This is a genomic window from Acinetobacter sp. YWS30-1, from assembly GCF_033558715.1.
Taxonomy (GTDB): Bacteria; Pseudomonadota; Gammaproteobacteria; order Pseudomonadales; family Moraxellaceae; genus Acinetobacter.
Window position 1 is genome coordinate 1 of the sequence record NZ_CP114607.1, and the last position, 54932, is coordinate 54932.

Here is a 54932-nt window from a genome sequence, read left to right on the forward strand (position 1 = left end):
GTGACTGATCTTCACCAAACGTATTACCGCCAGGTAAAGAACCCGAATCCGGTGTTTACACCCCGTGAAGGTGCAGGAACGCTGAAGTTCTGCGAAAAACTGATGGAAAAGGCGGTGGGCTTCACTTCCCGTTTTGATTTCGCCATTCATGTGGCGCATGCCCGTTCGCGTGGTCTGCGTCGACGCATGCCACCAGTGCTGCGTCGACGGGCTATTGATGCGCTCCTGCAGGGGCTGTGTTTCCACTATGACCCGCTGGCCAACCGCGTCCAGTGCTCCATCACCACGCTGGCCATTGAGTGCGGACTGGCGACGGAGTCTGCTGCCGGAAAACTCTCCATCACCCGTGCCACCCGGGCCCTGACGTTCCTGTCAGAGCTGGGACTGATTACCTACCAGACGGAATATGACCCGCTTATCGGGTGCTACATTCCGACCGATATCACGTTCACATCTGCACTGTTTGCTGCCCTCGATGTATCAGAGGAGGCAGTGGCCGCCGCGCGCCGCAGCCGTGTGGTATGGGAAAACAAACAACGCAAAAAGCAGGGGCTGGATACCCTGGGCATGGATGAACTGATAGCGAAAGCCTGGCGTTTTGTTCGTGAGCGTTTTCGCAGTTATCAGACAGAGCTTAAGTCCCGGGGAATAAAGCGTGCCCGTGCGCGTCGTGATGCGGACAGGGAACGTCAGGATATTGTCACCCTGGTGAAACGGCAGCTGACGCGCGAAATCGCGGAAGGGCGCTTCACTGCCAATCGTGAGGCGGTAAAACGCGAAGTTGAGCGTCGTGTGAAGGAGCGCATGATTCTGTCACGTAACCGTAATTACAGCCGGCTGGCCACAGCTTCCCCCTGAAAGTGACCTCCTCTGAATAATCCGGCCTGCGCCGGAGGCTTCCGCACGTCTGAAGCCCGACAGCGCACAAAAAATCAGCACCACATACAAAAAACAACCTCATCATCCAGCTTCTGGTGCATCCGGCCCCCCCTGTTTTCGATACAAAACACGCCTCACAGACGGGGAATTTTGCTTATCCACATTTAACTGCAAGGGACTTCCCCATAAGGTTACAACCGTTCATGTCATAAAGCGCCAGCCGCCAGTCTTACAGGGTGCAATGTATCTTTTAAACACCTGTTTATATCTCCTTTAAACTACTTAATTACATTCATTTAAAAAGAAAACCTATTCACTGCCTGTCCTGTGGACAGACAGATATGCACCTCCCACCGCAAGCGGCGGGCCCCGACCGGAGCCACTTTAGTTACAACACACAAAAACAACCTCCAGAAAAACCCCGGTCCAGCGCAGAACCGAAACCACAAAGCCCCTCCCTCATAACTGAAAAGCGGCCCCGCCCCGGCCCAAAGGGCCGGAACAGAGTCGCTTTTAATTATGAATGTTGTAACTACATCTTCATCGCTGTCAGTCTTCTCGCTGGAAGTTCTCAGTACACGCTCGTAAGCGGCCCTCACGGCCCGCTAACGCGGAGATACGCCCCGACTTCGGGTAAACCCTCGTCGGGACCACTCCGACCGCGCACAGAAGCTCTCTCATGGCTGAAAGCGGGTATGGTCTGGCAGGGCTGGGGATGGGTAAGGTGAAATCTATCAATCAGTACCGGCTTACGCCGGGCTTCGGCGGTTTTACTCCTGTATCATATGAAACAACAGAGTGCCGCCTTCCATGCCGCTGATGCGGCATATCCTGGTAACGATATCTGAATTGTTATACATGTGTATATACGTGGTAATGACAAAAATAGGACAAGTTAAAAATTTACAGGCGATGCAATGATTCAAACACGTAATCAATATCTGCAGTTTATGCTGGTTATGCTGGCTGCATGGGGCATTAGTTGGGGAGCCAGATTTGTCATGGAGCAGGCCGTTCTGCTTTATGGATCAGGAAAAAACTATTTGTTCTTCAGTCATGGTACTGTTCTGATGTACCTGCTGTGTGTTTTCCTGGTATACCGCCGTTGGATAGCTCCGCTACCGGTCGTTGGTCAGCTGCGCAACGTTGGCGTACCGTGGCTGGTCGGTGCGATGGCCGTGGTGTATGTCGGTGTATTTCTGCTCGGTAAGGCGCTGGCTCTGCCTGCTGAGCCATTTATGACGAAACTTTTTGCCGATAAGTCCATACCTGACGTGATCCTGACGTTGCTGACCATCTTTATCCTTGCCCCGTTGAATGAGGAAACGCTGTTCCGGGGGATTATGCTGAACGTCTTCCGTTCACGGTACTGCTGGACGATGTGGCTGGGGGCGCTGATAACGTCGTTGTTGTTCGTCGCCGCGCACAGCCAGTATCAGAACCTGCTGACACTGGCAGAACTGTTCCTGGTGGGGTTGATTACATCAGTGGCCAGGATCAGAAGTGGTGGCCTGCTGCTGCCGGTATTGCTGCATATGGAAGCAACCACGCTGGGTTTACTGTTTGGTTGAAAGTTATATTTTTATTAAACATTGTGCGTTAAAGCCTGGTGTGTTCTTTTAGTGGATGTTATATTTAAATATAACTTTTATGGAGGTGAAGAATGCATACCACCCGACTGAAGAGGGTTGGCGGCTCAGTTATGCTGACCGTCCCACCGGCACTGCTGAATGCGCTGTCTCTGGGCACAGATAATGAAGTTGGCATGGTCATTGATAATGGCCGGCTGATTGTTGAGCCGTACAGACGCCCGCAATATTCACTGGCTGAGCTACTGGCACAGTGTGATCCGAATGCTGAAATATCAGCTGAAGAACGAGAATGGCTGGATGCACCGGCGACTGGTCAGGAGGAAATCTGACATGGAAAGAGGGGAAATCTGGCTTGTCTCGCTTGATCCTACCGCAGGTCATGAGCAGCAGGGAACGCGGCCGGTGCTGATTGTCACACCGGCGGCCTTTAATCGCGTGACCCGCCTGCCTGTTGTTGTGCCCGTAACCAGCGGAGGCAATTTTGCCCGCACTGCCGGCTTTGCGGTGTCGTTGGATGGTGTTGGCATACGTACCACAGGTGTTGTACGTTGCGATCAACCCCGGACAATTGATATGAAAGCACGGGGCGGAAAACGACTCGAACGGGTTCCGGAGACTATCATGAACGAAGTTCTTGGCCGCCTGTCCACTATTCTGACTTGAACATGGGGTTTGAGGGGCAACTGGATGGGCACTGTTGCAAATAGTCGGTGGTGATAAACTTATCATCCCCTTTTGCTGATGGAGCTGCACATGAACCCATTCAAAGGCCGGCATTTTCAGCGTGACATCATTCTGTGGGCCGTACGCTGGTACTGCAAATACGGCATCAGTTACCGTGAGCTGCAGGAGATGCTGGCTGAACGCGGAGTGAATGTCGATCACTCCACGATTTACCGCTGGGTTCAGCGTTATGCGCCTGAAATGGAAAAACGGCTGCGCTGGTACTGGCGTAACCCTTCCGATCTTTGCCCGTGGCACATGGATGAAACCTACGTGAAGGTCAATGGCCGCTGGGCGTATCTGTACCGGGCCGTCGACAGCCGGGGCCGCACTGTCGATTTTTATCTCTCCTCCCGTCGTAACAGCAAAGCTGCATACCGGTTTCTGGGTAAAATCCTCAACAACGTGAAGAAGTGGCAGATCCCACGATTCATCAACACGGATAAAGCGCCCGCCTATGGTCGCGCGCTTGCTCTGCTCAAACGCGAAGGCCGGTGCCCGTCTGACGTTGAACACCGACAGATTAAGTACCGGAACAACGTGATTGAATGCGATCATGGCAAACTGAAACGGATAATCAACGCCACGCTGGGATTTAAATCCATGAAGACGGCTTACGCCACCATCAAAGGTATTGAGGTGATGCGTGCACTACGCAAAGGCCAGGCCTCAGCATTTTATTATGGTGATCCCCTGGGCGAAATGCGCCTGGTAAGCAGAGTTTTTGAAATGTAAGGCCTTTGAATAAGACAAAAGGCTGCCTCATCGCTAACTTTGCAACAGTGCCCTATTTTCTGCGCCATACCGAGATAGTCAGCCGGGAAGATGTTCTGAAAAAAGTCTGGGATGACAATGGATTAACCTCATCCAACAGCAATCTGAACCAATATCTCAGCATGCTGCGGAAAACCTTCCGTCATTACGGCGTCGATAACATCATCGTCACCGTCTCGCGCGGCTATTTGCAGTTGAATCCCGAGGTCATTATCGAAGCGCTGAACGACGCGCCACCGGTTTCACCACAACAGACACCGGCCGAACCGCCGCCCGTTGCGACAACGCCAGACGCACCGCGCTCCGCACATGCCCGCGGGATGTGCTGGTACATGGCCGGCGCCTGCTTGCTCACCATTGCGCTGCTTCTGGTTGCCTTCAGTCTGGTCGGCGTCAGCGAATCTCAGCCTATCGCGCTGACCCGCCTCAGCCATAGCCAGTGCGAACTGCTGGCCAGCGATGAAATGCGACGTTCGGTCAGCGAAGAGTCCTACGGCAAGAACTTCGATGAAGTGCGCCAGCGGCTGAATATTGCCTGTAAACCCGGTGAACGTTTTCTCTTCTTCTACGGCGACCGACTGGAAACCAACGGGCTGGGGCGCGTGTTCCTTGCCCACTGCGCCATGCACGAAGACAACCCGTTCAGCTATTGCGATAACTACTTTTACTATTCCTGGAAGCCGTAATGAGACTCGCGCCGCGTCCGTTCTTTGCCCTCTGCGTTCTGGTATTTATTGCCGCCGCCGCGTTTAGCGCCTGGCGGCTGCTCCCTGACGACAACGCGGGTGTCATGAGCTGTTCCACTAAGGGCATCATGCGCTTTGAAAACATGGAAAAAGAGAACGTTAACGGCAATATTCACTTCAATTTCGGCGCGCAGGGTAAAGGCTCGATGGTGGTCGAAGGTTACACCGACTCTGCCGCCGGCTGGCTCTACCTGCAACGCTACGTGAAGTTTACCTACAGCAGCAAACGCATCTCCGCCACCGAGCGTCATTACCGCATCAATCAGTGGGAATCGAGCGCCTCCTCGATTGATGAATCGCCGGACGTGATTTTCGACTACTTTATGCGCGAGATGTCCGACAGCCACGACGGGCTGTTTCTCAACGCCCAGAAGCTCAACGAAAAGGCTATCCTGCTCAGCTCTATCAATTCACCGCTGTGGATCTGCACGTTGAAATCCGGCAGTAAGCTGAACTAACCCGTCAGTCAAAAAAGACCATCCCCTTGTACGGGCGTTCCCGACAGGCGGCCATCCGCTGTGCCAAATGACCCACATGCAGTTCCAGCTTATGGCCGTCAGGGTCGAGAAAATAGTACGACGCCCCTTCGCTGCGGTTGTCTTTCCATACTTCGGCCCCCGCGTGCGCCAGCTGGGCGACCACCTCGGCAAAGTGCTCTTCCGCCACGCTGAAAGCATAATGGGTATAGTCGCTTTCCTGAGCGGGCGTTTTACGCCGCTGCGCATCCAGCGACAAGCATAGCCACAACGCCCCGCAGGAAAGATATGCTCCGCTATCCCAACGGGCGTGCAGACGCATTCCAGGTAACCGCTGATAAAACGCCAGGCTTGACGCCAGATCGCTGACCGCCAGCGTCAGATGATTCAATCCCTGCAGCATGACTTTTCCTCCCGTTATCAAACCCTGTTGTAAACTGTGATCGGCCACGCATCCCCTCATGGCCTCACCTCATCACCGGCTAAAAAGCGCATTTTTTGCGTTTAGGCTACCGTCGGAAACCTGCGCCTCGCCACACTAATCCCCGCGCTATGTTACCCCTTTTTTGAAATCATTTAGCAATCTAATAACATTTCATGCGCCCGATAAAATCGGGCTAAAAACCGCCTTATTGAAGGCAAAATCAATATGGGCTTTACAGCATAAAGACATAAATACGTTATCTAAAAAGACTAAATCACAGAGTTATATCCTAAATAATTACGGCACTGTTGCAAATAGTCGGTGGTGATAAACTTATCATCCCCTTTTGCTGATGGAGCTGCACATGAACCCATTCAAAGGCCGGCATTTTCAGCGTGACATCATTCTGTGGGCCGTACGCTGGTACTGCAAATACGGCATCAGTTACCGTGAGCTGCAGGAGATGCTGGCTGAACGCGGAGTGAATGTCGATCACTCCACGATTTACCGCTGGGTTCAGCGTTATGCGCCTGAAATGGAAAAACGGCTGCGCTGGTACTGGCGTAACCCTTCCGATCTTTGCCCGTGGCACATGGATGAAACCTACGTGAAGGTCAATGGCCGCTGGGCGTATCTGTACCGGGCCGTCGACAGCCGGGGCCGCACTGTCGATTTTTATCTCTCCTCCCGTCGTAACAGCAAAGCTGCATACCGGTTTCTGGGTAAAATCCTCAACAACGTGAAGAAGTGGCAGATCCCACGATTCATCAACACGGATAAAGCGCCCGCCTATGGTCGCGCGCTTGCTCTGCTCAAACGCGAAGGCCGGTGCCCGTCTGACGTTGAACACCGACAGATTAAGTACCGGAACAACGTGATTGAATGCGATCATGGCAAACTGAAACGGATAATCAACGCCACGCTGGGATTTAAATCCATGAAGACGGCTTACGCCACCATCAAAGGTATTGAGGTGATGCGTGCACTACGCAAAGGCCAGGCCTCAGCATTTTATTATGGTGATCCCCTGGGCGAAATGCGCCTGGTAAGCAGAGTTTTTGAAATGTAAGGCCTTTGAATAAGACAAAAGGCTGCCTCATCGCTAACTTTGCAACAGTGCCTTCTACGGCACGTTTGAAGGCGCGCTGAAAGGTCTGGTCATACATGTGATGGCGACGCACGACACCGCTCCGTGGATCGGTCGAATGCGTGTGCTGCGCAAAAACCCAGAACCACGGCCAGGAATGCCCGGCGCGCGGATACTTCCGCTCAAGGGCGTCGGGAAGCGCAACGCCGCTGCGGCCCTCGGCCTGGTCCTTCAGCCACCATGCCCGTGCACGCGACAGCTGCTCGCGCAGGCTGGGTGCCAAGCTCTCGGGTAACATCAAGGCCCGATCCTTGGAGCCCTTGCCCTCCCGCACGATGATCGTGCCGTGATCGAAATCCAGATCCTTGACCCGCAGTTGCAAACCCTCACTGATCCGCATGCCCGTTCCATACAGAAGCTGGGCGAACAAACGATGCTCGCCTTCCAGAAAACCGAGGATGCGAACCACTTCATCCGGGGTCAGCACCACCGGCAAGCGCCGCGACGGCCGAGGTCTTCCGATCTCCTGAAGCCAGGGCAGATCCGTGCACAGCACCTTGCCGTAGAAGAACAGCAAGGCCGCCAATGCCTGACGATGCGTGGAGACCGAAACCTTGCGCTCGTTCGCCAGCCAGGACAGAAATGCCTCGACTTCGCTGCTGCCCAAGGTTGCCGGGTGACGCACACCGTGGAAACGGATGAAGGCACGAACCCAGTGGACATAAGCCTGTTCGGTTCGTAAGCTGTAATGCAAGTAGCGTATGCGCTCACGCAACTGGTCCAGAACCTTGACCGAACGCAGCGGTGGTAACGGCGCAGTGGCGGTTTTCATGGCTTGTTATGACTGTTTTTTTGGGGTACAGTCTATGCCTCGGGCATCCAAGCAGCAAGCGCGTTACGCCGTGGGTCGATGTTTGATGTTATGGAGCAGCAACGATGTTACGCAGCAGGGCAGTCGCCCTAAAACAAAGTTAGACATCATGAGGGTAGCGGTGACCATCGAAATTTCGAACCAACTATCAGAGGTGCTAAGCGTCATTGAGCGCCATCTGGAATCAACGTTGCTGGCCGTGCATTTGTACGGCTCCGCAGTGGATGGCGGCCTGAAGCCATACAGCGATATTGATTTGCTGGTTACGGTGACCGTAAGGCTTGATGAAACAACGCGGCGAGCTTTGATCAACGACCTTTTGGAAACTTCGGCTTCCCCTGGAGAGAGCGAGATTCTCCGCGCTGTAGAAGTCACCATTGTTGTGCACGACGACATCATTCCGTGGCGTTATCCAGCTAAGCGCGAACTGCAATTTGGAGAATGGCAGCGCAATGACATTCTTGCGGGTATCTTCGAGCCAGCCATGATCGACATTGATCTAGCTATCCTGCTTACAAAAGCAAGAGAACATAGCGTTGCCTTGGTAGGTCCGGCAGCGGAGGAATTCTTTGACCCGGTTCCTGAACAGGATCTATTCGAGGCGCTGAGGGAAACCTTGAAGCTATGGAACTCGCAGCCCGACTGGGCCGGCGATGAGCGAAATGTAGTGCTTACGTTGTCCCGCATTTGGTACAGCGCAATAACCGGCAAAATCGCGCCGAAGGATGTCGCTGCCGACTGGGCAATAAAACGCCTACCTGCCCAGTATCAGCCCGTCTTACTTGAAGCTAAGCAAGCTTATCTGGGACAAAAAGAAGATCACTTGGCCTCACGCGCAGATCACTTGGAAGAATTTATTCGCTTTGTGAAAGGCGAGATCATCAAGTCAGTTGGTAAATGATGTCTAACAATTCGTTCAAGCCGACCGCGCTACGCGCGGCGGCTTAACTCCGGCGTTGTGCTGACGAAAAAAAACAAAAATCTGCGTATACCTTTCCTCATAATCTGTGGCTTCAATAAAAGGATATTTCTATGCTTCAACTGAAAATGATCGAACTCTTCAAGGAAGGTTGTCATGAGGATGCACGAATAATCGCGGCATTGATGTTCGGCTCATTTGCTATCGGAGAGGGTGACGAGTTCTCTGATATCGAATTCGCAGTGTTCATCCAGGATGACCATTTTGAAAATTTCGATCAGCGCTCGTGGCTTAATGCCGTAAGTCCGGTTGCTGCTTACTTTCCGGACGACTTCGGCCACCACACCGCACTTTTTGAAAACGGCATTCGCGGTGAATTCCATTTCATGCGAAAATCGGACATACCGGTCATTTCCACTTGGCAAGGCTATGGGTGGTTTCCCTCGCTTGAGGCGGCTGTTTTGTTGGACCGATCAGGAGAGTTGTCAAGGTACGCAAGCGCTCTCGTGGGCGGTCCCCCGATACGTGAAGGCGCGCCGCTGGTGGAAGGGCTTGTGTTGAACCTCATCAGCCTGATGCTCTTTGGGGCCAATCTTTTAAATCGGGGAGAGTACGCTCGCGCCTGGGCTTTGCTCAGCAAAGCACATGAAAACCTACTCAAGCTGGTTCGACTCCACGAAGGGGCAACAGACCACTGGCCGACACCTTCACGCGCGCTCGAAAAGGATATCTCGGAGGACTCGTATAATCGCTATCTGGCATGCACAAGCAGTGCAGAACCAAGAGCACTATGTGCAGCCTATCATCAAACGTGGACGTGGAGTCTCGAATTGTTCAAGAGCGTGACAGAACCTCTGAATATCGAGCTTCCGAGAACTGTAATTGCGCAGGCAAAAAGGTTGCTCAATGAGTCTGCGACGCCGCACAACAAGTAAATCCAGCGGACGCATAAAAACGCGCCGCTGATTTTGACGTTAGATGCACTAAGCACATAATTGCTCACAGCCAAACTATCAGGTCAAGTGGCACTGTTGCAAATAGTCGGTGGTGATAAACTTATCATCCCCTTTTGCTGATGGAGCTGCACATGAACCCATTCAAAGGCCGGCATTTTCAGCGTGACATCATTCTGTGGGCCGTACGCTGGTACTGCAAATACGGCATCAGTTACCGTGAGCTGCAGGAGATGCTGGCTGAACGCGGAGTGAATGTCGATCACTCCACGATTTACCGCTGGGTTCAGCGTTATGCGCCTGAAATGGAAAAACGGCTGCGCTGGTACTGGCGTAACCCTTCCGATCTTTGCCCGTGGCACATGGATGAAACCTACGTGAAGGTCAATGGCCGCTGGGCGTATCTGTACCGGGCCGTCGACAGCCGGGGCCGCACTGTCGATTTTTATCTCTCCTCCCGTCGTAACAGCAAAGCTGCATACCGGTTTCTGGGTAAAATCCTCAACAACGTGAAGAAGTGGCAGATCCCACGATTCATCAACACGGATAAAGCGCCCGCCTATGGTCGCGCGCTTGCTCTGCTCAAACGCGAAGGCCGGTGCCCGTCTGACGTTGAACACCGACAGATTAAGTACCGGAACAACGTGATTGAATGCGATCATGGCAAACTGAAACGGATAATCAACGCCACGCTGGGATTTAAATCCATGAAGACGGCTTACGCCACCATCAAAGGTATTGAGGTGATGCGTGCACTACGCAAAGGCCAGGCCTCAGCATTTTATTATGGTGATCCCCTGGGCGAAATGCGCCTGGTAAGCAGAGTTTTTGAAATGTAAGGCCTTTGAATAAGACAAAAGGCTGCCTCATCGCTAACTTTGCAACAGTGCCTTACCGGTTCTATTTGTCTTTTAGTGATTCTATAAACCTCATTACGTCTGAATATAAAAATCTATTATTTGATTTATGTGGCTCATGAGGTTGTGGGATTGTCTTGTTTTTGAATGTGCCAGTTTTCTTAATGGCAAAGATTAACTCACCTTCTGTTATTCCTAACATTTCAGCAAATGTTTTTGCTTCTATAGTTACTGACTTCATTTAATTAACTCTCATGGTATCGATTTTCTTTACCGGCATCTTTAACAATGGTGCTCGTTTCTAGCGTTGCTGCGGTACGCTTCATCATCGTCTGCGGGGCGGTTGCGATAGTGAAGGAGCTACCGGGCGTGAGCAAATCTATCAGGCGCTGGCCGCTGATAATCTCCATCCGTTCACTGGCAATACTGACAGATTTTGAACCTGCGCCGGTTTTCCCGGTATGGCAAAACAGACCGCGACAGTTATGACGTTTAAGCAACTTCTCGAACTCCTGTACGTGCTGTAAAGCAATATGGCCGCGATAGCGTTTAGCCTGAATAAGATAGCGATATTTTCCTATTATTACCTGGCCGTCAATGCCTCCATCGCCGGTATAGCGTTTGTTTCTGATGGTTCTGAAGCCATGCGCTTCAAATCCTTCCAGCAACAGTTCTTCAAACACAAAAGGATCAATTTTTCTCAGGTAGTTAATTTTTTGTGGGAAGCCCGGCAACGTCTTTATGCGCTCCAGCACCCGCCGCGCACTTTGCTGCTTCCTTTTGTGTCGCCTGTGCCGTACTGAACGCCGGAAGAATACAACGGCAAGCAGTACGATGGCGCTGCAAGCCCATAGAATAAGGTTTTCTGTAGTGGGGAAGGGGATCATGGTTATAGTGGGCTTTCTGAGGGTAAAGAAAAGGGCGGTTAAACCGCCCTGATGTTTAGCGACGGCTGTATACCTGCCACGAAGCGCTGCCTGACTGATTCTGGCAAATCCGCCCGTAAAGTACGGTGCCGGTCGAGTAGCGGGCGCCATTCAGATAGCAATAGCCGCTGGATTGCAGCAGTTCGTTGCGCAGCTTTTCTTCCTGCTTTGATAGCCGGGACTCCGCAGACTGCAAACGAACGGATAATTCGTTAATCTGGCGTTGCTGGTTATTCAGCTGGCTCTGCATCGCATTACCTTTATCCTGGCTGACGCAACCAGTTAAGAGAGCTGTACAGGCTAATGCACTTAATATTATTTTTTTCACGTTGGCTCCTTAAATTGAGATTATTCCTGGTTCGCCTATAAGCGAACTTTCCCGTATTTACTTATGATCTGGCTTATCATCGACTGGTTACTTCCACCTTCGCCATTATCCGGGCATTCATTAAGAAAAGCCTTCCTAGCATCCTTCGTGTGGTTGGGTAAAAAGCCGTGCTTGTTCTTTTTAACGATATTGAAGAAAGCAGCTTCAGCACTGTTACACTCGCTTCCGCCGCTATCGCCGGTGAGCTTGCCCGCCATGCACATAATAACTTTGCAGGGATCTTCAGCATGGCTGGCAGGAAGATAAAGCAGACTACCAGCTGCTATCAGAGGTATTAAGAGTTTCTTCATTTTTTGTCCTTAACAGTTTGTTCAGATATACACTCGCCAGAATGTTGATAAAGGTAAGGGCACTGTTGCAAATAGTCGGTGGTGATAAACTTATCATCCCCTTTTGCTGATGGAGCTGCACATGAACCCATTCAAAGGCCGGCATTTTCAGCGTGACATCATTCTGTGGGCCGTACGCTGGTACTGCAAATACGGCATCAGTTACCGTGAGCTGCAGGAGATGCTGGCTGAACGCGGAGTGAATGTCGATCACTCCACGATTTACCGCTGGGTTCAGCGTTATGCGCCTGAAATGGAAAAACGGCTGCGCTGGTACTGGCGTAACCCTTCCGATCTTTGCCCGTGGCACATGGATGAAACCTACGTGAAGGTCAATGGCCGCTGGGCGTATCTGTACCGGGCCGTCGACAGCCGGGGCCGCACTGTCGATTTTTATCTCTCCTCCCGTCGTAACAGCAAAGCTGCATACCGGTTTCTGGGTAAAATCCTCAACAACGTGAAGAAGTGGCAGATCCCACGATTCATCAACACGGATAAAGCGCCCGCCTATGGTCGCGCGCTTGCTCTGCTCAAACGCGAAGGCCGGTGCCCGTCTGACGTTGAACACCGACAGATTAAGTACCGGAACAACGTGATTGAATGCGATCATGGCAAACTGAAACGGATAATCAACGCCACGCTGGGATTTAAATCCATGAAGACGGCTTACGCCACCATCAAAGGTATTGAGGTGATGCGTGCACTACGCAAAGGCCAGGCCTCAGCATTTTATTATGGTGATCCCCTGGGCGAAATGCGCCTGGTAAGCAGAGTTTTTGAAATGTAAGGCCTTTGAATAAGACAAAAGGCTGCCTCATCGCTAACTTTGCAACAGTGCCCCATGGCACTTTAAAGCCAGCATCACTGACAATGAGCGGTGTGGTGTTACTCGGTAGAATGCTCGCAAGGTCGGCTAGAAATTGGTCATGAGCTTTCTTTGAACATTGCTCTGAAAGCGGGAACGCTTTCTCATAAAGAGTAACAGAACGACCGTGTAGTGCGACTGAAGCTCGCAATACCATAAGTCGTTTTTGCTCACGAATATCAGACCAGTCAACAAGTACAATGGGCATCGTATTGCCCGAACAGATAAAGCTAGCATGCCAACGGTATACAGCGAGTCGCTCTTTGTGGAGGTGACGATTACCTAACAATCGGTCGATTCGTTTGATGTTATGTTTTGTTCTCGCTTTGGTTGGCAGGTTACGGCCAAGTTCGGTAAGAGTGAGAGTTTTACAGTCAAGTAATGCGTGGCAAGCCAACGTTAAGCTGTTGAGTCGTTTTAAGTGTAATTCGGGGCAGAATTGGTAAAGAGAGTCGTGTAAAATATCGAGTTCGCACATCTTGTTGTCTGATTATTGATTTTTCGCGAAACCATTTGATCATATGACAAGATGTGTATCCACCTTAACTTAATGATTTTTACCAAAATCATTAGGGGATTCATCAGCGTATAGTGTTTTGCAGTTTAGAGGAGATATCGCGATGCATACGCGGAAGGCAATAACGGAGGCGCTTCAAAAACTCGGAGTCCAAACCGGTGACCTCTTGATGGTGCATGCCTCACTTAAAGCGATTGGTCCGGTCGAAGGAGGAGCGGAGACGGTCGTTGCCGCGTTACGCTCCGCGGTTGGGCCGACTGGCACTGTGATGGGATACGCGTCGTGGGACCGATCACCCTACGAGGAGACTCTGAATGGCGCTCGGCTGGATGACGAAGCCCGCCGTACCTGGCTGCCGTTCGATCCCGCAACAGCCGGGACTTACCGTGGGTTCGGCCTGCTGAATCAATTTCTGGTTCAAGCCCCCGGCGCGCGGCGCAGCGCGCACCCCGATGCATCGATGGTCGCGGTTGGTCCGCTGGCTGAAACGCTGACGGAGCCTCACGAACTCGGTCACGCCTTGGGGGAAGGATCGCCCGTCGAGCGGTTCGTTCGCCTTGGCGGGAAGGCCCTGCTGTTGGGTGCGCCGCTAAACTCCGTTACCGCATTGCACTACGCCGAGGCGGTTGCCGATATCCCCAACAAACGGTGGGTGACGTATGAGATGCCGATGCTTGGAAGAGACGGTGAAGTCGCCTGGAAAACGGCATCGGATTACGATTCAAACGGCATTCTCGATTGCTTTGCTATCGAAGGAAAGCCGGATGCGGTTGAAACTATAGCAAATGCTTACGTGAAGCTCGGTCGCCATCGAGAAGGTGTCGTGGGCTTTGCTCAGTGCTACCTGTTCGACGCGCAGGACATCGTGACGTTCGGCGTCACCTATCTTGAGAAGCATTTCGGAACCACTCCGATCGTGCCTCCGCACGAGGCCGTCGAGCGCTCTTGCGAGCCTTCAGGTTAGAGGCCGTCGACAATGATAATCTGGATCAACGGACCTTTCGGCGCCGGAAAGACGACGCTCGCTAAGCGGCTGCGCGATCGGCGTTCCAAATCGCTGATCTTTGACCCCGAGGAAATCGGGTTCGTGGTGAAAGAAACGGTCCCCATGCCAGCGAGCGGAGACTATCAGGATCTCCCCTTGTGGAGGGGACTTACGATCGCGGCGGTCAGGGAGATTCGAAGGAATTACTCGCAGGACATCATCATCCCAATGACGCTCGTGCACCCGGACTATCTGACTGAGATACTCGACGGGGTAAGGCGGATCGACGATCAGCTGCTGCACATCTTTCTGACGCTCAACGAGGACCTATTGCGTCACCGGATCGCGAACCAGACCATGCATCCTGACCCGAATCGAAATGCGGAGATTCGAGAGTGGCGATTAGCGAATGTCGCCCGATGCTTGGCCGCAAGGGAACGGCTTCCATGCACAACCCGTGTTCTCGATAGTGGTGCACACACCAGCGATGAACTCGCAGCGATGGTGCTCGACGGAATCGATGGGCGCACCTGATCGCCTTCGACGCCTGCGCAAAGCGTAGCGCGAGGGTGGCGGGCTCACGACCAAACGCCCAGAGGTCGATCATCGCAGGGATGTTTGGCTTTGTGGTGCGGACGACGGGACTCGAACCCGTACTCTCACAGAGAAGCAGATTTTCGTACCACCTCGACTTTCGCCGCCGTCTGATGACGTTCGTGGTCTGGACTGTCCCTTCGCCATTGCCCGAAGGCTTTAGGCGCCGCCCGTCCAGTCTCTACACCTTCCCCCGAAGGGGCTTGGCTCGGGATTGGCTTAGGGTATTGCCCGTTAGCGTTCCCCGACTTTGAGCGGTTCTACTCCGCGGATTTCCCCGCGGGCACTCCAATTTTAAAGTCTGCTGCGTCTACCGATTTCGCCACGTCCGCCTTTTTTCGCCGTTCCTAGCGCTCGTGCGATGCACCTATGTTGCACCTAGCGCCGAATCGTTCTTCGTCATCCTGAAAAACCACGTCTCCTAAAGCCTTGCATAGCTTATCTTTTCTCCACCACGAACTTTTTTGTGGGATGGTAGAAAAAAAGACTTTTTAAGTCCGCTGGCTTGCCAGGCCTTGTTAGCTTGTACGGTCATGGTTATCGGGTAAAGAATATTGACGGCATCGCTGGTGTCGGTGGCTGAAAAGCCGGCTCCCATCAGGGCAATAGCCATTTCAGATGCAGGCGTACAGGGCAATGGTCAACAGCTACAGCCTGTCTGACGATTCCGGCGTCATGGCTGCGGCGGCTATCACGCATTTTTTGTTCGGTCAGGCGGTGTTTTCGTACCTCAATGGTTGGAGCGTGTTGATCGGACCTGGTACAGGTTTGGACAGCACGGGCTGCAAATACGCAAGGGATTTAATGGGCCTGGTGGCGTTCACGGCTTTTATCGTGACGTTTCTGTTCAGGGGCTACTCATAATCTCGTGGCTCGGCGGTTCCCGGCACACCATGACAGTAAGGAAGGACCCTGTGTCTCAACTCTCCCAGCTTCGAAGCCCCGCCGCCGTGCAGGCTGCCATCGATGAGTTCGTGCAACTGGGCCGCACGAAATTCCTGGCGCGCCACGGCTACGGCAAGTCCCGCGACTTCCTGGTACGTGATCCGAAGACCGGCACCGATTGCGATTCCAAGGCCATCGCCGGTGTGGCCTTCGGCAAGCAATTTCCCGAGCAGGGCCCGCTCACTGCTGACAGCTTCTCCGGTGGCGAGGCGACCGTCGTTCCGGCGCTGACGCGGCTCGGGTTTCGCATCATTCGCATCGGCGAAGACTGGTCCGAAGAAGAGGTCCTGGCCACGGTCGAAGACTATTTCGACATGCTGCGTGCCGAGGCGGCTGGGGAGCCGTACAACAAGTCCGAGCACAACCAGGCACTGCGCCAACTGCTGAACGGTCGCAGCAAGTCTTCAGTCGAGCTCAAGCACCAGAACATTAGCGCCGTACTCGATGCCCTGGGCCTGCCCTATATCAACGGCTACAAGCCACGCGGCAACAGCCAACTGCTGCTGCGTAAATCCGTACACGCCTACGTTCTGGAACATCAGCAGACGGTCGGCGCTCTTGTCGATGCCCTGGAGGAGGTAAAACTTCCGGGTGACAAAACCTACCGAGCGGCTTTGGTAGAACCACCCGCCCGTGAAGTGCTTGTGCGTACCCCGGCATCTCTACGGCAACGCCTACCGCGAAAGTTCGATTATGCCGCTCGCGATGAAGCCAACCGCAAGCTGGGCCGGGCAGGGGAGCAGTGGGTGATTGGCTACGAACAGCAACGCCTGACCGAGCTCGGCCACCCAGAGCTTTTTCAGCGGCTGGATTGGGTGTCCGACACCCAGGGAGACGGTGCGGGGTTCGACATCCTGTCGTTCGAAGAGGACGCCCATGAGCGCTTCATCGAGGTGAAAACCACCAATGGCGGGGTAGGCTCGTCTTTCTTGGTCAGCCACAACGAACTCGAATTCTCCAAGGAGGCGGGCGATCAATTCCATCTGTATCGCGTGTTCCAGTTTCGGGACGGTCCGCGCCTGTTCACGCTACCCGGCGACCTCAGCCAACATGTGCATCTCAAGCCGACGGGCACTGTTGCAAATAGTCGGTGGTGATAAACTTATCATCCCCTTTTGCTGATGGAGCTGCACATGAACCCATTCAAAGGCCGGCATTTTCAGCGTGACATCATTCTGTGGGCCGTACGCTGGTACTGCAAATACGGCATCAGTTACCGTGAGCTGCAGGAGATGCTGGCTGAACGCGGAGTGAATGTCGATCACTCCACGATTTACCGCTGGGTTCAGCGTTATGCGCCTGAAATGGAAAAACGGCTGCGCTGGTACTGGCGTAACCCTTCCGATCTTTGCCCGTGGCACATGGATGAAACCTACGTGAAGGTCAATGGCCGCTGGGCGTATCTGTACCGGGCCGTCGACAGCCGGGGCCGCACTGTCGATTTTTATCTCTCCTCCCGTCGTAACAGCAAAGCTGCATACCGGTTTCTGGGTAAAATCCTCAACAACGTGAAGAAGTGGCAGATCCCACGATTCATCAACACGGATAAAGCGCCCGCCTATGGTCGCGCGCTTGCTCTGCTCAAACGCGAAGGCCGGTGCCCGTCTGACGTTGAACACCGACAGATTAAGTACCGGAACAACGTGATTGAATGCGATCATGGCAAACTGAAACGGATAATCAACGCCACGCTGGGATTTAAATCCATGAAGACGGCTTACGCCACCATCAAAGGTATTGAGGTGATGCGTGCACTACGCAAAGGCCAGGCCTCAGCATTTTATTATGGTGATCCCCTGGGCGAAATGCGCCTGGTAAGCAGAGTTTTTGAAATGTAAGGCCTTTGAATAAGACAAAAGGCTGCCTCATCGCTAACTTTGCAACAGTGCCGTATGAATGGCTCAACCAACATCAACTGACTGTGCCATCGAGTTCTCCAACCGCCAAGGCGATCAATTACACTCTGAAGCGTTGGCCAGCTTTAAGCCGCTATCTGGATGATGGCAATCTACCGATTTGCAATAACTGGGTGGAAAACCAGATGCGCCCCTGGGCGTTGGGACGTAAGAACTGGTTATTTGCAGGTTCGCTGCGCAGCGGTCAGCGAGCAGCCAATATTATGACATTAATCCAGTCAGCAAAGCTGAATGGGCTGGATCCCTATGCCTATTTAAGTGATGTGCTGAAAAGGTTGCCGACACATAAAGTGACTCAGATTGAAGAATTGCTACCACACCGCTGGAAACCTAAATCGAATTAAAAAATAGGCATGGGGTTCAGCGGACGCTTACCAAATCAGGCCCATATGTTATACTTGAACTAACTTATGATGAATGGAGGCTTCTTAATGATTGATATCCTAACTTTGAACCGTTAGTTTAATACGTTCAAAGGCTCTGCTTATGCTCAGAGTATTAGGATAAATCTGTCTTCTTATAGGAAACCTTTATTATACGGTTATAGTAAAAAGGCGGAGAGGAATCTTCCTCTTTTTTATTTTAAAGGGAGATCTCCCATGACACTTCGTAGAAAAGGGTACATCAATGAATTTGATGGCTTATTTGTGATACCAACAATCGGATTAATCCTGTTGAAATTTTATATTTCTATATTTAGAGCATAGGCAGATTGCCTGTGCTCTTTATTTTGTTTGTTTTAAATTGGTATTGAATGATACCAATATTACATGATTAATGGAGGAGATTATTTATGACATTTAATAACAATGAAAATACACGTGTGTGGTTTATTACAGGTGCAAGCAGTGGACTAGGATACGAATTCACAAAAAAAGCATTGGAGTCAGGAGAGAAGGTTGTTGGTGTTGCTAGAAATATTGAAAAACTGAATGAGTTAAAATGCCAGTTTGAAGGAATGTTACTTCCTTTAAGTCTTGATGTTACTGATAGAAGTGCTGTTTCGACTACAGTGGAAACTGCCATTAAACATTTTGGAAGACTCGATATTGTCATTAACAATGCAGGGAATATGGTAATGGGAATGATTGAAGAATTTAGTGAAGATGAAGTTAGAAGCCAAATGGAAACTAATTTCTTCGGTACAGTATGGGTAAGTCAAGCTGTTATGCCGTACTTGCGGGCACAAGAATCAGGTCATATTATCCAGATATCTAGTATTGGTGGACTGATTAGTGGTCCAATGTCGGGAATCTATAGCGCTAGTAAATTTGCTTTAGAAGGATTTAGCGAGGCTTTAGCACAAGAAGCTGCACATTTTGGTATAAAAGTATCTATCGTAGAACCTGGAGGTTACTGGACGAATCTATACTTAAAAATGAGTTTTACTACACAGAAAAAAGAGTATGATTCATTACGTGAAAAGTTGGCCCAACAATATTCAAACGAATCGGTGGATAGTGATCCTAAGTTAGCCGCCGAAGCTATAATGAAACTGGTTAATAGTGAGAATCCGCCTCTCCGATTAGTTCTGGGAAGCCTTGTATATGATTTAGCTGTTGAAAATGCAGAAAAACGTATATTTACATGGAAAGAGTGGGAATCAGTCAGTCGTTCTTCGGAACATGGGATTCCTGCACCAGAAGGATACCGTTGAATTTGATCTGACCAGCGATAAGGACACTGATCTTGAGGTTACAGACATTAATATCCCTCCTTTTGTGAAGTTGAATGATTTCCAATATGGAGGGGGAATTACCCAACGCTACAAAATCAAAAACACTAAATTAAAAACAAAGAATAAATCCTCAATACGCCTTCTTACAGTTGAATTTCCACAGACATTGCTAATTAAGCTGTACTCATTAATGACACCACCAGAAGGGTTATTACCGTCAAAATTGGGTGTTTGGGAATGGAGACAAACTTTCTATAACAAAATGACTGGGGAGAGTTACTTTTGCTCATGTTTTAAAGATGCCCTCACCAAAGAATATGTAGGTTTAGTAAGGAAACACGCCCATCTTGCGAATGCGTTAGAAAATAATTCCTTTAAAGAATCGATCTGTCACATTTGCACAAAAACGAATTCCGATTTGATGTATTCCCACAATATGTATAGTTCATCCTTCAAAGCAAGATATGGGGCATACATCACTAAGCATTCCATACAGGAAAGTATTAGTGAAAGGGATGCAGAGAACTACATTAGAGAGTTAAAAGGTGTAGCTAGAATAGGTGAAAGATGGGTAAATGAAACATTGTTGTTCAACTACATTAATTTGTTATTCCCTCAATTCACAGTTCAAAGAGAAGCATCACCCACCTGGTTAAATAGACAAAGATTTGATGTGTATATACCTGAGCTAAATTTAGCTATCGAATACCAAGGGCAACAACACTATGTAGCTGTTGATCTATTTGGTGGAGAAGAAGGTTTAAAAAGAACAAAACAAAGAGATAAGGAAAAGCTCCAACTCAGTAAAATTAATGGTGTTGATATTATCTACTTTAGCTACAAAGAGAATTTAACTGAAAAATTAGTACAAAATCGATTGAAGAAGTACCTTAAAGAGTATGAATAACAGGTTCTATATACTCTCAACTAGAAATATATTTACTAGGCCTTTTTATTTGTTTTTTCTGTAGAAAAGAAAATTACAGAACCATCTAAAAGCGTGTCACAACAAAAAAGCGTGTCACAACAAATATATAAATTGTTTAAATACAATCGCTTATTTATTTTTATTGATTGACATGCTATCTGACGTGCTATTGACACGCTTTTTTCCATGTCAGTAAAAGCGAATCCAGAAAAAAAAATGCGTGTCAACATAGCATGTCATTAAATTAAATTCATTTAAGTATATGATATATATATAATTATATTAATAATTTATGACATGCTATTTTTTAGCAAGTCATATATATTTTTTGTTATAAATTAGTAGTTTATGTACTTTATTGACATGCTATTTTATTTTATTTAATCAATTTTTTTATTGACTCTACAATGGTTCATTTCTACTTTTTTTGCTTTCCTAATCTACCCCATTTTTCTATACAAATAGAAAGTATTATTAAGTATATGATTTATATACATATATTATTTCCATAATATGTATCACCCTCGGAATGATGAATCACATTCTTTGGCATGCCTCGATCATGCAATGCTTGCTCCAATGCATCGAGCACCATATCTGTATTCATCCGTGTCGATACTTTCCATCCAACAATTGCTCGTGAGAACACATCAATAATAAATGCAGTATAAACCCAGCCTGAATTTGTTTGAATATACGTAAAGTCACTCACCCACAGTTGGTCAGGATGATCAGCAGTAAAATTACGTTTTACCAAGTCATCCGCTCGTTTTTGATCATCTCGGCTACGGGTGGTTTGTTTGTTCTTACCACGCCAAACACCTTTTATACCTAGCTTTTGCATTAATCGAGCAACAGTACAGCGCGCAATAATATAGCCTTCACGTTTCAGTTTTTGCCAGACTTTACGTACACCATACCGACCTGAACTTTCCTTCCAAATTCGTTTAATCTCCTCAGCATGATGCAAGTCATGTAAATCTCGCTTTGCTCGATGTTCTGGATTTTCACAGAGATCTAGAGTCCGGTAATAGGTTGAAGGTGCGATCGGTAAAATTCTACAAATCGCCTCGACTCCGTACAGCTCTTTATTATTATGGATAAAATCCACCATTATTTGTGTGGGCGGTCGAGCTCCGCCTGGGCGAAAAAAGCGGCTGCTTTACGTAGAATTTCATTGGCGCGTTGCAGGGGTCGTTTGCGGGAGAGGGCGAAATCCTACGCTAAGGCTTTGGCCAACGATATTCTCCGGTAAGATTGATGTGTTCCCAGGGGATAGGAGAAGTCGCTTGATATCTAGTATGACGTCTGTCGCACCTGCTTGATCGCGGCCGCGATAGCTAGATCGCGTTGCTCCTCTTCTCCATCCGCGTTCCAAGCTGCGGAAAGGCACCCATAAGCGTACGCCTGGTCGAGCAGGCGACGCGGATCGACGTCCAGCGCACGAGAGAATGCGTCCGCCATCTGTGCAATGCGTCTAGGATCGAGACAAAGGTCGTCTCTGTCAGCCGGATCGTAGAACATATTGGCGGCGCCAAAGCCCACTTCACCGACCAGACCGACGGGATCTATCACCAGCCAGCCGCGACTGGAGAACATGATGTTTTCATGATGCAGATCGCCATGTAGCCCACGCAGTTCCGAGGCATTGCTCATCATTTGATCGGCTATAATCGCCGCGTGGACGTAGTCAGTTTGACAACCTGCGTTTTGATCATCGCGCGCCCGCTGAAACAAAGCTGCAAAGCGATCCCGGATCGGGAGAAGGGCAGAAGGCAGGGGTTCCTCAGATGCGGCATACAGCTTCGCCATTAGTTCCGCTGCAATTTCGGTCGCCTGGTAGTCGCCGTGCTCGGCAACGATGTGAGAGAGCATTCGCTCCCCGGCATATTCGAGCAACATCAGATTGTTCTCACGACCGAGCAACCGGACTGCTCCCCTCCCATTGCGCCATACCAGATAGTCGGCCCCGCGCAGTTCATCAGCAATGTCTTCTATAGGTTTCAATCCCTTGACGATTGCAGGAGTCCCGTCTGGCAATGAAACTTTCCAAACGAGGCTGGAAAAGGTGTCCGCAATGAGAACAGGTTGCGAAACGTGCCAATGAGCAGGAAAAACAGGCGGCATGAACATCAACCCCAAGTCAGAGGGTCCAATCGCAGATAGAAGGCAAGGCGTTCGCGGTCGGGGGCTTCGATCCCCAATACATTGAATAGGACAGCGAAGGCGCGCTCTGCTTCATCTGGCGCTGCCCAGTTCTCTTCGGCGTTAGCAATCATGAGTGCCAAATCGGCATAGCGATCTGCTGTTCCGAGCCGCCCAAGGTCGATCAGACCCGTGCATTGAAGAGTTTTAGGGTCCACCATGAAGTTCGGCATGCAGGGATCACCATGGCAAACAACCATATCGGTGCGCTCTTGGTCGAGCCGCACCGGTAGCTCTCGTTCGACACGAGCCAAAAGATCGAGCTGCGGCGTACTCTTGTCCTCGTCCGGTAAGAAGTCGGGATTGACGGCATTGCGGGACACCACATCAACGGCGCGTCCGAACATTCGCGACAGCCTGCGCTCAAACGGACATTGATCAACCGATAGGCTGTGAACAGCGCCAAGTTGCTGCCCCATTGACGGCCACGCTTTGAGCAAATCCGCTCCAGACAGATCAGCCGCCGGTACTCCCGGAATTGCCGTTATCACCAAGCATGCACCCTCCTGTTCCTCCTGCCAGTTGATCACCTCGGGGCAAGCCACACCTCGACCTTTGAGCCAAATGAGGCGGTCACGCTCTCCAGCGAGCTCACCGCGGCGGGAAGCAGGTGCGATTTTCGCGAAGGCATGCCCGTCACCACGTCGAAAAACAAAATCACCAGATTCTCCGCCTCTGACAGGCAACCAGTCAGAATGCGATTCACCAAAAAAAATATTAGTTCGATTCAATGGAGGTTCCTTCAGTTTTCTGATGAAGCGCGGAGGTGGCTCAACAGAGGTGGTTCCACTTGTTTGAACAACTAAAAGCGTATTTATAAGTGATATTCCGCTCTAGTTAAGCCACCTTGTTTTGTTGGGGTAGCTGATCATAGTAAAACTCATTTGGTGTCATTTTGTCTAGACTTGAATGAGGTCGTTTCAGATTATAAAACTCAAAATATGCACTCAATTGCTTTTTCGCATCTGTGACACTGCTATAAGCTTTGAGATACACCTCTTCATATTTAACGCTCCGCCATAATCGTTCAACCATCACATTATCTACCCATCGACCTTTACCATCCATACTGATTTGAATGCCATTTGATTTCAATACATCAATAAATGCATCACTGGTGAACTGACTGCCTTGGTCTGTATTCAATATTTCAGGTGATCCATATTTTTCAATCGCTTCATTTAAAGCCGAAATACAAAAATCCACCTCCATACTAATCGATACCCTATGCGCAAGTACCTTGCGGCTATGCCAATCAATCACAGCACATAAATAAACAAAGCCTTTTGCCATAGGGATATACGTTATATCCGTAGACCACACTTGATTACTGCGCTGAATAGCCAATCCTTTGAGCAGATATGGATATTTACGGTGAGCTTGATTAGCCTGGCTTAAATTTGGTTTGCAATATAACGCCTGAATACCCATTTTCTTCATTAAAGTACGTGTATGACGTCGTTAGGTGGTTCCGCTAGGGTATACTGAAAATAAACTTGTCCTGTACCTGATTCCAGTAAAACACTCTCCGAAAATATCGAGACGATTCACGGTTGGTTACAGATAGTTTGGGTGTTATTTTTATCTCTATGCTTGATAGGCTTTATGAGCTTACCACAAATAATTTTTCATTCGGTCAGTCCTCGCTTTCATCCGACCAATTTTGACTCAACTCACTCACCAAACGACTCTCATCGCATTTAAAATCAATATAGTGATAGGTATTGGCAGGCAATAGCCAATCCTGCCCTGTCAGTGGACATTTTTGTTCCATATCTTCTGCCTGTGTCCAATCACGGTAATTCATTAGAAAATAATAGGTGGGTACACCTGTGCTTTGTTCAATGATACGGCACAATTCTCGACCTATTTTGCTATGCTCAGAATTGGGATTTTGCATTTGCTCTAAGGCAAAGGCTTCACTTACTGGTTGAGAACCAAGCCACAAACGATATAACGCTTCAGCCTGACGATACCATGACCACACATTATCATAACAAGGGTGATCAGGTTGGGTATATGGGATTTTATATAGAGGAATGCCTTGTAAGGTTACTCCATCTAGTAAAGGCGAACTCCAGCCCCAACGCAACATGTAAAATTCAGATTGCGTTGGTACGGCATAACGGGGAAGAGGATAGTCATGGTCTTCTCCGATATACAAGGTTTGAATGGGTTTACCTGCTAACTGTTCGATTTTATTGTGCATTTCTTGGGCATAGCTGTTCATATTTTTACGGTCAAGGGCATCCATTTCAGGACACACCACAGTCACGCGAGTAATATCATTTTGGCTAACAGCTAAATGATGGTTACGGGGTAATATTTGTCCGTTGCCTTCTAAATTTCCTAAATAACAAAATACATCATGGTCGTGGCTATCATCATCTTCAGCGATACCTGTATATTGGGGTATGATAATATCAAAGGCGTGCATTTTTATATCTCATGCTTAATTTATATTAAATATATTTGGGGATGTTGCTGTTGAAATTGGTTAAAGTGCTGTCTTGTAGTGTCAATTTAACCTATACCGTCAATGCCGTACACTCTAAATATTAATAATACTTAAACTACTTGATATTATAACTATAATTTTTCTTATCATATTTACCGAAATAAGGAACAGCTACATCCTTATGCACTGTATTATTACTATCAGTATATGTAATTACTATAGAGTCTTCGGTGTCAGAATATTTTATAGGATACTAATGTGGTTCCGTTAATTAGACAACTCAATTCAGTTTTATAAGTGATAAACCCGCTCTAAATATTTAAATTATGCTGCCATTACTTTTAGTAAATGTTGATCATAAAATTCATTCGGTGTTGCCTTATTCAAACTTGAATGAGGACGTATCATGTTATAAAAATCCAAATATTCAGCAATTGATTGTATCGCTTGTTTAACCGTATCGTAAGCCTTCAAATAGACTTCCTCATGCTTCACGCTGCGCCATAAACGCTCAATCATCACATTATCCATCCATCGTCCTTTTCCATCCATACTGATACGGATATTTCGCAATTTTAACTCATTCAAAAATGCCTCGCTTGTGAATTGACTGCCTTGGTCTGTATTAAAGACTTCAGGACAACCATATTTCACAATTGCTTCTTGCAACGCATCTATGCAAAAGTCTGTTTCCATACTGATCGATACACGATGAGCCAGTGCTTTACGACTATAGGCATGGTCTAAAATCCTAGACCCACATCATTTTGATCATAATTGATTTGAGTAAGAAAGAATTATTATGCAATAACTTATCTTTAAAAATTAATGATGAGAAAGAGTTTTTTATAAATTCTTATTTTAAAGACTTTCTAAAATTAACATAATACGCGTTATACGAATCCCAAGGCATGGCTTTTAGTCATGCTTTTTTTATCAAAAGAGTATACCTGAATGATAGCGAGCCAAATCGCATACAATATCTATCATTAGACTTAATGCAATAATTAAATGATAGTATTATCATTAATCTAATAGAATTAAGATTAAATGATAGAAATGAATACACGTATTTATCTACGAGCTTCAACTAAAGATCAAGATGCAGAAAGGGCTTTGCAGATTCTTCAGGATCTAAACCAAAACTTGAATTTGGGTGAAACCATTGTGTACGTGGAAAACTATAGTGGTACGAAGTTAGACCGACCTGAATTGAATAAGCTACTGTCAGAAGCAAATCAAGGTGACACATTGTTAGTTGAAAGTATTGACCGCTTATCACGCCTAACCCAACGAGATTTTCAAGAGCTGAAGCGCAGGATCCAGGAGAAGGGACTTCGTTTAGTCGTAGCAGATCTTCCTACTACCTACCAAATGATTCAAACCAGTGACAGCATTACTCATTCAATCTTGGAACTCATCAACAATATGTTGATTGATCTTCTGGCAACAATGGCCCGCCTAGACAATGAGAAACGTATAGAACGTATTAAGCAGGGCCTGGCACGTTCGGGTTACAAACCAACAGGCAAGAAGGCAAATGAGGCTAAACATAAACGAATAAAAGAATTGCTAGTAGTTGGCAATATGACTAAGGAAGAAATTGCCAAAGCAGTGAATTGTGGAGTTGCAACTGTCTATCGAGTTGCTAAAGTTATCTAAAAGAGGCTTATCTCAACGCGCCCCCAATGGGGCACCGCTGCATTCAGGTTACTTCACATAAGAAATTTTATGTTAAATGATTGTTAGAAATGCCCCTTGATCGAGGCATTTTCTATAAAGAATACTAAAAACTAATTAAAGCCAACCAAGTTTCAAAACAAGGCAGTTCTCAGCAATCATATTTTTAAATTATATAACTCCCAACTGAGCTTTTGCTCCAACGATAAGGCTTTCATTTTGAGTTTCTAAGGCAAATAAACCATACATCAAAGGAGAGGCCGCTGCTCTTTCTAAAGTCTGTTCATATAGTTTATTCCAAACTTTACCCCCTAGTTTTTCATACTCGATGATTAGAGTTTTGAGGCTTTCTTCTCCAAACAAAGTTACATGCCCAGCAAAATCAATCGCTGGGTCATCTATATGGGCTGTTGACCAATCAATAACGCCTGAAACAGCTCCATCCTTTGAAGCTAGTACATGCCCAGCATATAAATCGCCATGTATAAATTGGGTGAAATCTGCCCATAGAACATCATTATCCAACCATTTTCTGTAGCGGGTTTCCAATTGCTCACTTATACCAATTTCAGATTTTACTAACTGCAAATTGTTTGCTATTTCAGGTCTTAAATCTGAAGGTTTCATAATTTTCAAATCATTTTCCCGAACTTCTTTTTCAGGAATACTATGGATTTCAAATAAGGTTTTTGCCAAAGATGTTATGTATTTCGGGCTATCTTTGTCCATATTCCAAATTATTTCATAGGTTTCAGCATCCAAATTTAAAACAGGATTATCTTTAAGTATGGGATAAGCCACTAATTCTGTAGATGAAATTCTCCAATCAGGAACCTCTACAGAAAGATGTTTTTTTACCAATTCTAAAATGCGTTTTTCTTTCTTGATTTGTTCCCTCATGCCATCACGACGAGGAATACGCAGCAACCATTGTTGCCCCTTTGTATCAAGAGCAAAAACGACCTTAAAATCAATGCCCATTTCATTGAAATTCATTTTGTCCGTAAGCAACAAGCCGTGTGCTTCAGCAAGTGATTGAATATCTTGAATTGTCATTTTTAATTTCCTTTAAAGAGTTCAATAATTAATGTTCGGATTAGATTGGCTATCATTAACAATCTCTCTCAAAAGTCTTGATGATTTTGTGGTCTTTGATCTCGTAGATAATGTCAGCAATATTATCGACCAATTGCTTGTCATGAGATACGAAGATAATAGTTCCTGCATAGGACTTCATCATTGTTTCTAATGCGGCAATACTTTTTAGGTCAAGATAGTTTCCTGGTTCATCCATAAGCAAAATATTATATTTTCCTAAAAGCATTTTGGATAAAAGCAGTTTGATGATTTCACCTCCCGATAAGTCGGATAAGTTTTTTTGAATATCATTCGCTCCGATCCCCATTGAAGCCAATACTGCACGAATTTCCGCAACTGTGTACTCGCACTCTTCCTGCATAAAGGAGAGCACAGATTTATGCGTGTTAAATTTATATCCTGTTTGTGTAAAGTAGCCAATTTCAGCTTTTGGAGATATGGTTAATCCATCAGCACGTTCTGATATCATTTTTAACAAGGACGTTTTCCCTGTTCCATTCGATCCAGTTATAGCGACTTTAGCGCCAAGCGGTATTATAAAGTTAGCGTCATCAAAGATAGTACGGCTACCAAATTTTAAGCTCAGACCATCTGCCGTAATCGGGAACTTATTGTGCAGTTCTAGGGCTGAACTTTGACGAAAACGAATAGAACGCAAATGCTCTGGTGCTTGAATATCTTCTAATGCAGCCAAACGCTTTTCCATACTCTTAGCTGCCTGATACAGTTTTCTTTGCTTGGTGCCAGTCATTTTTGCATGCCCAAGTCGTCCAGCACTTTCGGTAGAGTTTTTGGATTTTTCTCCTTTTTTCTTATTGTCTAATCGATTAGCTTGCTGGCGTTTTTCTTGCACAGCAGATTCTAATCGCTCCCGTTCCTTCATCATCAGCTCATATTCTACGGCTTGGTGTTGTCGCTCTTCTTCTTTTTGACGCAAGTAATCCGAGTAACCACCCCAATATTCCGTAATTTTACCGTCTTTTAACTCCCATATCTTGTCTACAACCATATCAAGAAAATATCGGTCATGACTGATAACAAGTAATGCTCCATCAAATGCTTTAAGTTGACCAATAAGTAGATCTATTCCATTGAGATCAAGGTGGCTGGTTGGTTCATCCGCTAGAATGCCATGTACTTGTTGGGAAAATGCGGCAGCAATTTTTGCACGAGTTTCCTCTCCGCCACTCATTGTGTCGTTTTGTACATTGGAAACACCAAGGCGAGATAACATTGCCCGGTCTTCGACCGTTTCTATTTCGATTCCGCCCAGTTGGCTGATATGTGCAAAATCACCAAAACGCTGTAATGTCGCTTCGGCTAAAACAATTTCGCCATTAAGTACTTTGAGTAAACTACTCTTTCCTGCTCCGTTATCACCCACAAGACCAATACGGTCATAAGAGTGAATTTCCAATTCATCAATATCCAAAACATCACGCCCAGCATAATCCAAGCGTATGTTTCTCGCTTTAATAATTAAACTCATTTTTATTTACTCCTGTTTAGCTCTTGAAATTTTTTATGCAGCAAACAGGATTTAGGTGAAAACAAAAGCTAGCATCACAGTGTCCTCCCAAAAAAAAAGCTATTCATCCACAGGGTGGACAAATAGCTAGTCAATTAAGTTATAACTGGAAACTATGCACTAAAAGCATACTTATAAATTAAGCATACTTTTACTTTATATATCCGCATATATTCTTAAAGACACAACAAAAGCCCACCATTATAAAATAGTGTCACTATGCAAATAGTTGTGTCTTAACGAATGCGGATAGAATGCATAAACTTACCTAAAAAATAAAATTCAGTTTTATGATAACTTTACTGTTAAAAGAAGTCTAGACAACCTTGTTTTATGCTTGGATATAAGGCTTATTTTAAAATAATAGTAGTGAAGATTTTCTAAAATTAACATAATACACCTTATACGAAATAAAAATGGGAGCCTTAAGCTCCCATTTTTTAAGTAATTTTTTCAAATAAGGCTTGGGTGAGCATCTAAAATTCGAATCAATGTAGCTGCTGGTCCAGTTGGATAGCGTCGTCCCTGTTCCCAATTTTGCAGGGTACGGGGGCTAATATGTAGACGTGCAGCAAATTCATTTTGGCTCAAGCCAGTTTTTTCACGTACTTCTTTAATATCAGGCAATTCGAGTTCTGTAACTCGGCTTGCTTTAACTTCTTTACGTTTGATAGCTCCAGCTTCTTTGATTGAAGCAACCAAGTCATCAAATAAGTTGTTATCCATGAAATTGCTCCTTCACGAGTTGGTGCAGAATGGCGGTTTCCTTATCTGTTAAATTATCTTTTACTGATTTTGGATAAGCCACTAAGAAAAAGATCTGATCATCCTCGGTGACCCAATAATAAATCACCCGTATCCCACCACTTTTCCCTTTGTTACCTTGAGCACAACGTACTTTGCGAATACCACCGCCATTCTTGATTAGGTCACCTCTATCAGGCTGTACCAAAAGATCTTGCTGAAGTTGACGATATTCCTCATCAGATACAAGGTCTTTAATTTGCTTGGTAAAAATACTGGTTTCAATGAATAGCATAGGTTTAAGTACGTCAATGGCGTATAAGAATTTTAGCAGTTTTAGAGCGAAAAAACGAGAGCTATAGGCTCACGTTTCGCATAATCAGTATTATGTTAATTTTAGAAATATTAAATTACTAACATATCCGTACCAAATTTATAAAATTAAGAATTTATAGACTCTGTTTGCATTTTTCTAAAAAACTCTTCTTTATATCTTTTCTGAATTTCACTTGATGCATATTTAGCAAATGCGAAATTAATGCCTCCACCCAAAATACCACCAACAACAGGAATAAATTTTGCTGCCTGTTTAGTTGTCATTTTGGGTGCTAATTTTGATGCAACAATCATGATCAGTTTAAGTACTGGGTTTGATTTTGCCCCAGATTTTCCTGCAATTTGAGCAGCTCTATTCATCATAGCTTGCACACCAGCAACAGCTGCTTTATCAAACCCCAATGAAAATAAATAAATTTCTCTAGCTAGTTCTGCATCATGTGGATTATTTGGATCAAAGCCATTCAAATATGCAACTCGTTGATTCAACCTATACAATTGCGCTGCCATATTTACAATATCCACGCTCCCAATAGTTACCATTGTTACTGCACCACCAACGCCAGAGGCCAGTCCAGTTACTGCATTATTTCTTGCTGCATAGTTACCATAAGAACCAGAAATATCTTCAATTCTTCGATAATTTTTACAAATAATTTCTGTTGTAAAGTCTTCTATTTTTGAAATAGGTAACCCTTTAGACTGCGCATCTTTAACAATGTCATTAGGGTCTACTGAAATAACTTCAGAAATTTTATTTAAGAGCTTTGTAGGTAATTGAGTAGTACTATCGAAATCCATGTTTTTAAGACTTATTAAATTAATTATTAATATCATAAATTAAACATTAGATTTTTATCAGGTTATAAAAAATATTTATTCATAATTTGACAATAATTTTTAGAGGCTCCCCCCATTTAACATAATGGCTGTTATACGAAATTAATGTGTTAGAACCCATTTAAAGTGTCTATATTCTCACCAATAAAAATGTCTAGTTTATGATGGTTTTCACCATCATGGACTGGATATAAATATAGATGCTGATCACTATGTCTGATAAAGAAATTCAACGTCTTGCAGTTCTGCAAGACGTTAGAGATCATCGTATTACCCAGGTCCGTGCTGCTGAAATCCTGAATCTTTCCACCCGTCAAATTACCCGGTTATTGCAGAAACTCAATCAAGATGGTGTCTCAGGTATGGCACATGCCAGTCGTGGTCAACCTGGCCATCGTCGCCATGATGACTTGTTAAAATCAAAGTGCCTTTCCATTATTGCTGAACATTTGCTGGGCTTTGGACCCACCTTGGCGCATGAGAAGCTCAGCAGCATGTTTGGTCTGCATATCCCTGTAGAAACGGTTCGTCGCTGGATGACTGCAAATGACCTGTGGATTCCTCGATCCAAGCGTCTGAAACGTCCGTATCAGCCTAGATATAACCGTGATTGCTTCGGTGAGCTGATCCAGATCGATGGCTCATATCATGACTGGTTTGAAGGCCGAGCTTCCAAATGCTGCTTGCTGGTTTATATCGATGACGCCACTGGAAAGCTGTTGCATCTGCGCTTTTGTGAGGCTGAAACGACCTTTGATTATATGCTTTCAACCCGAGCCTACATTGAGCAATACGGCAAGCCTTTAGCGTTTTATAGCGATAAACACTCGGTATTCCGAGTGAATCAGAAATCGAGCCAAGATAGCCAGATCACGCAATTTGGGCGGATTCTGAATGAGTTAAATATTGATATTATCTTCGCCAACTCACCCCAGGCTAAAGGCCGTGTGGAACGTGCCAATAGAACACTCCAGGATCGCCTGATCAAGGAAATGCGCCTAGAAGGTATCTGTTCAATTGCCGAGGCAAATGCCTGGCTGCCCTGCTTTATTGAGCATTTCAATCAGAAGTTTGCCAAGTGTGCGCGAAACTCAAAGAATTTACATCGGCCATTAACCGAATCTCATCTTGAACTGGATGATATTTTTACCTGGCAGGAACCGCGTAAGGTCACCAAGAATCTGACCCTGACCTATGACAAATGTATTTATCTGCTTGAACCGATAGAGCTGAATCATAAGCTTGTTGGGCAATATATTTCATTTCTGGAGTACCCGGATGGGACTGTGGCCCTCATGCACGAGGGACGAAAGCTCAACTACAGCATTTTCAATAAATTAGCTGGGCTACAGCAGAATGAGATCGTTGAGAATAAACGGTTAGGTACAGTTCTGGCACATATTCAGCAACAGCATGAAGAGTTGGAAAAACAGAATAAACGTTCCCGTCTCAAGAAAAGTATGCCGAGTCGTAAAGCTCAGAAAGCTGTTATTGAACAAAGAAAGTTAAATCCTGTGCTTGACTCTTGTGGTTAAAAACAGGACATTTTAAATGGTTTATCGCATAGACATTTTAATTGGTGAATAACATAATGGATGTCCGTATAGACTACTTGCATATTGTATTCGATCGAATACAATATAGTGAGAAGATAAGGAATTCTCATGATTGAAATTAAACGTCTGCCAGAATTTGATGAATGGTTAGATGGCATTAAAGACAATATGACCCGTATTCGTCTGAATCGTAGATTAGATAAGGTTCAACGTGGAAATTGGGGAGACATTAAGCCTCTCCAAGATGGCGTTTGGGAAATGAGAGAGTTCTTCGGTGCTGGATGGAGAATGTATTACATCCAGCATGGTGACGTAGTGATTGTAATGCTTGGTGGAGGAGATAAATCGACTCAACAACAAGACATCGATCGTGCAGTCAAATTATCGAAAACATTGGAGGATTAAAATGGTTAAAGTCGCTGATTTACCAAGTTTTGATATGGCTGAGTCACTCAAAACTGAAGAAGACATTGTGATGTATCTCAATATGGTTCTTGAAGATAATGATCCAGCTGAATTAGCCCATGCACTTGGTGTTATTGCTAAAGCTCGTGGCATGACTCAAATTGCTAAAGAAGCAGGGATTGGGCGAGAGGCACTCTACAAAGCCCTACGTCATGATTCAGCACCACGTTTTGATACGATTAATCGTGTAGTAAATGCGTTAGGCTTAAAACTCACTGTACAACACGCCTAAAACTTTAAAAAATATAGTAAAAATGGGAGCTAAAGGCTCCCATTTTTAGATTCGTATAAGGTGTATTATGTTAATTGTAGCAAAACTCAATAATCATAGCCTTCCTGATAACCCTCATGCTCACTAAGGTCATTAATTACACTATCGTATACACCTGAGTAGTTCATAAGATCTCCATTATCATCATGTTCATAGTTTTCAGAACCTTCATAATCCGATCCAGAATGATTAGATATAAATCCTCTGTTAGCCCCTGTTAATGATTGTGTGAGTGGTTTTCTGGGAGGGGGATTATTAGGTTCTGTTTGATTTTCGTATGGCTCATCATCATCGTATGGAATATCAGAGGATTCTTCTTTCTGATATCTATTCAAAGCATCATCAGAACGCCATACATAGATTTTGTCTTCATTTTCATATTTCTTGTTCATGACACTATTCCTTAAGAATATTTGTTTTTACGACTATCAAAGTCGTAGGCAGTAATTAAAGACTCATATTCACTAACAACAACGATTCCGCCTTTATCCAAGAGCTTAGCCATCACAGCTAATTCACGTAGCATTTCTTCTCGATGACGAAGGATCAATTTTCTATTCACGATCACCTTATCTCCATCGATTTCACCATGCTCTAAAGCATAGTTAACCATTGCTTTGGTAATTCCTCGTTGAGAAGTTCTCTTCATGAAATGGTTCGTTTTAATCATTTTATTTCTGCCTATTGCCTGTATGTTTTTCATCCTATAGCACACACAAAAACTTGTAAATACTTTTTGTAATTTTTTTAATTACAAAAAGTATTTACATTTGTATCTACACTTATATTTAATGTGCTATAATTTATTCAATTTCAAAAACTGATAGATAAAACAAATGGTTGAAAAATTAGATTTAGAAGAGTTGGCCTATAGACATCGAGCTAAAAGGGAAATGTCTATCGATGGGCTGAGTGCTTTTGTCGAACTAGGTTTGAATACTCGTATCAATCTTGAGCCTAATGCAATGAAAGGGCTGTCAATTAAACTTTCCGAAGATCAGAATATGATTCTTGAATCAGTTGCAAATGCTATAGGCAAAAGCAAGAGTAAAGTTCTTCAAGAAATAGTTAGCTCTTATATAGAATCAGCTTATCTTTCATATCTGAAAGGCCTTTATCAGATTGGTGATTTAAATCAAGAAAATACTGATATTGATGCAGTACAGGACCATTTAATTAAGATAAAAAATAAACTCAAAGATTCAGGAAATGAGTATTTCCATATCTTCATGCTGGCAAAAATGGGCTTCATAGACCGAGCTACGGATTTAGCAGATGAAATACTGAATCAACAAAAGAAGGGGCAAGCTAATGAGTAATTATTTTGAAGAACTAGGTCTCCTTCATGCCACAGAGCTAGATGCAAAGTCTGTAAAAACTCTCGCAATGTCATTTAAGTTACCTGAGCCAGATCTCATGAAATTGGATGTTTTTTGTGAAGATATGGGAATCAATCGAAGTAAATTTATCCATATGTTATTAGATGATCAAAAGGCCTTTGATGCTCTAAAAACATACATGCTGGCAAGTCAAAAAAATATAGACGACTTAGCTTTACCTGACAGTATTAGAGGGAAATTCGAGACTTATTTACAGCTGGAAGATCCAAGCTCTGACTGCTGATTTAACATAATGGTTGTTATACGCAATAAAAAAACCTGGGCACCAACCCAGGTCTAAAATTTAAAAAACAGATAAATATCAGTGCAATAAACTCATTTTTCTAATTTCGCATAACGTGTATTATGTTAATTTCAGTAAATTTAAATACTTACCTTATAATTTAACTGTAGTTCATCCGCATTTTCCCCTCTAATGCCCCAGTTTTCTTTAGGAGTTTCAAATATAGTTATCTCAACATCATTTGAATCAATACCGCATAGATTGTTTATATTTTCGCTCTGTACACGACAAAAATAGATAACTCATTGAAATAATGTCATAATAATTGTTTTCTAACGACGAATACTATGACACATCTCAATGAGTTATATCTTATCTTAAACAAATATCTAAAATGGAACAAGTCACATTTAAAGTGCTTTGCGCTCATCATGCTTGTGATTATTTTAAAGCAAACATGTAATCTTTCTTCTGCATCTAAAGCCTTGCCCATCAAGTGCTTACCACAATCATTTTATCGACGTATGCAGCGCTTCTTTGCAGGTCAGTATTTTGATTATCGTCAAATTTCTCAGTTGATTTTCAATATGTTTTCATTCGACCAAGTGCAACTGACTTTAGATAGAACCAATTGGAAATGGGGAAAACGAAATATTAATATCCTGATGCTCGCAATCGTTTATCGTGGAATAGCGATACCTATCCTTTGGACATTGCTTAATAAACGTGGAAATTCAGATACGAAAGAGCGTATTGCTTTGATTCAACGCTTTATAGCCATTTTTGGTAAAGACCGTATTGTGAATGTGTTCGCAGACAGAGAGTTTATCGGTGAGCAGTGGTTTACATGGTTAATTGAACAAGACATCAACTTCTGCATTCGTGTTAAAAAAACTTCATTGTCACCAATCATTTAGGAAAGAATCATAAAATTAGTGATTTATTTCGCCATCTTAAAGTTGGTCAAATTGAATGTCGTAAACGACGGATTTTGGTTGGTCGGGTGAAACTATATATAAGTGCACTACAGTTAGAAAATGGAGAGCTTTTACTCGTCGTTTCTCCTCAGTTTAATGCCAATGCTATTCAGGATTATGCATTACGCTGGGAAATTGAAACCTTATTCAGTTGTCTCAAAGGACGCGGGTTTAATCTTGAAAATACGCGCTTGACAGACCCTAGACGAGTGAAAAAATTGATTGCGGTGTTAGCTATAAGCTTCTGTTGGTGTTACTTAACGGGTGAATGGCAACATGATCAAAAAAAAGTGATAAAAATAAAGAAGCATGGACGACTCTCAATGAGTTTATTTCGCTATGGTTTAGACTATGTTCAAATGGCGATTCAGCGTTTAATTGGTTTTGGGAAAAAAGAAGAGTTTAAGGAAATTTTGGCAATTTTAAGAAGGCAGAACCCTGATAGGATAAGGGTTCTGTGAAATTTGTCGTGTACAGAGTTCTGTTTTATAGATTCATTAGTTTTTGGAAAGAAAAGTCGAGGCTGAACATTTCCGTTTCGTTTATTATTGATTCTGCCTGTGCTTCTCTTCCATAAGCAAACATTTGCTGTTCATAATTTTCAATAGCCTCTTCAATGCTGTTAAATTTCCCATTGGTCAGATTATCCGACAATATCAAGGCATCCATCAACCCACTGTTTACGCCTTGTCCTGCAAAAGGAGGCATCAAATGAGCAGCATCTCCAATCATCGTTATGGGTAATGGACGCTTACTTTTCCAAGACTTATCTAAGGGAAATATTCGTGTCGCTAACCCTACAAAAGATGATGTCAAACGAATCAGTTCTTTGTAGCGTTCGTCCCAATCGGAAAATTTTTTCAGGAGAAAATCAACGACACTATTTCTGTCTTGAAAATCTACCCGCGTTTTGCTTTTCCATTCATCAGGTGTTTTAAAACTTATTCCAAAATGCAATGCACCATTATTATTAGGATTCGCAAATAATAAATTACCTTGATGAGCAGCCATTAGCCGGTTTCCATTGCATAGCTGAAAAAATCCAGGACAGTTCACCTCTGGTTGATGAATATCGGCTTGTATATTGAAAGTACCTGTTTCTTCAACTTCCGTGTCGGTAACAAATTTTCTTACTTTAGACATTCCACCATTGGCAATAATAACCAGATCTGCTGTTTCACTCGGTTTATTCTCAAAAGTTAGTGTCCACTTCTTCTTACCAGGTTCAAGCATAACAAGTTTTCTATCCCAAATAACCGTGTCGTTTTCTAAACTATTCAACAAGATAGCCCTTAAGTCATTTCTGTTTATTTCAGGATTGTCAAATCGATTTTCGGGCTTTACATTTTTTGTGGATAAAATATTGCCTTTTTCATCAGCAATATTTACACCCATTGGTAAGGCTAAGTCATAATAAGTTTGTAACAATCCCGCTTTTTTCATTGCTTCCTGACCTGAACCTTTGTGTAGGTCAAGGGTTCCACCAAAAATTCTTGCCTCTCGGTCGTTGTCTCTTTCGTAAACTGAAACGTCTATGCCGTTTTGCTGTAATAATTTTGCCATAGTCAGTCCAACGGGTCCACCACCAATTATTGCAACGTTCTTATCACTAAGTAAATTCATTTGTTTTTCTTTATTGCTCATTTATATGTTTTTCAATTCCGTCAATTATTGTTGTCCAATCTTCAAAGTGCAATTCGTGTCCTGTTCCTTCAAGAGTAATTAATTTCGTATTTTGTATTTTCTCAATTAATACACCAGCGTTTTTATAGTGCCAAATTTTGTCATCTGTTCCGTGAATTATCAAGGTTGGTTGATTTACTTCATTTAGTCTATTCCAATATTCTTCACTACCTTGCAATGTAGCGTGATTGAACATACTTATATAATTGTTTGCTCTATTGAACTCAGCTCTTATCAGTTTTTCACTTCTTTGTTTGTCAAATTGTTTCTTGCCGCACATTAATTCTGCACCCTGAATTAAATAGTTTACCACACTGTCTTCATTTGACCAATCGACTGTGCCTGCTTTACCATGGAAATCTAAAATACGTGTGTCCATCTCAGGAATAGTTGGGTCCGAGTCTCCCCAAGGGCCTGTAGACATAAGTGTTAATGAGCTAACTCTATCGGCAAACTTTATAGCTGCTATTTGTGTAATTAGCCCACCTAATGACATACCCACAAAATGTGCTTTGTCTATTTCATAGCCGTCCAAAATTGCAATGGCATCATTTGTTAAGTCAACAATGTCGTATGGTGCTGAACCTGGTTCATAATTAGTGGATTTTCCTACATCTCTGTTGTCGTAACGAATAACAAAAAATCCTTTTTCAGATAGTTTCTGGCAAAATTCAGCATCCCAATACAACATGGATACCGTTGCTCCCGCAATCAAGAGTATTGCCGGATCTTTTTCACATCCAAAACTTTCGGTAAAAAGTCTTATTCCGTTTTTTTTAACTATTTTCTCTTTCATTTCCTCGCCTTTCTGTTTTCTCTGTACACGACAAAAATAGATAACTCATTGAAATAATGTCATAATAATTGTTTTCTAACGACGAATACTATGACACATCTCAATGAGTTATATCTTATCTTAAACAAATATCTAAAATGGAACAAGTCACATTTAAAGTGCTTTGCGCTCATCATGCTTGTGATTATTTTAAAGCAAACATGTAATCTTTCTTCTGCATCTAAAGCCTTGCCCATCAAGTGCTTACCACAATCATTTTATCGACGTATGCAGCGCTTCTTTGCAGGTCAGTATTTTGATTATCGTCAAATTTCTCAGTTGATTTTCAATATGTTTTCATTCGACCAAGTGCAACTGACTTTAGATAGAACCAATTGGAAATGGGGAAAACGAAATATTAATATCCTGATGCTCGCAATCGTTTATCGTGGAATAGCGATACCTATCCTTTGGACATTGCTTAATAAACGTGGAAATTCAGATACGAAAGAGCGTATTGCTTTGATTCAACGCTTTATAGCCATTTTTGGTAAAGACCGTATTGTGAATGTGTTCGCAGACAGAGAGTTTATCGGTGAGCAGTGGTTTACATGGTTAATTGAACAAGACATCAACTTCTGCATTCGTGTTAAAAAAACTTCATTGTCACCAATCATTTAGGAAAGAATCATAAAATTAGTGATTTATTTCGCCATCTTAAAGTTGGTCAAATTGAATGTCGTAAACGACGGATTTTGGTTGGTCGGGTGAAACTATATATAAGTGCACTACAGTTAGAAAATGGAGAGCTTTTACTCGTCGTTTCTCCTCAGTTTAATGCCAATGCTATTCAGGATTATGCATTACGCTGGGAAATTGAAACCTTATTCAGTTGTCTCAAAGGACGCGGGTTTAATCTTGAAAATACGCGCTTGACAGACCCTAGACGAGTGAAAAAATTGATTGCGGTGTTAGCTATAAGCTTCTGTTGGTGTTACTTAACGGGTGAATGGCAACATGATCAAAAAAAAGTGATAAAAATAAAGAAGCATGGACGACTCTCAATGAGTTTATTTCGCTATGGTTTAGACTATGTTCAAATGGCGATTCAGCGTTTAATTGGTTTTGGGAAAAAAGAAGAGTTTAAGGAAATTTTGGCAATTTTAAGAAGGCAGAACCCTGATAGGATAGTAAGCGTCCGCTGAACACACCTTATGAATTCATCCTATAAGCCTTAATTTAGTCCCCACTTAAAAACAAGTGGGGACTTAAATTTATGACTACAAATAATCAGACATCCATCGCATCTCTTGCGAAAAAACGAAGAACATACAGTGCTGAATTTAAACAGCAGATCGTTCAGGCTTGTAAAGCACCAGACGTTTCAATTGCTTCAGTCGCTTTGCAACATGGATTGAATACAAATCTTGTATCCAAATGGATTCGCTTAATTGATGCTAAGCTAGGGAGTAATCGCTCACCACTACCGAATAAACCTGCATTTATTGCCTTATCTTGCTCTGCACCATTAGATCCTACTCCTACTGACATGTTAACGGTTCAAATTACCTTACCCCACTCAAAAGCAGAAATTGGCTTGAAATGGCAAGTATCAGAAATATCTGCTTTAGCAGAATTACTCAAGGCACTTGCAACATGATCCGCATTGATGAAATCTGGTTGTCTACTCAGCCCATGGACATGCGTGCAGGAATGGATACTGCCATGGCTCAGGTGGTGAGAGCCTTTGGCTACATCAAACCGCATTGTGCTTACCTGTTCTGTAATAAACGTGGCCATCGCATGAAAGTGCTGGTACATGATGGACTGGGCATCTGGCTGTGTGCCCGGCGGCTGGAACAGGGAAAATTCCACTGGGCTAAAGTTCACCAGGGTGAAAATGTAGCTCTCAGTCCAGAACAGTTACAGGCACTCATTCAGGGTTTGCCCTGGCAGCGCATTGGACGACAGCAAGTGGTCACAATGCTCTAAACTAGGCTGCTACATTCTACTATTCTCCAAACGTTCTATTTCCTCTGCGTCATGACCTCAGGCATACTGCGGTCATGAATACACTGCCTGACTTAAGCCAACTGACCCATGAACAACTGCTGGAATTTACCCGGCAGTTGGCGATGCAGCATCAGTCTCTGGCACAATCAAATCAAGAATTGGATGCCAAAGTTCAGCATCTTTCTATTCTCAATCAAAAATACGAGCATGAACTGGCGCTGTTTAAAAAGCATAAATTCGCCCAAAAGAATGAACACTTAACGGCAAAACAAATCCATCTATGGGACGAAGCGGTCGAAGAAGATATCGCAGCCGTTGATCTGGAATTAGAACGATTAAATGCAGATAAAACCGATGCAGCGACACAGAAAGCCAAAACCAATAAACCTAAACGTCGACTGCTGCCAGATCATCTACACACCATCCGTATTGAGCATGAACCTGCATCAACCCAATGCAGTTGTGGCTGCCAGTTACGTCGTATCGGCGAAGATATCAGTGAAAAACTGCATTTCAGACCGGCACAGTTCTACAAGGAACAGCATGTTCGTGGCAAATGGGTCTGTGATCAGTGTGACACCCTGACTCAGCAAGCGATGCCTGCCTATGTGATTGATAAAGGCATTGCTTCACCTGAACTGCTCAGCCATGTGCTGGTATCGAAGTATGCCGATCATTTGCCGCTGTACCGTCAGCGCCTGATCTATCAGCGGGCTGGCATTGATCTGTCCAGATCCACTTTATCTGACTGGATTGGTCGCTGCGGTGTGGAACTGGAGCCTCTGGCTAATGCCTTAAAAGAGGTGGTGCTGCAACAGCAGGTGCTGCATGCAGATGAAACACCAGTCACCATTATGCGGATGGGTGAGAATGAGAAAAAACCGAAGAAAGGTTATGTCTGGGCCTATGCCACCACACAGTACAATCCAGTTCAGGCGGTGATCTATGACTTTCAGGATAGTCGTTCAGGTCAGCATGCTGAAGCGTTCCTGAAAGACTGGCAGGGCCATCTGGTCTGTGATGATTACAGCGGTTATAAAGCACGCTTTAAATCAGGTCAGGTCATTGAGGTGGGCTGCATGGCCCATGCGCGTCGTAAATTCCATGAACTGCATGTGACCAAAAAAAGTCAGGTCGCTGAACAGGCATTAGTGCTGATTCAGAAACTGTATGCCATAGAAGCAGAACTCAGGAAAAAGACCGATAGTACAGCAGAACAGCGCCGCGAATATCGGCAACAGCATAGTCAACCGGTGATGCAACAACTGTATGAATGGCTCAACCAACATTATCTGACGGTGCCATCGAGTTCTCCAACTGCCAAGGCGATCAATTACAGCCTAAAACGTTGGCAGGCACTCTGCCGCTATCTGGATGATGGTAATTTGCCTATAGATAATAACTGGATTGAAAATCAGATGCGTCCCTGGGCGTTGGGACGTAAGAACTGGCTGTTTGCTGGCTCGCTGCGCAGCGGCCAACGAGCTGCCAATATCATGACTTTAATCCAGTCAGCAAAGCTGAATGGACTGGATCCGTATGCCTATTTAAGTGATGTGCTGAAAAGGCTGCCGACGCATAAAGTGACCCAAATAGAAGAATTACTGCCACACCGCTGGAAATCCGACCAAAATTAAAAAATAGGCATGGGATTCAGCGGACGCTTACATAAAAAATCGCCGTGGAACATTTAAATTTCACGGCGATTGATTTTTTGAGCTTAAGTTAGGTTTTCTTAATAATGCAAATCTAGGGTTTTGCTTTTTAAATTAAGCTTCAAAACTACTTTCCATTTCTTCTAATCCCATCCTTAATTCAAGCATTTGCTCTTCGACAGATTCAAGTTTGGCTTTTAATTCTGTTTGCTCATTCATTAGTTTGAGTAAGTCATCTTTACGACTGGCTTCATATAAAGCACTGTCTGCTAATAATTCCTCGATTTCGTTTAAGCGTGGCTGAATTTTGCTGATTTGCGCTTCATTTTTTTCAATGTTTTTACGAATCGGGCGGGTCAATTCACGCTGACGTGCAGCTTCTTTACGTTGCGCTTCTTTATCGACTTTGGAAATCGTCGGTTTAGTTTCAACTTGAGATTTGATGGGAGTCGGGGCTTGTTGACTATTTTTCATCATGTCGATCCGTGCTTGACGCAGCCAATCGGCATAAGCCACGAGGTCACCATCAAATTCGCGACATTTCCCATGATGTACCAATAATAATTCGTCACAAACACTGGCAATCAATTGACGTTCATGCGAAACCAAAACCACAGCGCCTTCAAAGTCTTGTAATGCCATAGTTAGCGCATGACGCATATCAAGGTCTAAATGGTTGGTCGGTTCATCTAGAATTAAAACATTGGGGCGCTGCCAAACAATCAAAGCTAAAGCCAATCGTGCTCGTTCACCGCCTGAAAATCCTTCACTTGGCGTATCCATGCGTTCGCCACTAAAACCAAAGCTACCTAAGAATGAACGTAATACCGCTTCACTGATTTTTTTGTCAGCGATTCGAGATAATTGCAACATTGGGCTGGCATTGCCATCTAGAGCATCCATTTGATGCTGTGCAAAATAGCCAATATTTAACAGTTCCGAGGCTTTGCGCGTCCCTTGTAATAAGGGAAGGTCACCAACCAAGGATTTAATTAAGGTTGATTTACCCGCACCATTCATCCCGAGTAAACCAATGCGACTGTTTGGGGTAATCTGTAAATTCACATTGGTGGCAATCAGTTTGTCACCATAGCCAATATCGACATGTTCCATTTGTAACAGCGGCGAGCTCATTTTGGTTGGCTCACGGAAACTAAAGGTAAATGGCGTATCGACATGCGCGGCAGAAAGTTCCTGCATACGTTCTAATTGTTTAATACGGCTTTGAGCCTGCTTAGCTTTAGTCGCTTTGGCTTTAAAACGGTCAATAAATTTTTGGAGATGCGCACGAGTTTCGAGTTGTTTTTCATAGGCTTGTTGTTGTTGTGCCAAGCGCTCAGAACGGGTGCGTTCAAAGGTTGAATAGTTACCGGTGTAAAGCGTCAGCTCTTGATTTTCGATGTGTAAAATATGATCAGTCACCGCATCTAAGAAATCACGGTCATGTGAAATCAAGATCAGTGTGCCTTCATAAGCTTTTAACCAATCTTCTAACCACAAAATCGCATCTAAGTCTAAGTGGTTGGTTGGTTCATCGAGTAATAAAAGGTCAGAACGGCTCATCAGGGTACGCGCAAGGTTTAAACGCATACGCCAACCACCTGAAAAGCTTGAAACATTGAGCTGGGACTGATGTTCAAAGAAACCCAGGCCAGCCATCAGCTGTGAGGCTTTGGATGGTGCTGTATAGCCATGGATTTCATCAAATCGGCCATATAAGTGTGCCAACGCTTCATTGTCTAATTGCTCTGGATGTTCAAGTTTATGTTGTATATCCCAATATTCTTCATCGCCTGATAGAACGAAATCAATCGCTTTCATATCGAGTGCTTTGATTTCTTGCGCCATATGCGCGACGGTCCATACCGCAGGACGAGTTAATGAACCACCATCAGATTCCATTCCACCTAAAAGTGCAGAAAAAAGAGTCGATTTACCCGCACCATTTACACCGGTTAAGCCGATTTTCCAGCCTGGATGCAATTGCATAGATGCTTTTTGAAATAAAACACGCCCACCGCGACGAATGGAAAGTTGGTCTAACTGAATCATGGAACTAACTAAACAAGAAGAATGTGAGGCTATTCTAATGGATGGCTTTGCAAAAGAAAAGTAAGCGTCCGCTGAACACACCTTATGAATTCATCCTATAAGCCTTAATTTAGTCCCCACTTAGAAACAAGTGGGGACTTAAATTTATGACTACAAATAATCAGACATCCATCGCATCTCTTGCGAAAAAACGAAGAACATACAGTGCTGAATTTAAACAGCAGATCGTTCAGGCTTGTAAAGCACCGGACGTTTCAATTGCTTCAGTCGCTTTGCAACATGGATTGAATACAAATCTTGTATCCAAATGGATTCGCTTAATTGATGCTAAGCCAGGGAGTGATCGCACACCACTACCGAATAAACCTGCATTTATTGCCTTATCTTGCTCTGCACCATTAGATCCTACTCCTACTGACATGTTAAAAGTTCAAATTACTTTACCCAACTCAAAAGCAGAAATTGGCTTGAAATGGCAAGTATCAGAAATATCTGCTTTAGCAGAATTACTCAAGGCACTTGCAACATGATCCGCATTGATGAAATCTGGTTGTCTACTCAGCCCATGGACATGCGTGCAGGAATGGATACTGCCATGGCTCAGGTGGTGAGAGCCTTTGGCTACATCAAACCGCATTGTGCTTACCTGTTCTGTAATAAACGTGGCCATCGCATGAAAGTGCTGGTACATGATGGACTGGGCATCTGGCTGTGTGCCCGGCGGCTGGAACAGGGAAAATTCCACTGGGCTAAAGTTCACCAGGGTGAAAATGTAGCTCTCAGTCCAGAACAGTTACAGGCACTCATTCAGGGTTTGCCCTGGCAGCGCATTGGACGACAGCAAGTGGTCACAATGCTCTAAACTAGGCTGCTACATTCTACTATTCTCCAAACGTTCTATTTCCTCTGCGTCATGACCTCAGGCATACTGCGGTCATGAATACACTGCCTGACTTAAGCCAACTGACCCATGAACAACTGCTGGAATTTACCCGGCAGTTGGCGATGCAGCATCAGTCTCTGGCACAATCAAATCAAGAATTAGAAAAATCAAACCAGCAATTGGATGCCAAAGTTCAGCATCTTTCTATTCTCAATCAAAAATACGAGCATGAACTGGCGCTGTTTAAAAAGCATAAATTCGCCCAAAAGAATGAACACTTAACGGCAAAACAAATCCATCTATGGGACGAAGCGGTCGAAGAAGATATCGCAGCCGTTGATCTGGAATTAGAACGATTAAATGCAGATAAAACCGATGCAGCGACACAGAAAGCCAAAACCAATAAACCTAAACGTCGACTGCTGCCAGATCATCTACACACCATCCGTATTGAGCATGAACCTGCATCAACCCAATGCAGTTGTGGCTGCCAGTTACGTCGTATCGGCGAAGATATCAGTGAAAAACTGCATTTCAGACCGGCACAGTTCTACAAGGAACAGCATGTTCGTGGCAAATGGGTCTGTGATCAGTGTGACACCCTGACTCAGCAAGCGATGCCTGCCTATGTGATTGATAAAGGCATTGCTTCACCTGAACTGCTCAGCCATGTGCTGGTATCGAAGTATGCCGATCATTTGCCGCTGTACCGTCAGCGCCTGATCTATCAGCGGGCTGGCATTGATCTGTCCAGATCCACTTTATCTGACTGGATTGGTCGCTGCGGTGTGGAACTGGAGCCTCTGGCTAATGCCTTAAAAGAGGTGGTGCTGCAACAGCAGGTGCTGCATGCAGATGAAACACCAGTCACCATTATGCGGATGGGTGAGAATGAGAAAAAACCGAAGAAAGGTTATGTCTGGGCCTATGCCACCACACAGTACAATCCAGTTCAGGCGGTGATCTATGACTTTCAGGATAGTCGTTCAGGTCAGCATGCTGAAGCGTTCCTGAAAGACTGGCAGGGCCATCTGGTCTGTGATGATTACAGCGGTTATAAAGCACGCTTTAAATCAGGTCAGGTCATTGAGGTGGGCTGCATGGCCCATGCGCGTCGTAAATTCCATGAACTGCATGTGACCAAAAAAAGTCAGGTCGCTGAACAGGCATTAGTGCTGATTCAGAAACTGTATGCCATAGAAGCAGAACTCAGGAAAAAGACCGATAGTACAGCAGAACAGCGCCGCGAATATCGGCAACAGCATAGTCAACCGGTGATGCAACAACTGTATGAATGGCTCAACCAACATTATCTGACGGTGCCATCGAGTTCTCCAACTGCCAAGGCGATCAATTACAGCCTAAAACGTTGGCAGGCACTCTGCCGCTATCTGGATGATGGTAATTTGCCTATAGATAATAACTGGATTGAAAATCAGATGCGTCCCTGGGCGTTGGGACGTAAGAACTGGCTGTTTGCTGGCTCGCTGCGCAGCGGCCAACGAGCTGCCAATATCATGACTTTAATCCAGTCAGCAAAGCTGAATGGACTGGATCCGTATGCCTATTTAAGTGATGTGCTGAAAAGGCTGCCGACGCATAAAGTGACCCAAATAGAAGAATTACTGCCACACCGCTGGAAATCCGACCAAAATTAAAAAATAGGCATGGGATTCAGCGGACGCTTACATAGGATAAGGGTTCTGTGAAATTTGTCGTGTACAGAGATATTTTCGAATAGAGTCTTAATGAATGCTTTTTTAGTCTCTTTTGTTCGTCCATCGAACATGGAAATTTCAATAATTATATAAGATGTACTGCGGTCTGCTGGATATATAAAATTTTTGGATTCTAGTGGAATAAAACGTTGAAACCTTTTTTCTTCAGGATATTTTAATTCTTTAACTAAAGCCTGATGGATAGCTTTACTTAAATTATCACGATGTAATTCTATAGTTTCATCTAAAGCATAAATTTTTATCTGAGACATTACTTTCTCTAAATTAAAACCCTAATTTTAGCTTAATCTCCCCCTCCCATTTAAGATAATGGCTGTTATACGAAATGAAAAAGCCTAGACTCTGGTCTAGGCTTAAAATTTAAAAAATATATAAAAATCAGTGCAATAAACTTATTTTTAGAGATTCGTATAACGTGTATTATGTTAATTTTAGAATAAATTAAGAATTATCCAATTGAAATTAAAAAAAATATATATTTATAATTAAATGAACATCCAAGTTAAGAACTAAAATGATAAGAGACGATTTAAAAAAATATCCTAAAGCAATATGGATACATTTTTATAAAAACCGTATAAGTTTGATGGCAGAGAATGGCACAGTCAAAGCAACTGAAATTCCTAAATCACCTTATGATCACCCAAGAATGATTTTGGCAGATTTTGAAAGCGCTACAACAACATTAAAAGCTTTAATGAGACACCATTCTAACGGTTTATCTTTTTTCAAGTTTACAGCTCCTATTACGATTGTCCAAATAATGGAGCCGATACAAGGTAATTTAACTAAGATTGAAATACGAGCTTTTAAGGAGTTATTTCTTAATACTGGTGCAAGAGAAGTAAAGCTATATGACCTTGATGGAAACTCTATTGAAGAATAATTTTAAAAGCCCTATTTAACATAATGGCTGTTATGCGAATTCGACTTGTAATGCAATTTGCATTACACTATTCCTAGTACATTAAACACTTGGAAAATATGATGGCTACTGTTAACTTCAGGGTCGATGGAGCCCTTAAAGAAAAATCTTATTCAATTCTTAAAGAGCAAGGTATTGCACCTACGGATTTCTTCACTAGTATTCTTGAGTATGTTGCTACGACTGGGAAACTGCCCGTCAAAAAAGCTTTGCTTTCGGAAGAAGATGAAGAATTATTAGCTCTTGTCCGTAAGCGCATTAACGATCCTAAAGAGATGTTTGAGGAAGTCACATTAGATGACTTATAAGCTTTTACGTCACAAGGACTTTACAGCAGAATGGGAAAAACTCCCTGTTGCTATACGAGATCAATTTAAAAAGAAACTAGCTAAAGTCATAGAGCAGCCACATATTCCAAAGAACATGCTTAGAGGCGATCTTGCAGGTTGCTATAAAATCAAATTATTAAAAGCTGGTGTCCGACTTGTCTATCAAGTTAAAGATGATCAGGTAGTTATCCTGCTCATTACCGTCGGAAAACGAGCTGATAGCATAGTTTATGACGAAGCGAAAAAGCGAATTAAAGACTAAAAATGGGAGCTTATAGCTCCCATTTTTGCCTTCGTATAACGTGTATTATGTTAATTTTAGGGAAATTTAACTATTCTGATTTTGCTGAAATCATAAATTTATAAGAGATAAATAATGCTAATAAAAAGATATTGGATTATTTCCTCGTATGTCCTGTTACTTATTGGATGTACATCAAAAGATATTTCAAAAGATATTCCTAAAGAAGGGGAAATAGTGACATGGAAGCAGAATCCAAATTTGATAGTAAAAGCAAAGCTTGGTCCACGTAGAAAACATATTCCTGACCAATTTGATAATGAATTTTATCGCCCTGAACGTGAACATTATTTAGGGCAGTTTCCAATTGACTATATTCCTGAAAAATTTCCCGCTATAACTCAAGAGGAAGCAAATACTTTACCAATGCCTGACTCTAATCGACAATTAGAATTTTATTTAACTTTCAATAGGGAAAAAATAGAAGCTACGGATGGTTTTGCACCTGATCATAAAGATCAGGTACGAGTACGAATAAAAGGTTTAGGTTTAGAGATGAGGGAAAATAATACTGATACAAAAAAAGTAATTCTTAATAATATTACTCCGGAATATGTCAAGATGGATTCGAAATTTAAAAAATTCGGCTTGGAATGTTATCGGAGGATTTTTTCTGATGAATATCTATTTTGTTATGCAGATTCGAATATTCCAAATGTTTCTGGTGTCTTTCTTAAAGTTAATACAAGAGGAAGAAGACCAGAAAATGGAGAATCAATTGAAATAATAGGAAATAACTATGAATCAAATAAGTATGGGGATATATGGGTTCAATGGGAAACTAATTTAAACAATTGGGAGAAATGGCAAGATATTGATAATGCAATATGGCGCTTATTAGACACATGGAACTCAGCTCCATCATCTCAAAAAAATAACTAAATTTTACTTATTTAACATAATGGCTGTTATACGAAGCCAAAAAAGAAGCCTGGAAGACATCCCAGGCTTCAGATAATCCGTATTATGTTAATTTTAGCTAAATTTAACTATTCTAATTACTCTGAAATAAGAACATTTAATAAGAGGGGAAATAATGGGATTTATAAATGAAAGAATTAGTGGAGAGGATCGTATTGAATATGGTCTTGATGAAATAGAAAATAGTGTTCCTAGAGGAGTTTGGCATCCTGATAGAGATTGGACTATAGATAAAGAGCGAAAAATATATTTAAGACAAATATGGCAAAGTAATTCAGGACGAGAGCCTGAAAAAGATCCAAAATTTATTGATAGAACATATCATTTTTTTATTGATAATATTCTTTATCAAGTTCAAATCCATGATGATTTAGAGAAAGAAATAAAGACAAAAGAAGGCTATCTAAAGTCTATTTTAACAGTAACATCAATTAATCCAATGCAGAATAATAATGAAGAGTTAATGCAAATAATAAGAACACTATATGAAGCACTACTAATTAGACAAGGTAGTGGAATTTACTCCAATTGGATAAAAAAGTTTGATTTAACATTAATTTATCAAAAGTTGGAGATGAAAAACATGATCATCTCAAGTTATTGATATTTGTAATAAAAAATTAATCACTAAAGTAAAATGATGTCAATTACTTTCATTTTTATGAAAAAAGTATTATGGCGACCAATATTGTGAACTCCTGATTTAACATAAAACCTCTTATTCGAAATTGAAGGGAACTCTAAGTGGTATGTGCTTTTAAGGCTCGTTGTACGGCACTGTTGCAAATAGGCTGACATGATAAGCTAAATATCTTATTTATTTCGAGATACAGCAGATGAATCCCTTCCATGGTCGGCACTTTCAAGGGGCTTTGTTGCACAAAGATTTGAAATGCAAAGCGCCCCTAATTGATCCAAATTTAAGGCGTAACTTGGGTAAGTGGGCGACCTAATTCCGTAAATCTGTTAAGGACTGCTACACGTGCATGGATCTCATTCACCTGACTAGGAAAGCTTCTTGCCATTAATTTATCGCCTAATAATTTGATGCAATGCATCTTGGTTTCCACCAAACTGCGGCGATGATAGCCTGACCATTTTTTCCATAATGTCCTGCCTAAATGTTTAACTGTTCGAAGTAATTCATTTCGCTCTAGCGAGCTACTCTTTGTATCTTTCCATGGTTTCGCATTTTTTCTAGGTGGAATCACCGCATGCGCTTGCCGATCTGCAATGACCTGACGGCATTGCTTGGTGTCATAAGCTCCATCGGTATAAACAGAGTCAATCTGCTCATCTTGTGGAATCTGATTAAGTAAATCACCAAGCACCTGTGAATCACTGACATTATTGGTTGTGAGCTGAATAGCGCGTATTTGTAGGGTTTTGGCATCTATACCAATATGTAGTTTACGCCATTGGCGACGATATTCAGCTCCATGTTTCTTGCGTTTCCATTCGCCCTCACCTAGAAACTTCATGCCTGTAGAGTCTACGAGTAGATGCAGCCCATCGCTACTTTTTTGGTAGCTGATTGCAATATCAATATGCTTTTGTCTTCTACAAAGCGTACTGTAATCTGGTGCGGTCCAATTTAATCCGCAAAGTTTAATCAGACTTTGCACAAAGCCAGTGACCATACGTAAAGACAAACGGAATAGAGATTTAATCATTAAGCAGCATTGGATAGCTGCGTCGGAGTAGGTTTGATTTCGCCCTTGTTTGCCTTTTGATGGAGCATACCATTGCGTAGCAGGATCAAACCAAATGGCAATATTTCCGCGACTCATGAGTGCTCGGTTATATGCGGGCCAATTGGTTGTGCGGTAGATTTTGTGTGTAGGCTTCTTCATTTGAAAATTATATCGCTGAAAAAGCCTTTACAGATAGGTTTGTGCAACAAAGCCGTTTCTTGGCCAAAATTTGGAATGAGCAGGGTATTCGTACTATAACCCAAAAGCTGATCCAGACCGGAAATGTCGATATATCAGAAGATATCGAACAGCATCGTGCAATTATGGGTTGTGGACTGTTACCGGAAGACCAGCAAAAACTGACCATGCCGGAAATTTTTACGTATCCGGCTTCACCGCATCTTGCTGCGCGTCTAGATGGGAGAGCCATTAATTTTGAACAGATTCAGCAGGCCACCGAACAGCTGGCTGCGGGCTATGACTGTATTTTGCTGGAAGGTGCAGGTGGTCTAATGGTGCCCTTAACCGAAGAGTTCCTAACTATTGATTATATTCAGACACATAATTATCCGGTGATTCTGGTCACTTCAGGGCGTTTGGGTAGTATTAATCATACCTTGCTGAGTCTTGAGTTGTTAAAACTCCGCGGGATTCGATTACATGCCATTGCTTTTAATCATGCAGATAACTCCAAAGATCCCTTGATCGCTGAAGATACCATTGCTTACTTAAAACAGTATTTGCAGCGTGATTTTGCTGATACGACATGGGTTGATATTCCAGCTTTAAATTTAGCCCCGTCTATCCATGAGTAAATGATCAGCTTACAGAGGGGCTGATATGAATGCTTAAATTGTACTAGCTCAAACCTGATCTGACAGTTACCCATTTTTTATTGTGCCTGTCAGGTTAAATTTGAGCTAAATTTTTCTCAGCCCAAATCCGTTTTCCATCAAGTAAAGTTTCAAGTGGTGTACGACCACAGCACATTTTTCCTTGATGAGTCCGTTCAGTATTATAGAATTTCAGCCAATCGTCTAGATCAACCTGTAATTCTTCCAATGAGCTATAAAGCTTCTTCCTGAATGAACCGTACCGGGTTTGTCGGAGACCAACTTTCCTGAGATGAGAAGCATTGCTTCGCACGACGTAGCGAAGCGTAGTGTTCCGATGAAAAAAGTAAAATATACCCCTGAAATCAGAGATAGAGCGGTTCAATTATTGATTGACTACCAAGACGGTATCTCAGGTGAGTGACTTTACGTATATTCAAACAAATTCAGGCTGGGTCTATACCGCCTTTATTATTGATGTGTTCTCACGAGCAATTGTTGGATGGAAAGTATCAACACGTATGAATACAGATATGGTGCTCGATGCACTGGAGCAAGCATTGCACGATTGAGGTATGCCAAGGAATGTGATTCATCATTCCCATAGAGGTGTTCAATACCTTTCCATTCGCTATACCAATCGTTTAGGAGCAGAAAATTTACGAGCATCAATCGGTACAACGGGGACTCATACGATAATGCTTTGGCTGAAACAGTGAATGGCTTATACAAAACAGAGATGATTGAATATTTAAAAGCAGATTGGCAAAGTTTAGCAGATGTACAACTTGCGACATTAAATTGGGTAGATTGGTTTAATAAAAAGCATGTACACAGTGCACTAGGTTATGTATCGCCTTTTGAGTTTGAAGCAATGTACTATGATAAGATTAACCCGTTAGGTCAGGTGGCCTAACTTAAATAAAAAAATCTCCGATAAATCCGGTAAGGTTCAAAATGCGATTTATGGCTTTTTTATGTAAAAAAAAGTAATATCTGTTTTATTGTTAAATTATAACAATTAGTATAAATACACCTATGATTTACAGATGAAAAAGGTAGTTAAATGAAATATTTTCTAAGTTTAACTTTGTTAGTTTTAGCAATGACTGGGTGTACTTCGAGTCCAAAGACTGAAACTTTACAAGATAAGGCTACAAGCAATACTTCAGCTGATACGCAGGTCCTTAAATTTTCTGGTCCAAATGGTTTATTAATTTTTCTGAAATCATCGGATAACTTTGAAACTGCTTTAATGACTGATAACTCAGGCATGGTATATAGTTTAAAGCAAACAGTTGCTGGTAGTGGTATTCGTTTAGCTAATAATAATGGAGTTTCAATTCACTTTAAACGTGGTGAAGGGGTTGTTGAATTTGTAAAAGACCAGCCAATCAGCATTACTGAAGTAAAATAATAAGGTTTAAACTTTAAGAGAACCCCACACCATAATCTACATACCGAAAGTTGGACACTATTCCTTGAAATGTGGTCAAACATGATCAAGGACTAATTCGCACTCTGTTAATGGGTGAATTCAAACATGAGATGCGACTTTTGCATGTAGTTTTTTTAGATCGATGGGTGGTTCTGTTGGAGCTTTTGATTGATCGAAAGCTTGCGAGGAAGCTGAAATCAGTTGATTTTTCCAGTCGATAATTTGGTTTTGATGAACATCAAATTCAGCACTCAATTCAGCAAGTGTTTTTTCTGCTTTAATCGCAGCAAGTGCTACCTTAGCTTTAAAATCATTTGAATGATTTCTTCTTGGTCTACGTGCCATAAAATACTCCATATATTGATGTTTATAACATCATTTGGGGAGCAAAATATCACTTATAAGTGTTGTTCAAATTTCCTGATCCACCTCTAAATCCGACCAAAATTAAAAAATAGGCATGGGATTCAGCGGACGCTTACGGCCTGGTTTGTCGAAGATGTGGTATTTCTAGACCAACTTTACGCAAGTGGTGGAAATGATATTTTGAACAAGGTATTGATGGATTAGGTAGTCATAGTAAATGTCCCTTGAAATCGCCAAATACTAAAATCAATGCTGAGCTAGAAGCTTTAATATTGGAAATGCGCTCAGCTAGAAATCTTGGTGCTCGACGTTTGCAAACCGAATTAATGAGCTGCACGGAGTCTCGTTGTCCTTGGCGACTATCCATAAAGTACTATCCACCCATTAAGTCAAACCGATTAAAAAATTCCGTCGTAAAGTAGATTACATTTGTTATGAACGTCCATTACCAGGCGATAGAATTCAAATGGATACCTGTAAACTGGGTCCTGGACTATATCAGTACACATCTATCGATGACTGCACACGATATCGCATTTTAAGGATATATAAACGCCGAACAGCTGCGAATACACTCGACTTTTTAACTGTGTAATTGAATAAATGCCTTTTCCCATACAGCGAATACGGACCGATCGTGGACGAGAATTCTTTGCTGAAAAAGTACAGAAAAAATGATGCAGTATGGGATCAAATTTAGGCCGAATAAACCGGGTTCACCTCATCTGAATGGCAAGGTAGCGCTCACAAAAGACTGATGAATCTGAGTTCTACGCTACTGTAGATATCGATTCAGAGGAAATTCAGAGCAAACTGGCAGAATGGCAGCATTACTATAACTGGATGAGACCACATTCAGCTTTGAAAGATAAAACACCGATGGAAAGGTACTTGAATTATGTGAAGAAACTCCTTTCTTAGATGAAGTCCAGAAGCAATACGACTCCTCAAATGAACGGATTCAACATGCCAATGACAAGATGTATTTAGAGATTGTTAAATTGAAACGATCTCTATGAGTTACGTATCTATATCATTTTTACTAATATAAAAACATATGAATAAAAATCACGCCCCGTTTAACTGGCAATAGTTTTTGAACCCTGTTATAAAAGCTTAAAAAAATCTAGCAAGTCTTTATTTAATGTCAATACTCATCCAGTATTGAGGTT

59 protein-coding genes, 14 pseudogenes and 1 other annotated feature (1 of these 74 running past the window's edge) are annotated in these 54932 nt (G+C 43.6%); of the genes and pseudogenes, 43 read left to right on the forward strand and 30 right to left on the reverse strand.

What is annotated here, in order from left to right; all coding sequences use genetic code 11:
- The first annotated feature begins 51 nt into the window (after positions 1–51).
- The 7 genes and pseudogenes from repA to O4M77_RS14640 all read left to right on the forward strand — a co-directional run bounded on the left by repA (position 52) and on the right by O4M77_RS14640 (position 5172).
- Positions 52–858, forward strand: coding sequence for an incFII family plasmid replication initiator RepA (gene repA, locus O4M77_RS14610; RefSeq protein WP_072109558.1), 807 nt, complete (start codon positions 52–54; stop codon positions 856–858).
- Between the two features lie 938 nt (positions 859–1796).
- The gene (locus O4M77_RS14615) at positions 1797–2450 is read left to right on the forward strand and encodes a CPBP family intramembrane glutamic endopeptidase (RefSeq protein WP_000616807.1); all 654 of its coding nucleotides are present in this window, start codon (positions 1797–1799) and stop codon (positions 2448–2450) included.
- A gap of 92 nt (positions 2451–2542) precedes the next feature.
- On the forward strand, positions 2543–2800 hold the full coding sequence (pemI, locus tag O4M77_RS14620; protein ID WP_000557619.1) for a type II toxin-antitoxin system antitoxin PemI: 258 nt from the start codon (positions 2543–2545) through the stop codon (positions 2798–2800).
- 1 nt (position 2801) lies between these two features.
- Complete coding sequence (pemK-mt, locus tag O4M77_RS14625; RefSeq protein WP_000439434.1) at positions 2802–3134, forward strand: type II toxin-antitoxin system toxin endoribonuclease PemK-mt; 333 nt, start codon at positions 2802–2804, stop codon at positions 3132–3134.
- A gap of 90 nt (positions 3135–3224) precedes the next feature.
- Positions 3225–3929 (forward strand): IS6-like element IS26 family transposase, encoded by a 705-nt coding sequence (locus tag O4M77_RS14630; RefSeq protein ID WP_001067858.1) that lies wholly within the window; start codon positions 3225–3227, stop codon positions 3927–3929.
- Positions 3930–3982: 53 nt separating this feature from the next.
- Positions 3983–4654: pseudogene (locus O4M77_RS14635) on the forward strand (winged helix-turn-helix domain-containing protein); the annotation flags it as partial.
- A complete protein-coding gene (locus tag O4M77_RS14640; protein ID WP_034169467.1) occupies positions 4654–5172 on the forward strand; it encodes a FidL-like protein in 519 nt (172 codons plus the stop codon). The pseudogene O4M77_RS14635 and the gene O4M77_RS14640, both read left to right, overlap by 1 nt.
- Positions 5173–5176: 4 nt before the next feature.
- On the opposite strand, the gene fosA is transcribed toward O4M77_RS14640, so the two are convergent.
- Positions 5177–5593 (reverse strand): FosA3/FosA4 family fosfomycin resistance glutathione transferase, encoded by a 417-nt coding sequence (gene fosA / locus O4M77_RS14645; protein WP_323714128.1) that lies wholly within the window; start codon positions 5591–5593, stop codon positions 5177–5179.
- A 385-nt stretch (positions 5594–5978) separates the two neighbouring features.
- Between fosA and O4M77_RS14650 the strand changes: the two genes are divergently transcribed.
- Positions 5979–6683 (forward strand): IS6-like element IS26 family transposase, encoded by a 705-nt coding sequence (locus O4M77_RS14650; protein WP_001067858.1) that lies wholly within the window; start codon positions 5979–5981, stop codon positions 6681–6683.
- 52 nt (positions 6684–6735) lie between these two features.
- Here the strand turns inward: O4M77_RS14650 and intI1 are convergent.
- Positions 6736–7533 (reverse strand): annotated as a pseudogene (gene intI1 / locus O4M77_RS14655) (class 1 integron integrase IntI1); the annotation flags it as partial.
- A 148-nt stretch (positions 7534–7681) separates the two neighbouring features.
- Between intI1 and O4M77_RS14660 the strand changes: the two are divergent.
- From O4M77_RS14660 to O4M77_RS14670, 3 genes and pseudogenes are all read left to right on the forward strand, one after another.
- Positions 7682–8520, forward strand: a pseudogene (locus tag O4M77_RS14660) (AadA family aminoglycoside 3''-O-nucleotidyltransferase).
- An 84-nt stretch (positions 8521–8604) separates the two neighbouring features.
- On the forward strand, positions 8605–9426 hold the full coding sequence (gene lnu(F), locus O4M77_RS14665) for a lincosamide nucleotidyltransferase Lnu(F) (RefSeq protein ID WP_000939727.1): 822 nt from the start codon (positions 8605–8607) through the stop codon (positions 9424–9426).
- Positions 9427–9578: 152 nt separating this feature from the next.
- Entirely contained in the window at positions 9579–10283 is a 705-nt protein-coding gene (locus O4M77_RS14670) for an IS6-like element IS26 family transposase (RefSeq protein ID WP_001067858.1), read from the forward strand.
- Between the two features lie 61 nt (positions 10284–10344).
- On the opposite strand, the gene O4M77_RS14675 is transcribed toward O4M77_RS14670, so the two are convergent.
- From O4M77_RS14675 to O4M77_RS14690, 4 genes are read right to left on the reverse strand one after another with little or no spacing between them, the layout of a single operon-like run.
- Positions 10345–10542, reverse strand: coding sequence for a hypothetical protein (locus O4M77_RS14675; RefSeq protein ID WP_000844102.1), 198 nt, complete (start codon positions 10540–10542; stop codon positions 10345–10347).
- Positions 10543–10546: 4 nt separating this feature from the next.
- Positions 10547–11188, reverse strand: coding sequence for a restriction endonuclease (locus O4M77_RS14680; RefSeq protein WP_001694850.1), 642 nt, complete (start codon positions 11186–11188; stop codon positions 10547–10549).
- Between the two features lie 55 nt (positions 11189–11243).
- Positions 11244–11555, reverse strand: coding sequence for a hypothetical protein (locus tag O4M77_RS14685; RefSeq protein WP_001452736.1), 312 nt, complete (start codon positions 11553–11555; stop codon positions 11244–11246).
- Positions 11556–11590: 35 nt separating this feature from the next.
- A complete protein-coding gene (locus tag O4M77_RS14690; protein WP_000734776.1) occupies positions 11591–11905 on the reverse strand; it encodes a TrbM/KikA/MpfK family conjugal transfer protein in 315 nt (104 codons plus the stop codon).
- 121 nt (positions 11906–12026) lie between these two features.
- Between O4M77_RS14690 and O4M77_RS14695 the strand changes: the two genes are divergently transcribed.
- Positions 12027–12731, forward strand: a complete 705-nt coding sequence (locus O4M77_RS14695; RefSeq protein ID WP_001067858.1) for an IS6-like element IS26 family transposase — start codon at positions 12027–12029, stop codon at positions 12729–12731.
- Positions 12732–12783: 52 nt separating this feature from the next.
- Here O4M77_RS14695 and O4M77_RS14700 read toward each other — a convergent pair.
- A pseudogene (locus O4M77_RS14700) lies at positions 12784–13287 on the reverse strand (IS4-like element ISVsa5 family transposase); the annotation flags it as partial.
- A 142-nt stretch (positions 13288–13429) separates the two neighbouring features.
- Between O4M77_RS14700 and aac(3)-IId the strand changes: the two are divergent.
- Both aac(3)-IId and O4M77_RS14710 read left to right on the forward strand, forming a co-directional pair.
- Positions 13430–14290 carry an aminoglycoside N-acetyltransferase AAC(3)-IId gene (gene aac(3)-IId / locus O4M77_RS14705; RefSeq protein WP_000557454.1) on the forward strand — a complete coding sequence of 287 codons (861 nt, stop codon included), beginning with the start codon at positions 13430–13432 and terminating at the stop codon, positions 14288–14290.
- Between the two features lie 12 nt (positions 14291–14302).
- Complete coding sequence (locus tag O4M77_RS14710; RefSeq protein WP_000587837.1) at positions 14303–14845, forward strand: AAA family ATPase; 543 nt, start codon at positions 14303–14305, stop codon at positions 14843–14845.
- Between the two features lie 481 nt (positions 14846–15326).
- Here O4M77_RS14710 and O4M77_RS14715 read toward each other — a convergent pair whose 3' ends face one another.
- Positions 15327–15518: a hypothetical protein gene (locus tag O4M77_RS14715; RefSeq protein WP_000951934.1), complete on the reverse strand. Its 192-nt coding sequence runs from the start codon at positions 15516–15518 to the stop codon at positions 15327–15329.
- Positions 15519–15541: 23 nt separating this feature from the next.
- On the opposite strand from O4M77_RS14715, the gene O4M77_RS14720 reads away from it, so the two are divergent.
- The 6 genes and pseudogenes from O4M77_RS14720 to O4M77_RS14745 all read left to right on the forward strand — a co-directional run bounded on the left by O4M77_RS14720 (position 15542) and on the right by O4M77_RS14745 (position 20351).
- Positions 15542–15769, forward strand: a complete 228-nt coding sequence (locus O4M77_RS14720) for a hypothetical protein (RefSeq protein ID WP_000248278.1) — start codon at positions 15542–15544, stop codon at positions 15767–15769.
- Between the two features lie 50 nt (positions 15770–15819).
- Positions 15820–16947, forward strand: a complete 1128-nt coding sequence (locus O4M77_RS14725) for a DUF3883 domain-containing protein (RefSeq protein WP_014837927.1) — start codon at positions 15820–15822, stop codon at positions 16945–16947.
- Positions 16948–16983: 36 nt separating this feature from the next.
- Entirely contained in the window at positions 16984–17688 is a 705-nt protein-coding gene (locus O4M77_RS14730; RefSeq protein ID WP_001067858.1) for an IS6-like element IS26 family transposase, read from the forward strand.
- Between the two features lie 53 nt (positions 17689–17741).
- Positions 17742–18110: pseudogene (locus tag O4M77_RS14735) on the forward strand (IS66 family transposase); the annotation flags it as partial.
- A gap of 449 nt (positions 18111–18559) precedes the next feature.
- Positions 18560–19423 (forward strand): SDR family oxidoreductase, encoded by an 864-nt coding sequence (locus O4M77_RS14740; RefSeq protein WP_154320204.1) that lies wholly within the window; start codon positions 18560–18562, stop codon positions 19421–19423.
- The gene (locus tag O4M77_RS14745; protein ID WP_171501091.1) at positions 19332–20351 is read left to right on the forward strand and encodes a hypothetical protein; all 1020 of its coding nucleotides are present in this window, start codon (positions 19332–19334) and stop codon (positions 20349–20351) included. Before O4M77_RS14740 ends, O4M77_RS14745 begins: the two co-directional genes overlap by 92 nt.
- Positions 20352–20880: 529 nt before the next feature.
- On the opposite strand, the pseudogene O4M77_RS14750 reads toward O4M77_RS14745, so the two are convergent.
- The 6 genes and pseudogenes from O4M77_RS14750 to O4M77_RS14775 all read right to left on the reverse strand — a co-directional run.
- Positions 20881–21569 (reverse strand): annotated as a pseudogene (locus O4M77_RS14750) (IS3 family transposase); the annotation flags it as partial.
- Positions 21412–21528: a sequence feature (AL1L pseudoknot), on the reverse strand. Its footprint overlaps the pseudogene before it by 117 nt.
- 99 nt (positions 21570–21668) lie before the next feature.
- Positions 21669–22505 carry an aminoglycoside O-phosphotransferase APH(6)-Id gene (locus O4M77_RS14755; RefSeq protein WP_000480968.1) on the reverse strand — a complete coding sequence of 279 codons (837 nt, stop codon included), beginning with the start codon at positions 22503–22505 and terminating at the stop codon, positions 21669–21671.
- Positions 22505–23308: an aminoglycoside O-phosphotransferase APH(3'')-Ib gene (aph(3'')-Ib, locus tag O4M77_RS14760; protein ID WP_001082319.1), complete on the reverse strand. Its 804-nt coding sequence runs from the start codon at positions 23306–23308 to the stop codon at positions 22505–22507. The genes O4M77_RS14755 and aph(3'')-Ib overlap by 1 nt, the downstream gene beginning before the upstream one ends.
- A gap of 106 nt (positions 23309–23414) precedes the next feature.
- Positions 23415–24038 (reverse strand): annotated as a pseudogene (locus tag O4M77_RS14765) (IS3-like element ISAba14 family transposase); the annotation flags it as partial.
- Positions 24039–24213: 175 nt separating this feature from the next.
- Entirely contained in the window at positions 24214–25014 is an 801-nt protein-coding gene (locus O4M77_RS14770; protein ID WP_114237944.1) for a DUF2310 family Zn-ribbon-containing protein, read from the reverse strand.
- 345 nt (positions 25015–25359) lie between these two features.
- Positions 25360–25770 (reverse strand): annotated as a pseudogene (locus tag O4M77_RS14775) (transposase); the annotation flags it as partial.
- A gap of 315 nt (positions 25771–26085) precedes the next feature.
- Here O4M77_RS14775 and O4M77_RS14780 point away from each other — a divergent pair.
- Positions 26086–26697 carry a recombinase family protein gene (locus tag O4M77_RS14780; RefSeq protein ID WP_015060246.1) on the forward strand — a complete coding sequence of 204 codons (612 nt, stop codon included), beginning with the start codon at positions 26086–26088 and terminating at the stop codon, positions 26695–26697.
- A gap of 189 nt (positions 26698–26886) precedes the next feature.
- Here the strand turns inward: O4M77_RS14780 and O4M77_RS14785 are convergent, their stop codons facing one another.
- The 5 genes from O4M77_RS14785 to O4M77_RS14805 form a co-directional block, all read right to left on the reverse strand.
- A complete protein-coding gene (locus O4M77_RS14785; RefSeq protein ID WP_000155092.1) occupies positions 26887–27771 on the reverse strand; it encodes an Mph(E) family macrolide 2'-phosphotransferase in 885 nt (294 codons plus the stop codon).
- A 55-nt stretch (positions 27772–27826) separates the two neighbouring features.
- Positions 27827–29302, reverse strand: coding sequence for an ABC-F type ribosomal protection protein Msr(E) (msr(E), locus tag O4M77_RS14790; protein ID WP_000052512.1), 1476 nt, complete (start codon positions 29300–29302; stop codon positions 27827–27829).
- A 492-nt stretch (positions 29303–29794) separates the two neighbouring features.
- Positions 29795–30067 (reverse strand): NadS family protein, encoded by a 273-nt coding sequence (nadS, locus tag O4M77_RS14795; RefSeq protein WP_000369781.1) that lies wholly within the window; start codon positions 30065–30067, stop codon positions 29795–29797.
- Positions 30060–30380, reverse strand: coding sequence for a type II toxin-antitoxin system RelE/ParE family toxin (locus tag O4M77_RS14800; protein WP_000897307.1), 321 nt, complete (start codon positions 30378–30380; stop codon positions 30060–30062). The genes nadS and O4M77_RS14800 overlap by 8 nt, the downstream gene beginning before the upstream one ends.
- 146 nt (positions 30381–30526) lie before the next feature.
- The gene (locus O4M77_RS14805; protein WP_166138371.1) at positions 30527–31258 is read right to left on the reverse strand and encodes an EcsC family protein; all 732 of its coding nucleotides are present in this window, start codon (positions 31256–31258) and stop codon (positions 30527–30529) included.
- Positions 31259–31461: 203 nt separating this feature from the next.
- Here O4M77_RS14805 and O4M77_RS14810 point away from each other — a divergent pair, with 203 nt between their 5' ends.
- From O4M77_RS14810 to O4M77_RS14820, 3 genes are all read left to right on the forward strand, one after another.
- Positions 31462–32796 carry an ISNCY-like element ISAba32 family transposase gene (locus tag O4M77_RS14810; protein WP_004668300.1) on the forward strand — a complete coding sequence of 445 codons (1335 nt, stop codon included), beginning with the start codon at positions 31462–31464 and terminating at the stop codon, positions 32794–32796.
- A gap of 129 nt (positions 32797–32925) precedes the next feature.
- Positions 32926–33222, forward strand: coding sequence for a type II toxin-antitoxin system RelE/ParE family toxin (locus tag O4M77_RS14815; RefSeq protein WP_005175534.1), 297 nt, complete (start codon positions 32926–32928; stop codon positions 33220–33222).
- 1 nt (position 33223) lies between these two features.
- Positions 33224–33514 (forward strand): addiction module antidote protein, encoded by a 291-nt coding sequence (locus O4M77_RS14820; RefSeq protein ID WP_060875721.1) that lies wholly within the window; start codon positions 33224–33226, stop codon positions 33512–33514.
- 86 nt (positions 33515–33600) lie between these two features.
- Here O4M77_RS14820 and O4M77_RS14825 read toward each other — a convergent pair whose 3' ends face one another.
- The gene (locus O4M77_RS14825; protein WP_004282115.1) at positions 33601–33945 is read right to left on the reverse strand and encodes a hypothetical protein; all 345 of its coding nucleotides are present in this window, start codon (positions 33943–33945) and stop codon (positions 33601–33603) included.
- An 11-nt stretch (positions 33946–33956) separates the two neighbouring features.
- The gene (locus O4M77_RS14830; protein WP_227607580.1) at positions 33957–34256 is read right to left on the reverse strand and encodes a DUF4258 domain-containing protein; all 300 of its coding nucleotides are present in this window, start codon (positions 34254–34256) and stop codon (positions 33957–33959) included.
- A gap of 133 nt (positions 34257–34389) precedes the next feature.
- On the opposite strand from O4M77_RS14830, the gene O4M77_RS14835 reads away from it, so the two are divergent.
- Positions 34390–34872, forward strand: a complete 483-nt coding sequence (locus O4M77_RS14835) for a hypothetical protein (protein WP_166138373.1) — start codon at positions 34390–34392, stop codon at positions 34870–34872.
- A complete protein-coding gene (locus O4M77_RS14840) occupies positions 34865–35176 on the forward strand; it encodes a hypothetical protein (protein WP_004282111.1) in 312 nt (103 codons plus the stop codon). The genes O4M77_RS14835 and O4M77_RS14840 overlap by 8 nt, the downstream gene beginning before the upstream one ends.
- 140 nt (positions 35177–35316) lie before the next feature.
- Here the strand turns inward: O4M77_RS14840 and O4M77_RS14845 are convergent.
- Positions 35317–35418 (reverse strand): annotated as a pseudogene (locus O4M77_RS14845) (tautomerase family protein); the annotation flags it as partial.
- 105 nt (positions 35419–35523) lie between these two features.
- Between O4M77_RS14845 and O4M77_RS14850 the strand changes: the two are divergent.
- A protein-coding gene (locus O4M77_RS14850) for an IS4-like element ISAba1 family transposase (RefSeq protein WP_088631513.1) occupies positions 35524–36614 on the forward strand; the annotation gives its coding sequence in 2 pieces (ribosomal slippage) (positions 35524–36064 and positions 36064–36614; 1092 coding nt in all).
- A gap of 25 nt (positions 36615–36639) precedes the next feature.
- On the opposite strand, the gene tet(X) is transcribed toward O4M77_RS14850, so the two are convergent.
- Together tet(X) and estT are read right to left on the reverse strand one after the other, a co-directional pair.
- Entirely contained in the window at positions 36640–37797 is a 1158-nt protein-coding gene (gene tet(X) / locus O4M77_RS14855) for a tetracycline-inactivating monooxygenase Tet(X) (protein WP_323714119.1), read from the reverse strand.
- Positions 37787–38632 (reverse strand): macrolide hydrolase EstT, encoded by an 846-nt coding sequence (estT, locus tag O4M77_RS14860; RefSeq protein WP_323714120.1) that lies wholly within the window; start codon positions 38630–38632, stop codon positions 37787–37789. Before estT ends, tet(X) begins: the two co-directional genes overlap by 11 nt.
- Positions 38633–38722: 90 nt before the next feature.
- On the opposite strand from estT, the gene O4M77_RS14865 reads away from it, so the two are divergent.
- From O4M77_RS14865 to tnpC (O4M77_RS14880), 4 genes are all read left to right on the forward strand, one after another.
- Positions 38723–39816, forward strand: a protein-coding gene (locus tag O4M77_RS14865) for an IS4-like element ISAba1 family transposase (RefSeq protein ID WP_323714121.1) whose coding sequence is annotated in 2 segments (ribosomal slippage) — positions 38723–39263 and positions 39263–39816 — 1095 coding nt in all. Because the reading frame shifts where the segments join, the coding sequence is not laid out codon by codon here.
- A gap of 71 nt (positions 39817–39887) precedes the next feature.
- On the forward strand, positions 39888–40271 hold the full coding sequence (gene tnpA, locus O4M77_RS14870; protein WP_180025687.1) for an IS66-like element accessory protein TnpA: 384 nt from the start codon (positions 39888–39890) through the stop codon (positions 40269–40271).
- On the forward strand, positions 40268–40603 hold the full coding sequence (tnpB, locus tag O4M77_RS14875; RefSeq protein ID WP_043974827.1) for an IS66 family insertion sequence element accessory protein TnpB: 336 nt from the start codon (positions 40268–40270) through the stop codon (positions 40601–40603). The genes tnpA (O4M77_RS14870) and tnpB (O4M77_RS14875) overlap by 4 nt, the downstream gene beginning before the upstream one ends.
- A 74-nt stretch (positions 40604–40677) precedes the next feature.
- Positions 40678–42261: an IS66 family transposase gene (gene tnpC / locus O4M77_RS14880; protein WP_180110187.1), complete on the forward strand. Its 1584-nt coding sequence runs from the start codon at positions 40678–40680 to the stop codon at positions 42259–42261.
- 132 nt (positions 42262–42393) lie between these two features.
- Here the strand turns inward: tnpC (O4M77_RS14880) and O4M77_RS14885 are convergent, their stop codons facing one another.
- Positions 42394–44331 carry an ATP-binding cassette domain-containing protein gene (locus O4M77_RS14885; RefSeq protein ID WP_323714122.1) on the reverse strand — a complete coding sequence of 646 codons (1938 nt, stop codon included), beginning with the start codon at positions 44329–44331 and terminating at the stop codon, positions 42394–42396.
- Positions 44332–44477: 146 nt separating this feature from the next.
- Between O4M77_RS14885 and tnpA (O4M77_RS14890) the strand changes: the two genes are divergently transcribed.
- The 3 genes from tnpA (O4M77_RS14890) to tnpC (O4M77_RS14900) all read left to right on the forward strand — a co-directional run bounded on the left by tnpA (O4M77_RS14890) (position 44478) and on the right by tnpC (O4M77_RS14900) (position 46872).
- Entirely contained in the window at positions 44478–44861 is a 384-nt protein-coding gene (gene tnpA / locus O4M77_RS14890) for an IS66-like element accessory protein TnpA (protein ID WP_323714123.1), read from the forward strand.
- Entirely contained in the window at positions 44858–45193 is a 336-nt protein-coding gene (gene tnpB, locus O4M77_RS14895; RefSeq protein WP_043974827.1) for an IS66 family insertion sequence element accessory protein TnpB, read from the forward strand. Before tnpA (O4M77_RS14890) ends, tnpB (O4M77_RS14895) begins: the two co-directional genes overlap by 4 nt.
- A gap of 74 nt (positions 45194–45267) precedes the next feature.
- The gene (gene tnpC / locus O4M77_RS14900; protein ID WP_323714124.1) at positions 45268–46872 is read left to right on the forward strand and encodes an IS66 family transposase; all 1605 of its coding nucleotides are present in this window, start codon (positions 45268–45270) and stop codon (positions 46870–46872) included.
- 68 nt (positions 46873–46940) lie between these two features.
- Here tnpC (O4M77_RS14900) and O4M77_RS14905 read toward each other — a convergent pair.
- A pseudogene (locus O4M77_RS14905) lies at positions 46941–47204 on the reverse strand (tautomerase family protein); the annotation flags it as partial.
- A gap of 263 nt (positions 47205–47467) precedes the next feature.
- Here O4M77_RS14905 and O4M77_RS14910 point away from each other — a divergent pair.
- The 5 genes from O4M77_RS14910 to O4M77_RS14930 all read left to right on the forward strand — a co-directional run bounded on the left by O4M77_RS14910 (position 47468) and on the right by O4M77_RS14930 (position 50033).
- Positions 47468–47839 carry a hypothetical protein gene (locus O4M77_RS14910; RefSeq protein WP_004726814.1) on the forward strand — a complete coding sequence of 124 codons (372 nt, stop codon included), beginning with the start codon at positions 47468–47470 and terminating at the stop codon, positions 47837–47839.
- A gap of 101 nt (positions 47840–47940) precedes the next feature.
- On the forward strand, positions 47941–48186 hold the full coding sequence (locus O4M77_RS14915; protein WP_166138376.1) for a type II toxin-antitoxin system RelB/DinJ family antitoxin: 246 nt from the start codon (positions 47941–47943) through the stop codon (positions 48184–48186).
- The gene (locus O4M77_RS14920; protein ID WP_000221358.1) at positions 48176–48469 is read left to right on the forward strand and encodes a type II toxin-antitoxin system RelE family toxin; all 294 of its coding nucleotides are present in this window, start codon (positions 48176–48178) and stop codon (positions 48467–48469) included. Before O4M77_RS14915 ends, O4M77_RS14920 begins: the two co-directional genes overlap by 11 nt.
- Before the next feature lie 114 nt (positions 48470–48583).
- Positions 48584–49390, forward strand: coding sequence for a hypothetical protein (locus tag O4M77_RS14925; RefSeq protein WP_228278815.1), 807 nt, complete (start codon positions 48584–48586; stop codon positions 49388–49390).
- A 154-nt stretch (positions 49391–49544) separates the two neighbouring features.
- The gene (locus tag O4M77_RS14930; RefSeq protein WP_166138379.1) at positions 49545–50033 is read left to right on the forward strand and encodes a hypothetical protein; all 489 of its coding nucleotides are present in this window, start codon (positions 49545–49547) and stop codon (positions 50031–50033) included.
- 316 nt (positions 50034–50349) lie between these two features.
- Here O4M77_RS14930 and O4M77_RS14935 read toward each other — a convergent pair whose 3' ends face one another.
- Complete coding sequence (locus tag O4M77_RS14935; RefSeq protein ID WP_099475569.1) at positions 50350–51282, reverse strand: IS5-like element IS17 family transposase; 933 nt, start codon at positions 51280–51282, stop codon at positions 50350–50352.
- 41 nt (positions 51283–51323) lie between these two features.
- Here O4M77_RS14935 and bioD point away from each other — a divergent pair, with 41 nt between their 5' ends.
- The gene (gene bioD, locus O4M77_RS14940; protein ID WP_323714125.1) at positions 51324–51938 is read left to right on the forward strand and encodes a dethiobiotin synthase; all 615 of its coding nucleotides are present in this window, start codon (positions 51324–51326) and stop codon (positions 51936–51938) included.
- Positions 51939–52032: 94 nt separating this feature from the next.
- On the opposite strand, the pseudogene O4M77_RS14945 reads toward bioD, so the two are convergent.
- Positions 52033–52212, reverse strand: a pseudogene (locus tag O4M77_RS14945) (IS481 family transposase); the annotation flags it as partial.
- A gap of 160 nt (positions 52213–52372) precedes the next feature.
- Between O4M77_RS14945 and O4M77_RS14950 the strand changes: the two are divergent.
- Together O4M77_RS14950 and O4M77_RS14955 are read left to right on the forward strand one after the other, a co-directional pair.
- Positions 52373–52872 (forward strand): annotated as a pseudogene (locus O4M77_RS14950) (IS3 family transposase); the annotation flags it as partial.
- 150 nt (positions 52873–53022) lie between these two features.
- Positions 53023–53373: a hypothetical protein gene (locus O4M77_RS14955; protein ID WP_166134638.1), complete on the forward strand. Its 351-nt coding sequence runs from the start codon at positions 53023–53025 to the stop codon at positions 53371–53373.
- Positions 53374–53508: 135 nt separating this feature from the next.
- Here the strand turns inward: O4M77_RS14955 and O4M77_RS14960 are convergent.
- Positions 53509–53751, reverse strand: a pseudogene (locus tag O4M77_RS14960) (transposase); the annotation flags it as partial.
- A 125-nt stretch (positions 53752–53876) separates the two neighbouring features.
- Between O4M77_RS14960 and O4M77_RS14965 the strand changes: the two are divergent.
- Positions 53877–54779 (forward strand): annotated as a pseudogene (locus O4M77_RS14965) (IS481 family transposase); the annotation flags it as partial.
- A gap of 118 nt (positions 54780–54897) precedes the next feature.
- Here the strand turns inward: O4M77_RS14965 and O4M77_RS14970 are convergent.
- Positions 54898–54932 carry the 3' portion of a PPC domain-containing protein gene (locus O4M77_RS14970; protein ID WP_166134641.1) on the reverse strand. Its footprint extends 397 nt past the window's final position, so the window shows 35 of its 432 coding nt (coding positions 398–432); its start codon lies off the right edge, out of view; the stop codon is at positions 54898–54900.

Excerpts from the sequence above, each read along its gene's own strand:
- O4M77_RS14615 (WP_000616807.1), top strand. The coding sequence starts at position 1,797 with ATGATTCAAACACGTAATCAATATCTGCAGTTTATGCTGGTTATGCTG.
- pemI (WP_000557619.1), top strand. The coding sequence starts at position 2,543 with ATGCATACCACCCGACTGAAGAGGGTTGGCGGCTCAGTTATGCTGACC.
- pemK-mt (WP_000439434.1), top strand. The coding sequence starts at position 2,802 with ATGGAAAGAGGGGAAATCTGGCTTGTCTCGCTTGATCCTACCGCAGGT.
- O4M77_RS14630 (WP_001067858.1), top strand. The coding sequence starts at position 3,225 with ATGAACCCATTCAAAGGCCGGCATTTTCAGCGTGACATCATTCTGTGG.
- O4M77_RS14640 (WP_034169467.1), top strand. The coding sequence starts at position 4,654 with ATGAGACTCGCGCCGCGTCCGTTCTTTGCCCTCTGCGTTCTGGTATTT.
- fosA (WP_323714128.1), bottom strand. The coding sequence starts at position 5,593 with ATGCTGCAGGGATTGAATCATCTGACGCTGGCGGTCAGCGATCTGGCG.
- O4M77_RS14650 (WP_001067858.1), top strand. The coding sequence starts at position 5,979 with ATGAACCCATTCAAAGGCCGGCATTTTCAGCGTGACATCATTCTGTGG.
- O4M77_RS14670 (WP_001067858.1), top strand. The coding sequence starts at position 9,579 with ATGAACCCATTCAAAGGCCGGCATTTTCAGCGTGACATCATTCTGTGG.
- O4M77_RS14675 (WP_000844102.1), bottom strand. The coding sequence starts at position 10,542 with ATGAAGTCAGTAACTATAGAAGCAAAAACATTTGCTGAAATGTTAGGA.
- O4M77_RS14680 (WP_001694850.1), bottom strand. The coding sequence starts at position 11,188 with ATGATCCCCTTCCCCACTACAGAAAACCTTATTCTATGGGCTTGCAGC.
- O4M77_RS14690 (WP_000734776.1), bottom strand. The coding sequence starts at position 11,905 with ATGAAGAAACTCTTAATACCTCTGATAGCAGCTGGTAGTCTGCTTTAT.
- O4M77_RS14695 (WP_001067858.1), top strand. The coding sequence starts at position 12,027 with ATGAACCCATTCAAAGGCCGGCATTTTCAGCGTGACATCATTCTGTGG.
- O4M77_RS14710 (WP_000587837.1), top strand. The coding sequence starts at position 14,303 with ATGATAATCTGGATCAACGGACCTTTCGGCGCCGGAAAGACGACGCTC.
- O4M77_RS14715 (WP_000951934.1), bottom strand. The coding sequence starts at position 15,518 with ATGGCTATTGCCCTGATGGGAGCCGGCTTTTCAGCCACCGACACCAGC.
- O4M77_RS14720 (WP_000248278.1), top strand. The coding sequence starts at position 15,542 with ATGGTCAACAGCTACAGCCTGTCTGACGATTCCGGCGTCATGGCTGCG.
- O4M77_RS14730 (WP_001067858.1), top strand. The coding sequence starts at position 16,984 with ATGAACCCATTCAAAGGCCGGCATTTTCAGCGTGACATCATTCTGTGG.
- O4M77_RS14740 (WP_154320204.1), top strand. The coding sequence starts at position 18,560 with ATGACATTTAATAACAATGAAAATACACGTGTGTGGTTTATTACAGGT.
- O4M77_RS14745 (WP_171501091.1), top strand. The coding sequence starts at position 19,332 with ATGCAGAAAAACGTATATTTACATGGAAAGAGTGGGAATCAGTCAGTC.
- O4M77_RS14755 (WP_000480968.1), bottom strand. The coding sequence starts at position 22,505 with ATGTTCATGCCGCCTGTTTTTCCTGCTCATTGGCACGTTTCGCAACCT.
- O4M77_RS14770 (WP_114237944.1), bottom strand. The coding sequence starts at position 25,014 with ATGCACGCCTTTGATATTATCATACCCCAATATACAGGTATCGCTGAA.
- O4M77_RS14780 (WP_015060246.1), top strand. The coding sequence starts at position 26,086 with ATGATAGAAATGAATACACGTATTTATCTACGAGCTTCAACTAAAGAT.
- O4M77_RS14785 (WP_000155092.1), bottom strand. The coding sequence starts at position 27,771 with ATGACAATTCAAGATATTCAATCACTTGCTGAAGCACACGGCTTGTTG.
- nadS (WP_000369781.1), bottom strand. The coding sequence starts at position 30,067 with ATGGATAACAACTTATTTGATGACTTGGTTGCTTCAATCAAAGAAGCT.
- O4M77_RS14800 (WP_000897307.1), bottom strand. The coding sequence starts at position 30,380 with ATGCTATTCATTGAAACCAGTATTTTTACCAAGCAAATTAAAGACCTT.
- O4M77_RS14805 (WP_166138371.1), bottom strand. The coding sequence starts at position 31,258 with ATGATATTAATAATTAATTTAATAAGTCTTAAAAACATGGATTTCGAT.
- O4M77_RS14810 (WP_004668300.1), top strand. The coding sequence starts at position 31,462 with ATGCTGATCACTATGTCTGATAAAGAAATTCAACGTCTTGCAGTTCTG.
- O4M77_RS14815 (WP_005175534.1), top strand. The coding sequence starts at position 32,926 with ATGATTGAAATTAAACGTCTGCCAGAATTTGATGAATGGTTAGATGGC.
- O4M77_RS14820 (WP_060875721.1), top strand. The coding sequence starts at position 33,224 with ATGGTTAAAGTCGCTGATTTACCAAGTTTTGATATGGCTGAGTCACTC.
- O4M77_RS14825 (WP_004282115.1), bottom strand. The coding sequence starts at position 33,945 with ATGAACAAGAAATATGAAAATGAAGACAAAATCTATGTATGGCGTTCT.
- O4M77_RS14830 (WP_227607580.1), bottom strand. The coding sequence starts at position 34,256 with ATGAAAAACATACAGGCAATAGGCAGAAATAAAATGATTAAAACGAAC.
- O4M77_RS14835 (WP_166138373.1), top strand. The coding sequence starts at position 34,390 with ATGGTTGAAAAATTAGATTTAGAAGAGTTGGCCTATAGACATCGAGCT.
- O4M77_RS14840 (WP_004282111.1), top strand. The coding sequence starts at position 34,865 with ATGAGTAATTATTTTGAAGAACTAGGTCTCCTTCATGCCACAGAGCTA.
- estT (WP_323714120.1), bottom strand. The coding sequence starts at position 38,632 with ATGAAAGAGAAAATAGTTAAAAAAAACGGAATAAGACTTTTTACCGAA.
- tnpA (WP_180025687.1), top strand. The coding sequence starts at position 39,888 with ATGACTACAAATAATCAGACATCCATCGCATCTCTTGCGAAAAAACGA.
- tnpB (WP_043974827.1), top strand. The coding sequence starts at position 40,268 with ATGATCCGCATTGATGAAATCTGGTTGTCTACTCAGCCCATGGACATG.
- tnpC (WP_180110187.1), top strand. The coding sequence starts at position 40,678 with ATGAATACACTGCCTGACTTAAGCCAACTGACCCATGAACAACTGCTG.
- O4M77_RS14885 (WP_323714122.1), bottom strand. The coding sequence starts at position 44,331 with ATGATTCAGTTAGACCAACTTTCCATTCGTCGCGGTGGGCGTGTTTTA.
- tnpA (WP_323714123.1), top strand. The coding sequence starts at position 44,478 with ATGACTACAAATAATCAGACATCCATCGCATCTCTTGCGAAAAAACGA.
- tnpB (WP_043974827.1), top strand. The coding sequence starts at position 44,858 with ATGATCCGCATTGATGAAATCTGGTTGTCTACTCAGCCCATGGACATG.
- tnpC (WP_323714124.1), top strand. The coding sequence starts at position 45,268 with ATGAATACACTGCCTGACTTAAGCCAACTGACCCATGAACAACTGCTG.
- O4M77_RS14910 (WP_004726814.1), top strand. The coding sequence starts at position 47,468 with ATGATAAGAGACGATTTAAAAAAATATCCTAAAGCAATATGGATACAT.
- O4M77_RS14915 (WP_166138376.1), top strand. The coding sequence starts at position 47,941 with ATGGCTACTGTTAACTTCAGGGTCGATGGAGCCCTTAAAGAAAAATCT.
- O4M77_RS14920 (WP_000221358.1), top strand. The coding sequence starts at position 48,176 with ATGACTTATAAGCTTTTACGTCACAAGGACTTTACAGCAGAATGGGAA.
- O4M77_RS14925 (WP_228278815.1), top strand. The coding sequence starts at position 48,584 with ATGCTAATAAAAAGATATTGGATTATTTCCTCGTATGTCCTGTTACTT.
- O4M77_RS14930 (WP_166138379.1), top strand. The coding sequence starts at position 49,545 with ATGGGATTTATAAATGAAAGAATTAGTGGAGAGGATCGTATTGAATAT.
- O4M77_RS14935 (WP_099475569.1), bottom strand. The coding sequence starts at position 51,282 with ATGAAGAAGCCTACACACAAAATCTACCGCACAACCAATTGGCCCGCA.
- O4M77_RS14955 (WP_166134638.1), top strand. The coding sequence starts at position 53,023 with ATGAAATATTTTCTAAGTTTAACTTTGTTAGTTTTAGCAATGACTGGG.